Origin of the sequence: Aminobacter aganoensis, assembly GCF_014206975.1 — a bacterium.
GTDB lineage: Bacteria > Pseudomonadota > Alphaproteobacteria > Rhizobiales > Rhizobiaceae > Aminobacter > Aminobacter aganoensis.
Genome location: NZ_JACHOU010000015.1, coordinates 1 through 54,664 on the forward strand (window position 1 = coordinate 1; position 54,664 = coordinate 54,664).

Annotated in this window: 58 protein-coding genes and 1 tRNA gene (1 of these 59 cut by a window edge); 36 read left to right on the forward strand and 23 right to left on the reverse strand. The window is 65.8% G+C overall.

All coding sequences use genetic code 11. From position 1 onward, the window contains the following. Positions 1-183: 183 nt before the first annotated feature. The 4 genes from ccmA to GGR00_RS21455 all read left to right on the forward strand — a co-directional run bounded on the left by ccmA (position 184) and on the right by GGR00_RS21455 (position 2,394). Positions 184-795 (forward strand): heme ABC exporter ATP-binding protein CcmA, encoded by a 612-nt coding sequence (ccmA, locus tag GGR00_RS21440; protein ID WP_184701046.1) that lies wholly within the window; start codon positions 184-186, stop codon positions 793-795. Between the two features lie 60 nt (positions 796-855). Beyond that, the gene (gene ccmB / locus GGR00_RS21445) at positions 856-1,521 is read left to right on the forward strand and encodes a heme exporter protein CcmB (protein WP_184701048.1); all 666 of its coding nucleotides are present in this window, start codon (positions 856-858) and stop codon (positions 1,519-1,521) included. Positions 1,522-1,648: 127 nt separating this feature from the next. Then, positions 1,649-1,819 (forward strand): heme exporter protein CcmD, encoded by a 171-nt coding sequence (gene ccmD, locus GGR00_RS21450; RefSeq protein ID WP_184701050.1) that lies wholly within the window; start codon positions 1,649-1,651, stop codon positions 1,817-1,819. Further along, complete coding sequence (locus tag GGR00_RS21455) at positions 1,816-2,394, forward strand: DsbE family thiol:disulfide interchange protein (protein ID WP_055972743.1); 579 nt, start codon at positions 1,816-1,818, stop codon at positions 2,392-2,394. The genes ccmD and GGR00_RS21455 overlap by 4 nt, the downstream gene beginning before the upstream one ends. Positions 2,395-2,448: 54 nt before the next feature. Here GGR00_RS21455 and GGR00_RS21460 read toward each other — a convergent pair whose 3' ends face one another. The 6 genes from GGR00_RS21460 to dapF form a co-directional block, all read right to left on the reverse strand. Further along, the gene (locus GGR00_RS21460) at positions 2,449-2,703 is read right to left on the reverse strand and encodes a hypothetical protein (RefSeq protein ID WP_055972746.1); all 255 of its coding nucleotides are present in this window, start codon (positions 2,701-2,703) and stop codon (positions 2,449-2,451) included. A gap of 86 nt (positions 2,704-2,789) precedes the next feature. Further along, entirely contained in the window at positions 2,790-3,404 is a 615-nt protein-coding gene (locus GGR00_RS21465) for an MSMEG_1061 family FMN-dependent PPOX-type flavoprotein (protein WP_184701052.1), read from the reverse strand. Between the two features lie 10 nt (positions 3,405-3,414). Further along, complete coding sequence (locus tag GGR00_RS21470; RefSeq protein WP_055972752.1) at positions 3,415-4,068, reverse strand: septation protein A; 654 nt, start codon at positions 4,066-4,068, stop codon at positions 3,415-3,417. Between the two features lie 3 nt (positions 4,069-4,071). Next, complete coding sequence (gene ftsY / locus GGR00_RS21475) at positions 4,072-5,889, reverse strand: signal recognition particle-docking protein FtsY (RefSeq protein WP_184701054.1); 1,818 nt, start codon at positions 5,887-5,889, stop codon at positions 4,072-4,074. Between the two features lie 13 nt (positions 5,890-5,902). Next, a complete protein-coding gene (gene mtaB, locus GGR00_RS21480; protein WP_184701056.1) occupies positions 5,903-7,186 on the reverse strand; it encodes a tRNA (N(6)-L-threonylcarbamoyladenosine(37)-C(2))-methylthiotransferase MtaB in 1,284 nt (427 codons plus the stop codon). Further along, positions 7,186-8,070 (reverse strand): diaminopimelate epimerase, encoded by an 885-nt coding sequence (gene dapF, locus GGR00_RS21485; RefSeq protein ID WP_184701058.1) that lies wholly within the window; start codon positions 8,068-8,070, stop codon positions 7,186-7,188. Before dapF ends, mtaB begins: the two co-directional genes overlap by 1 nt. Before the next feature lie 221 nt (positions 8,071-8,291). On the opposite strand from dapF, the gene GGR00_RS21490 reads away from it, so the two are divergent. Continuing rightward, entirely contained in the window at positions 8,292-8,837 is a 546-nt protein-coding gene (locus tag GGR00_RS21490) for a protease inhibitor Inh/omp19 family protein (RefSeq protein ID WP_055972763.1), read from the forward strand. Positions 8,838-8,966: 129 nt separating this feature from the next. Then, positions 8,967-10,148 carry a cell division protein ZapE gene (zapE, locus tag GGR00_RS21495; protein WP_184701060.1) on the forward strand — a complete coding sequence of 394 codons (1,182 nt, stop codon included), beginning with the start codon at positions 8,967-8,969 and terminating at the stop codon, positions 10,146-10,148. Between the two features lie 27 nt (positions 10,149-10,175). Here zapE and GGR00_RS21500 read toward each other — a convergent pair whose 3' ends face one another. Continuing rightward, positions 10,176-10,880 (reverse strand): ceramidase domain-containing protein, encoded by a 705-nt coding sequence (locus tag GGR00_RS21500; protein WP_184701062.1) that lies wholly within the window; start codon positions 10,878-10,880, stop codon positions 10,176-10,178. A gap of 204 nt (positions 10,881-11,084) precedes the next feature. Between GGR00_RS21500 and GGR00_RS21505 the strand changes: the two genes are divergently transcribed. From GGR00_RS21505 to GGR00_RS21520, 4 genes are all read left to right on the forward strand, one after another. Beyond that, positions 11,085-11,840 (forward strand): DUF1223 domain-containing protein, encoded by a 756-nt coding sequence (locus GGR00_RS21505; protein ID WP_055972770.1) that lies wholly within the window; start codon positions 11,085-11,087, stop codon positions 11,838-11,840. A gap of 409 nt (positions 11,841-12,249) precedes the next feature. Next, on the forward strand, positions 12,250-12,633 hold the full coding sequence (locus tag GGR00_RS21510) for a DUF2794 domain-containing protein (protein WP_055972773.1): 384 nt from the start codon (positions 12,250-12,252) through the stop codon (positions 12,631-12,633). A gap of 106 nt (positions 12,634-12,739) precedes the next feature. After that, positions 12,740-13,261, forward strand: coding sequence for a GNAT family N-acetyltransferase (locus tag GGR00_RS21515; protein WP_184701064.1), 522 nt, complete (start codon positions 12,740-12,742; stop codon positions 13,259-13,261). Beyond that, positions 13,258-14,283, forward strand: coding sequence for a histone deacetylase family protein (locus GGR00_RS21520; protein ID WP_184701065.1), 1,026 nt, complete (start codon positions 13,258-13,260; stop codon positions 14,281-14,283). Before GGR00_RS21515 ends, GGR00_RS21520 begins: the two co-directional genes overlap by 4 nt. Positions 14,284-14,288: 5 nt before the next feature. Here the strand turns inward: GGR00_RS21520 and GGR00_RS21525 are convergent, their stop codons facing one another. Further along, positions 14,289-14,837, reverse strand: coding sequence for a DUF308 domain-containing protein (locus GGR00_RS21525; protein WP_055972780.1), 549 nt, complete (start codon positions 14,835-14,837; stop codon positions 14,289-14,291). Between the two features lie 249 nt (positions 14,838-15,086). On the opposite strand from GGR00_RS21525, the gene GGR00_RS21530 reads away from it, so the two are divergent. After that, complete coding sequence (locus GGR00_RS21530) at positions 15,087-17,198, forward strand: putative bifunctional diguanylate cyclase/phosphodiesterase (protein ID WP_184701068.1); 2,112 nt, start codon at positions 15,087-15,089, stop codon at positions 17,196-17,198. Between the two features lie 47 nt (positions 17,199-17,245). Here the strand turns inward: GGR00_RS21530 and GGR00_RS21535 are convergent, their stop codons facing one another. The 5 genes from GGR00_RS21535 to amaB all read right to left on the reverse strand — a co-directional run bounded on the left by GGR00_RS21535 (position 17,246) and on the right by amaB (position 22,685). Continuing rightward, positions 17,246-18,886 carry a copper resistance CopC/CopD family protein gene (locus tag GGR00_RS21535; RefSeq protein ID WP_184701071.1) on the reverse strand — a complete coding sequence of 547 codons (1,641 nt, stop codon included), beginning with the start codon at positions 18,884-18,886 and terminating at the stop codon, positions 17,246-17,248. Positions 18,887-18,891: 5 nt separating this feature from the next. Further along, positions 18,892-19,422: a copper chaperone PCu(A)C gene (locus tag GGR00_RS21540; protein WP_055972791.1), complete on the reverse strand. Its 531-nt coding sequence runs from the start codon at positions 19,420-19,422 to the stop codon at positions 18,892-18,894. 91 nt (positions 19,423-19,513) lie between these two features. Then, complete coding sequence (locus tag GGR00_RS21545; RefSeq protein WP_055972794.1) at positions 19,514-19,894, reverse strand: hypothetical protein; 381 nt, start codon at positions 19,892-19,894, stop codon at positions 19,514-19,516. A gap of 95 nt (positions 19,895-19,989) precedes the next feature. Then, positions 19,990-21,036 carry a proline racemase family protein gene (locus GGR00_RS21550; RefSeq protein WP_210315104.1) on the reverse strand — a complete coding sequence of 349 codons (1,047 nt, stop codon included), beginning with the start codon at positions 21,034-21,036 and terminating at the stop codon, positions 19,990-19,992. Positions 21,037-21,170: 134 nt separating this feature from the next. Further along, the gene (gene amaB, locus GGR00_RS21555) at positions 21,171-22,685 is read right to left on the reverse strand and encodes an L-piperidine-6-carboxylate dehydrogenase (RefSeq protein ID WP_184701073.1); all 1,515 of its coding nucleotides are present in this window, start codon (positions 22,683-22,685) and stop codon (positions 21,171-21,173) included. Between the two features lie 582 nt (positions 22,686-23,267). Between amaB and GGR00_RS21560 the strand changes: the two genes are divergently transcribed. Beyond that, on the forward strand, positions 23,268-23,906 hold the full coding sequence (locus tag GGR00_RS21560) for a protein-L-isoaspartate(D-aspartate) O-methyltransferase (protein WP_184701075.1): 639 nt from the start codon (positions 23,268-23,270) through the stop codon (positions 23,904-23,906). A gap of 2 nt (positions 23,907-23,908) precedes the next feature. Here the strand turns inward: GGR00_RS21560 and GGR00_RS21565 are convergent, their stop codons facing one another. The 4 genes from GGR00_RS21565 to GGR00_RS21580 form a co-directional block, all read right to left on the reverse strand. Next, positions 23,909-24,487 (reverse strand): GNAT family N-acetyltransferase, encoded by a 579-nt coding sequence (locus GGR00_RS21565; RefSeq protein WP_377863914.1) that lies wholly within the window; start codon positions 24,485-24,487, stop codon positions 23,909-23,911. A 106-nt stretch (positions 24,488-24,593) separates the two neighbouring features. After that, positions 24,594-25,373: a Bax inhibitor-1/YccA family protein gene (locus GGR00_RS21570; protein ID WP_055973072.1), complete on the reverse strand. Its 780-nt coding sequence runs from the start codon at positions 25,371-25,373 to the stop codon at positions 24,594-24,596. Between the two features lie 194 nt (positions 25,374-25,567). After that, on the reverse strand, positions 25,568-28,111 hold the full coding sequence (locus GGR00_RS21575; protein ID WP_184701079.1) for an ABC transporter permease: 2,544 nt from the start codon (positions 28,109-28,111) through the stop codon (positions 25,568-25,570). 6 nt (positions 28,112-28,117) lie between these two features. Further along, complete coding sequence (locus GGR00_RS21580; RefSeq protein WP_055972811.1) at positions 28,118-28,825, reverse strand: ABC transporter ATP-binding protein; 708 nt, start codon at positions 28,823-28,825, stop codon at positions 28,118-28,120. Between the two features lie 65 nt (positions 28,826-28,890). On the opposite strand from GGR00_RS21580, the gene GGR00_RS21585 reads away from it, so the two are divergent. Both GGR00_RS21585 and thpR read left to right on the forward strand, forming a co-directional pair. Further along, positions 28,891-29,511 carry an arylesterase gene (locus GGR00_RS21585; protein ID WP_184701081.1) on the forward strand — a complete coding sequence of 207 codons (621 nt, stop codon included), beginning with the start codon at positions 28,891-28,893 and terminating at the stop codon, positions 29,509-29,511. A gap of 139 nt (positions 29,512-29,650) precedes the next feature. Continuing rightward, entirely contained in the window at positions 29,651-30,247 is a 597-nt protein-coding gene (gene thpR, locus GGR00_RS21590) for an RNA 2',3'-cyclic phosphodiesterase (RefSeq protein WP_184701083.1), read from the forward strand. Here the strand turns inward: thpR and GGR00_RS21595 are convergent. Then, entirely contained in the window at positions 30,151-30,669 is a 519-nt protein-coding gene (locus tag GGR00_RS21595) for a low molecular weight protein-tyrosine-phosphatase (RefSeq protein ID WP_184701085.1), read from the reverse strand. The genes thpR and GGR00_RS21595 overlap by 97 nt on opposite strands. A 50-nt stretch (positions 30,670-30,719) precedes the next feature. Between GGR00_RS21595 and GGR00_RS21600 the strand changes: the two genes are divergently transcribed. From GGR00_RS21600 to GGR00_RS21610, 3 genes are all read left to right on the forward strand, one after another. Beyond that, positions 30,720-31,016 (forward strand): 4a-hydroxytetrahydrobiopterin dehydratase, encoded by a 297-nt coding sequence (locus GGR00_RS21600; RefSeq protein WP_184701087.1) that lies wholly within the window; start codon positions 30,720-30,722, stop codon positions 31,014-31,016. A 76-nt stretch (positions 31,017-31,092) separates the two neighbouring features. Continuing rightward, the gene (locus GGR00_RS21605; protein WP_055972823.1) at positions 31,093-31,455 is read left to right on the forward strand and encodes a YkvA family protein; all 363 of its coding nucleotides are present in this window, start codon (positions 31,093-31,095) and stop codon (positions 31,453-31,455) included. Between the two features lie 240 nt (positions 31,456-31,695). Beyond that, the gene (locus GGR00_RS21610; RefSeq protein WP_055972826.1) at positions 31,696-32,199 is read left to right on the forward strand and encodes an invasion associated locus B family protein; all 504 of its coding nucleotides are present in this window, start codon (positions 31,696-31,698) and stop codon (positions 32,197-32,199) included. A gap of 66 nt (positions 32,200-32,265) precedes the next feature. Here GGR00_RS21610 and GGR00_RS21615 read toward each other — a convergent pair whose 3' ends face one another. Continuing rightward, complete coding sequence (locus GGR00_RS21615; protein ID WP_184701089.1) at positions 32,266-32,598, reverse strand: DUF1294 domain-containing protein; 333 nt, start codon at positions 32,596-32,598, stop codon at positions 32,266-32,268. A 144-nt stretch (positions 32,599-32,742) separates the two neighbouring features. Here GGR00_RS21615 and rlmN point away from each other — a divergent pair, with 144 nt between their 5' ends. Both rlmN and GGR00_RS21625 read left to right on the forward strand, forming a co-directional pair. Beyond that, positions 32,743-33,978 (forward strand): dual-specificity RNA methyltransferase RlmN, encoded by a 1,236-nt coding sequence (gene rlmN / locus GGR00_RS21620; RefSeq protein WP_184701091.1) that lies wholly within the window; start codon positions 32,743-32,745, stop codon positions 33,976-33,978. Then, entirely contained in the window at positions 33,975-34,436 is a 462-nt protein-coding gene (locus tag GGR00_RS21625; protein WP_184701093.1) for a hypothetical protein, read from the forward strand. The genes rlmN and GGR00_RS21625 overlap by 4 nt, the downstream gene beginning before the upstream one ends. Here the strand turns inward: GGR00_RS21625 and GGR00_RS21630 are convergent. Both GGR00_RS21630 and GGR00_RS21635 read right to left on the reverse strand, forming a co-directional pair. Next, a complete protein-coding gene (locus GGR00_RS21630; RefSeq protein ID WP_055972839.1) occupies positions 34,417-35,058 on the reverse strand; it encodes a LysE family translocator in 642 nt (213 codons plus the stop codon). The genes GGR00_RS21625 and GGR00_RS21630 overlap by 20 nt on opposite strands. A 203-nt stretch (positions 35,059-35,261) precedes the next feature. After that, positions 35,262-36,527, reverse strand: a complete 1,266-nt coding sequence (locus GGR00_RS21635; RefSeq protein WP_184701095.1) for a Glu/Leu/Phe/Val family dehydrogenase — start codon at positions 36,525-36,527, stop codon at positions 35,262-35,264. A 346-nt stretch (positions 36,528-36,873) separates the two neighbouring features. On the opposite strand from GGR00_RS21635, the gene GGR00_RS21640 reads away from it, so the two are divergent. The 7 genes from GGR00_RS21640 (at position 36,874) to GGR00_RS21670 (ending at position 43,871) form a co-directional block, all read left to right on the forward strand. Beyond that, positions 36,874-37,932 carry a dipeptidase gene (locus tag GGR00_RS21640; protein ID WP_184701097.1) on the forward strand — a complete coding sequence of 353 codons (1,059 nt, stop codon included), beginning with the start codon at positions 36,874-36,876 and terminating at the stop codon, positions 37,930-37,932. 37 nt (positions 37,933-37,969) lie between these two features. Continuing rightward, the gene (locus GGR00_RS21645) at positions 37,970-39,607 is read left to right on the forward strand and encodes an ABC transporter substrate-binding protein (RefSeq protein ID WP_184701190.1); all 1,638 of its coding nucleotides are present in this window, start codon (positions 37,970-37,972) and stop codon (positions 39,605-39,607) included. A gap of 127 nt (positions 39,608-39,734) precedes the next feature. Continuing rightward, positions 39,735-40,793 (forward strand): ABC transporter permease, encoded by a 1,059-nt coding sequence (locus tag GGR00_RS21650; protein ID WP_377863911.1) that lies wholly within the window; start codon positions 39,735-39,737, stop codon positions 40,791-40,793. Between the two features lie 11 nt (positions 40,794-40,804). Beyond that, positions 40,805-41,707 (forward strand): nickel transporter permease, encoded by a 903-nt coding sequence (gene nikC, locus GGR00_RS21655; protein ID WP_184701192.1) that lies wholly within the window; start codon positions 40,805-40,807, stop codon positions 41,705-41,707. After that, positions 41,704-42,537: an ABC transporter ATP-binding protein gene (locus tag GGR00_RS21660; RefSeq protein WP_184701101.1), complete on the forward strand. Its 834-nt coding sequence runs from the start codon at positions 41,704-41,706 to the stop codon at positions 42,535-42,537. The genes nikC and GGR00_RS21660 overlap by 4 nt, the downstream gene beginning before the upstream one ends. After that, on the forward strand, positions 42,534-43,283 hold the full coding sequence (locus GGR00_RS21665; RefSeq protein ID WP_184701103.1) for an ATP-binding cassette domain-containing protein: 750 nt from the start codon (positions 42,534-42,536) through the stop codon (positions 43,281-43,283). The genes GGR00_RS21660 and GGR00_RS21665 overlap by 4 nt, the downstream gene beginning before the upstream one ends. A gap of 147 nt (positions 43,284-43,430) precedes the next feature. Next, on the forward strand, positions 43,431-43,871 hold the full coding sequence (locus tag GGR00_RS21670) for an RbsD/FucU family protein (RefSeq protein ID WP_184701105.1): 441 nt from the start codon (positions 43,431-43,433) through the stop codon (positions 43,869-43,871). A 226-nt stretch (positions 43,872-44,097) separates the two neighbouring features. Here GGR00_RS21670 and GGR00_RS21675 read toward each other — a convergent pair whose 3' ends face one another. Further along, positions 44,098-44,880: an IclR family transcriptional regulator gene (locus GGR00_RS21675; protein ID WP_184701107.1), complete on the reverse strand. Its 783-nt coding sequence runs from the start codon at positions 44,878-44,880 to the stop codon at positions 44,098-44,100. A gap of 134 nt (positions 44,881-45,014) precedes the next feature. On the opposite strand from GGR00_RS21675, the gene GGR00_RS21680 reads away from it, so the two are divergent. From GGR00_RS21680 to GGR00_RS21715, 8 genes are all read left to right on the forward strand, one after another. Beyond that, on the forward strand, positions 45,015-45,764 hold the full coding sequence (locus tag GGR00_RS21680; protein WP_184701109.1) for an SDR family oxidoreductase: 750 nt from the start codon (positions 45,015-45,017) through the stop codon (positions 45,762-45,764). Between the two features lie 14 nt (positions 45,765-45,778). Beyond that, positions 45,779-46,663 carry an amidohydrolase family protein gene (locus GGR00_RS21685; RefSeq protein WP_184701111.1) on the forward strand — a complete coding sequence of 295 codons (885 nt, stop codon included), beginning with the start codon at positions 45,779-45,781 and terminating at the stop codon, positions 46,661-46,663. Further along, entirely contained in the window at positions 46,660-48,198 is a 1,539-nt protein-coding gene (locus GGR00_RS21690; RefSeq protein WP_184701113.1) for a sugar ABC transporter ATP-binding protein, read from the forward strand. Before GGR00_RS21685 ends, GGR00_RS21690 begins: the two co-directional genes overlap by 4 nt. Further along, on the forward strand, positions 48,195-49,190 hold the full coding sequence (locus tag GGR00_RS21695) for an ABC transporter permease (protein WP_184701115.1): 996 nt from the start codon (positions 48,195-48,197) through the stop codon (positions 49,188-49,190). The genes GGR00_RS21690 and GGR00_RS21695 overlap by 4 nt, the downstream gene beginning before the upstream one ends. A gap of 114 nt (positions 49,191-49,304) precedes the next feature. Continuing rightward, positions 49,305-50,252 carry an ABC transporter substrate-binding protein gene (locus tag GGR00_RS21700; RefSeq protein ID WP_184701118.1) on the forward strand — a complete coding sequence of 316 codons (948 nt, stop codon included), beginning with the start codon at positions 49,305-49,307 and terminating at the stop codon, positions 50,250-50,252. A 64-nt stretch (positions 50,253-50,316) separates the two neighbouring features. Next, entirely contained in the window at positions 50,317-51,171 is an 855-nt protein-coding gene (locus tag GGR00_RS21705; protein WP_184701120.1) for a fumarylacetoacetate hydrolase family protein, read from the forward strand. A gap of 20 nt (positions 51,172-51,191) precedes the next feature. Then, positions 51,192-52,469, forward strand: coding sequence for an L-fuconate dehydratase (locus GGR00_RS21710; RefSeq protein ID WP_184701122.1), 1,278 nt, complete (start codon positions 51,192-51,194; stop codon positions 52,467-52,469). An 89-nt stretch (positions 52,470-52,558) separates the two neighbouring features. Further along, positions 52,559-53,335: an L-fucose dehydrogenase gene (locus GGR00_RS21715; RefSeq protein ID WP_184701124.1), complete on the forward strand. Its 777-nt coding sequence runs from the start codon at positions 52,559-52,561 to the stop codon at positions 53,333-53,335. Between the two features lie 197 nt (positions 53,336-53,532). Here the strand turns inward: GGR00_RS21715 and GGR00_RS21720 are convergent. Further along, positions 53,533-53,607, reverse strand: a tRNA-Gly gene (locus GGR00_RS21720). A 212-nt stretch (positions 53,608-53,819) separates the two neighbouring features. Between GGR00_RS21720 and GGR00_RS21725 the strand changes: the two genes are divergently transcribed. Next, positions 53,820-54,332, forward strand: coding sequence for a prolyl-tRNA synthetase associated domain-containing protein (locus GGR00_RS21725; RefSeq protein WP_184701126.1), 513 nt, complete (start codon positions 53,820-53,822; stop codon positions 54,330-54,332). A 70-nt stretch (positions 54,333-54,402) separates the two neighbouring features. Beyond that, a protein-coding gene (gene trxA, locus GGR00_RS21730) for a thioredoxin (protein ID WP_055972886.1) crosses the window boundary here: on the forward strand, positions 54,403-54,664 show its start. The gene runs 707 nt beyond the window's last position; the window shows 262 of its 969 coding nt (coding positions 1-262); it begins with the start codon at positions 54,403-54,405; the stop codon falls past the right edge of the window.

Here is a 54,664-nt window from a genome sequence, read left to right on the forward strand (position 1 = left end):
CCAAGCAACCCGAGCCGTTCAAGGCGGCGCGTGCGCTGGTTCGGCGCATATTCTCTTTACCATGCCGACCGCTGGCATCGTCGACTGGCATATAGAGAATTAATTGGAATAGTTCTAGACGGAGATTCGCCTATTTTGCTGTGACGCAAGGCAGCGGGACACGGCTTCGGCGACGGGGGAAAAATGCGGCTGATCGCCGAAAATCTCAGCGGAGAGCGCGGCGGCGAAGCAGTCTTCGCCGGCATCGGCTTTGCGATCGAGGACGGCCAGAGCCTGGTCGTCACAGGTCCCAACGGCTCCGGCAAGTCGACCCTGCTGCGCGTCATCGCCGGCCTGCTGCCGCACCTCCACGGGCGAATCGCCATCGAGGGCGGCGGTGAGGATTTCCCGACGGTTGCCTCCGCCTGCCACTATCTGGGCCACCAGAACGCCATGAAGGCGGCCCTCACAGTCGACGAGAACCTCGCCTTCTGGCGCCGGTTTTCCGGCGACGGCAGGCTCTCCATCGCCGATGCGCTCGAACAGGTAGACCTCGGCGGCCTCGGCCACCTGCCGTTCGGCTACCTCTCGACCGGCCAGAAGCGCCGTGCCGCGATCGCCAAGCTGCTGGTCAGCCACCGCCCGGTCTGGCTTCTCGACGAACCCACCGCCGGCCTCGACAACGCCTCGGAAGCGCGCTTCACCGAACTGATGAAGGCCCATTGCGCCGCCGGCGGCATCGTTGCCGCCGCTACCCACCTGCCGCTCGGGCTGGGCGGAGCGACGGCGCTGGAGATGGGGCGAGCGCATGGCTGACCCACGCTTGCGCGCTACGTTGCCCCCCTCTGGCCTCCTGGAATTCGCCGGAGGGCACCCATGCTAGCCCTCTACCTTCGCGACCTCAGGATGGGTATCCGCTCCGGCGGCGGGGCGCTGACCGGCGTGCTGTTCTTCCTCGCCGTCATCGTCACCATCCCCTTCGGCGTCGGCCCCGACCTCAACCTGCTCGCCCGCATCGGCCCGGCCATCCTGTGGATCGGCGCGCTGCTGGCCAGCCTGCTCGGCCTGGACAGGCTGTTCCAGGCCGACCGCGAGGACGGGTCGCTCGATCTCCTGGTGCTGAATTCCGACCGCCACATGCTGGCGCTGACCGTGTTCGTCAAATGCCTGGCGCATTGGAGCGCCAGCGTGCTGCCGCTGGTCGTCGCCGCCCCGCTGCTCGGGCTGTTCGTGAACATGCAGCCGCTCGGCATCGGTGCCGCAGCCCTCACCCTTCTCGTCGGCACGCCGGCCATCGTCTTCGTCGGCGCCGCAGGTGCGGCCGTCACCGTCGCCCTGCCGCGCGGCGGCCTGCTGATCTCGGTGCTGGTGCTGCCGCTGGTCATTCCTGTGCTGATCTTCGGCGTCACCGCCAGCTACGGCGCGGTCAACGACCCCGACCCGTTCATGCCGCCGTTTCTCATCCTTTGCGCACTGACCATGTTCCTCGCCGTCATCGGCCCGCTGGCCGCGGCCATAGCTCTGCGCTCGGGCACCGACTGATCACGATCGCTTCAACTGCCCCCGGTGCGGCGCGGCGTCCAATTGCACGGCGCCACAGCCGCAGCTAAGTGAAGGGCATGGTCACAAGCGTCGACATGATGAAGTTCTGCCAGCGGATGGCTGCCCGATGAGCGCGCATGCCCTTTATGTCGCCGCCGCTTATGGCGTCTCGGCGCTGGCGATCGCCGGACTGATCGTCTGGATCCTCGTCGACCAGCGCGCCCGCAAGCGCGAACTGGCGGAACTCGAGGCGGCAGGCCATCGCCGCCGCTCCGACCGCAGCGGCGCCGCGGCATGACGATGGAAACCGAAAAGCCGGCCCGCCCGCGCAAGCTGTTCGTGCTGCTGCCGCTGCTGCTCTTCCTGGCGCTCGCGGTCGTTTTCCTGATGCAGTTGCTGTCCGGCCGCGACCTGTCGGTCGTGCCCTCGGCGCTGATCGGCCAGGCCGCGCCCAAGACCGTGCTGCCGCCGCTCGAAGGCATTTCGCTTCCCGGTCTCGACTCGGCCGAATTCATCGGCAAGGTGACGTTGGTCAACGTCTGGGCGTCATGGTGCGCGCCCTGCCGCGAAGAGCATCCGGTGATCGTCGGCCTCTCCAAGGACGAGCGGCTGACCATTGTCGGGCTGAACTACAAGGACAAGCCGGAGAACGCCCGCCGCTTCCTCGGCGACCTCGGCAATCCCTATAAGGCGGTTGGCGTCGACCCCAACGGCCGCGCCGCGATCGACTGGGGCGTGTACGGCATTCCGGAAACCTTCCTCGTCGGCAAGGACGGCAAGATCGCGTTCAAGCATGTCGGCCCGATGTCGCCCGAAACGGTGGCGGCCACGCTGATGCCCGAGATCGAGAAGGCAGCCGCGGCTTCCCAATGAGCCGTAGCGCGGGCCAGGCTGCCCGCCATGTCCGACGGCGACCTCGTCGCCCGCTTAGCCGTAGACCTGCTTGAAGGCCTGGTACAGCATCTCGCTGCGGTCGGCGCGCATGTCGGCCAGGTCGCGGCCGGAAAAGCCGTCGATCTCGGCGACGAGGCGCTTGTACTGCTTGCGCTTGGAAGCGCTTTCGCGGGCACGGGTCAGAAGGCTGTCGAAAAACATCGTCGTTCCTTTCGTCATGCCGCTGGTGCGGCGCGATTTGACCTCCCTGATCAATTCGACGATGACATAGGAACTGCTGCGCCGCAAAATAAGATGCTGCAACGCAGCATTGCGACTGACGCATATCGAGTTAACGAAGCCTCAACGCGCCGGCATGGCTTGGCCGATGGCCGCTACCACATGCTCTTTCGGTAGGATTCGTCGAGCGAGCGGTCGAGTGCCTCGGCATTGTCGGCAAGCGCCAGCTGGTCGTGCAGGATCTGCCCGAGCGTCGGCAGGCTGGTGCGATCGGGCCAGGTTCCGGGCAGCCACAGCTCGGAACGCATGAACGCCTTGGCGCAGTGCATGTACACCGCCTTGATGGCGACGACCATGACGGTGACCGGCGGCTTGCCTTCGGCGGCGAGCTGCTCGCGCAGCCCGATGTCGGCGGTGATCCGTGCATCGCCATTGATGCGCAGCGTCTCGTTCATGCCCGGGATCAGGAACAGCAGGCCCACGGCCGGGTTGGCGACGACGTTTTCCAGCGTGTCGAGCCGGTTGTTGCCCGGCCGGTCGGGAATGGCGATGGTGGCGTCGTCGAGCACGGCGACAAAGCCCGGCCTGTCGCCCTTGGGCGTGACGTCGGCGTTGCCCTTGCCGTCGGACGAGCCGATCAGCACGAACGGGCTGCGCGCCAGGAAACTCGTTGCATGACGGTCGAGAAGGCGGAGTTCCTTCTTCACCGCGCCGTCGCCGGGCGCGCGGTAATGCTGGCGCAGCGCCTCACGGTCGGTGATGAACTCCACGGCGGCTCTCCTATTTCTGCGAATGCTCTTCCAGCGAATGGCGCATGATCAGCGGCATCTGGCTGAATGTGAACAGAAGCGTGATGGGCATGATGCCCCACACCTTGAACGCCACCCAGGTGTCGGTCGAGAACGAGCGCCAGACCACCTCGTTGACCACGGCGAGGAACAGGAAGAACAGCCCCCAGCGGAAGGTCAGCTTGCGCCAGCCTTCGGCGTCGAGCCGGAAGGCGGAGGCAAAGACGTAGCCGAGCAGCGACTTGCCGAACAACAGGCCCCCCAGCAGGATCGCGCCGAACAGCGTGTTGACGATGGTCGGCTTCATCTTGATGAAAACGTCGTCCTGCAGGTAGAGCGTCAGCGCGCCGAAGACGAAGACGACGACGCCCGACACCAGCGGCATGATCGGCAGCGAGCGGGTCAACAGCCACGAGGCGATCAGCGCAATCGCGGTTGCCGCCATGAACAGGCCGGTGGCGATGAAGATCGGCCCGCCGAGCTCGGCCAGCGTCGGAAACTGCGTCGCCAGCCATTCGCCGCGCGCATTGGCGAAGAAGAACACGACCAGCGGCCCCAGTTCCAGCGCCAGCTTCAGCAGCGGGCTGATCTCTTCCTTCTTGGTTTTCGGGTCCGAAGGATCGCTTTCGAGGATCGGTGCATTCATGGGTCAGGCGACTCCTGCGATCGCCTTGGCGAAATCGCTTGCCGAGAAGGGTTCGAGGTCGTCGACCTGTTCGCCGACGCCGATGAAATAGACCGGCAGCTTATGTTTGGCGGCGATTGCGACCAAAATACCGCCGCGCGCCGTACCGTCGAGCTTTGTCATCACCAGGCCGTTGACGCCCGCGATGTTGCGGAAGATTTCGACCTGGCTGAGCGCGTTCTGGCCGGTGGTGGCGTCGACCGTCTGCAGCACCGTGTGCGGCGCCTCGGGATCGAGCTTGCCGAGCACGCGCACGATCTTCTCGAGTTCGGCCATCAGTTCGGCCTTGTTCTGCAGGCGTCCGGCGGTGTCGATGATCAGCACGTCGGATCCCGCTTCCCTGGCCTGCTCGAAGGCATCGTAGGCAAGGCCGGCAGCGTCGGCGCCGAGCTTGGTGGCGATGACGGGCGACTTCGTCCGCTCGCCCCAGATCTTGAGCTGTTCGATGGCAGCGGCACGGAACGTATCGCCGGCGGCGAGCATCACCGACAGCCCGCCCTCGGTCAGCTTGGCGGCGAGCTTGCCGATGGTGGTGGTCTTGCCGGTGCCGTTGACGCCGACGACCAGGATGACATGCGGCTTGTGCGTGAGGTCGAGCTCCAGCGGCAGCGCCACCGGCTTCAGCACCTTTTCGACCTCGACCGCCATGATCGAGCGGACTTCATGGTCGGAGACGTCCTTGCCGTAGCGGCTCGATGCCAGCGCGTCGGTGACGCGAAGTGCCGTCTCGACACCGAGATCGGCACGGATCAGCACGTCTTCCAGATCCTGCAGCGTGTCTTCGTCAAGCTTCCGCTTGGTGAAGATGCCGGCGATGTTGCCCGACAGCTCCTTCGACGACCGCGACAGGCCCTGGCGCAGGCGTTGGAACCAACTCTGGCGCGGCGCAGGCGCGGCCACTTCCACGACCTCGGCCTTCTGCTCGACCTTCTTCTGGACCGTCACCTTGCCGGCGGACGTTTTTGGCTCCGCTACAGCGGCCGACGGTTCGACAGGAGCCGGCGCAACCTCCTCTCCCCCCTTGAGGGGGAGATGGTCCGAAGGACCAGAGGGGGTCGTCTCCGCCGCGCTCGGCGTCATCTCCACAATGCTCGGCGTCGCGTCCGACGATTCCGCAACCCCACCCGGCCGCTCTGCGGCCACCCTCCCCTCAAGGGGGAGGGAAATCGCAGGCGCAGCCGTCTCCCCCGCGCTCGGCAGCTCGGGCGTCGAAGGCGTCGGCTGGGCAGGAACCTCCTCGGGCAGTTCGGGCGTGGATGGCTCCGCCGGCGGCAACGGGACCTCTGCCGGCGCAGGCTCCGGCTCAACCGGGCTCGGCGCAGGCGCGGGCTGCTCGGCAGGCTTTTCCGGCTCGACGGCGGGAACTTCCGGTTCCGGAGCGGGCTTTGGCTCTTCCGGCGGCGCCGGCTGCGGCGCGGGTTCGACCGGCACGGGCTGCTCGGCCGGCTTTGGCTCGGGCACCACAGGCGGCGTCGGCGGCGTTTCCGGTGCGGGTTCGGGCTTCGGCTCCTCAGGCGCGGCGTCCTCTCCCCCCTTGAGGAGGAGATGGTCCGCAGGACCAGAGGGGGTCACCTCCAACTCGGCGACGACCCCACCCCGATCGACTTCGTCGATCGACCCTCCCCTCAAGGGGGAGGGAGTCTCGGCCGCCACCTCTTCCGTCGGCTTCAACGCTTCTAGCGCGTCGAAATTCAGCGGCGGCAGGACCTCGTCCTCGGCCGGCTGCTCGACGGTCTCCTTCTTGCCGAAGGAGAAGACTTTCTTGATGAACCCGAATGCCATGCGGTCGCTTTCGTCAGGCCGCGCGCGCGGCGGCCGGTGCCGCTGTCAGCCGCTCGCCGTCGTGCCCGGCGATGTCGACCTCGATGATTTCGCCCGCCACGCCCCGGTCGAGGGCAACGAGCGTGAAACCTTCCGTCCGCCCGAGCCCCTCGCGCTCGACAAGCACCTTCTGGTGCGAGTCCTTGAGGCTTTCGAGATGGCGCGTGTAGGCGACGTCGCCGGCGGCGCGCAGGCGGGCGGCGCGCTGCTTGACGATGTCGCGGCGCACCTGGGGCATGCGCGCGGCGGGCGTGCCCTCGCGCGGGCTGAACGGGAAGACGTGGAGATGGGTCAGCCCGCACTCCTCGACGATGCGGATCGAGTTTTCGAACATCTCGTCGGTCTCGGTCGGGAAGCCGGCGATGATGTCGGCGCCGAAGACGATATCGGGGCGATGCTTGCGCACATCGGTGCAGAACTGGATCGACTGGTCGCGCAGATGCCGTCGCTTCATGCGCTTCAGGATCATGTCATCGCCCGACTGCAGCGACAGGTGCAGGTGCGGCATCAGCCGGCTCTCGGTGGCGACGGCTTCGAGCAGGTCTTCGTCGGCCTCAATGGAGTCGATGGAGGAAAGCCGCAGGCGCTGAACATCCGGCACCTGGCGCAGGATCGTCCGCACCAGCTTGCCCAGACGCGGCGCGCCCGGCAGGTCGGCGCCGTAGCTGGTCATGTCGACGCCCGACAGCACCACCTCGGCATAGCCGTTGCCGGCGAGCCGCTTGATCTGCTCGACCACCGCCCCCATCGGCACCGAGCGCGAATTGCCGCGACCGTAAGGGATGATGCAGAAGGTGCAGCGGTGGTCGCAGCCGTTCTGCACCTGGACGAAGGCACGCGCCCTGCCCTCGATCGCGTCCACCATGTGGCCCGCCGTCTCGCGCACGGAAAAGATGTCGTTGACGCGGGCCTTCTCGAAATCGTTGACGCCGAAGTCCGGCAGCGCCCGGTAATTGTGCGCCTTGAGCTTCTCTTCGTTACCGAGCACGAGGTCGACCTCTGCCATGTCGGCAAAGGCCGCCGGATCGGTCTGCGCCGCACAACCGGTCACGATGATGCGCGCGTCCGGGTTTTCGCGCCGCGCCTTGCGGATCGACTGCTTGGCCTGGCGCACCGCTTCACTGGTCACCGCGCAGGTGTTGAAGATGACAGCGCCGCCCTTGAGCTCTTCCAGCCCTGCAGCCTTGGCCTCGCGCCTCATCACCTCGGATTCGTAGGTGTTGAGGCGGCAGCCGAAAGTGACGACATCGACCGCCATCAGGCGACGTCCTGCCGGTCACGGGTCCAGCCGCCGGTGGCCGGATCGAAGCTGCCGGAGAATTCCCACTCGGCCGGGCCGGTCATGACCACGTGGTCGTCGGCGCGCCAGTCGATCTTCAGCGTCCCGCCGCTCGGCACCGTCACCGTGACCGTCCGGCCGGTACGGCCGGTGCGGGCGGCGGAGACGGCGGCCGCACAGGTGGCCGAGCCGCAGGCCAGCGTCAGGCCGGCGCCGCGCTCCCAGGTGCGCAGGTTGAGCGTTTCGCGCGAAGTCACCTGGGCGATCGAGATGTTGGCGCGCTCGGGAAAGATCGGATGGTTTTCCAGCAGCGGCCCGAAGCGGTCGAGGTCGTAGGACCAGACATCGTCATCGACCCAGAAGATGGCGTGCGGGTTGCCCATCGAGGCGACCGAGGGTGAGTGCAGCACAGGCTGATCGATCGGCCCGATCTGCAGCTCGATCGCGCGGGTATCGCGGAATTCTTCCGCCAGCGGGATGTCCTGCCAGCCGAAGCGTGGGACGCCCATGTCGACGGAGATGGTGCCGTCCTCGTGCTCCTCGGCATTGAGGATGCCGGCAACCGTCTCGAAGGTGAACACCTTCTGCCCGGTCTCGGCTGACAGTGCCTGCACCACGCAGCGCGTGCCGTTGCCGCAGGCCTGGGCATGGGTGCCGTCGGAATTGATGATCTCGATGTAATTGACCGTACCCGGCGTGCGCGGGTCGTGGATCGCCATGATCTGGTCGAACCTGGTCGCCGTATCGGCGGCGAGCGCAATCGCCGCGGCAGGCGTCACGCGGTCGGCGCGGCCGCGCATATCGGCGACGATGATCTCGTTGCCGAGCCCGTTCATCTTGGCGAAAGGGGCCTCACTGGCCATGGCAGACATTTCTCGTGGCTGTTCGGCGCCTATATGGCGGAAACATCGTGCAATTACCAGTCTCGCGGCACGCCGGCCTCTTGAGACAATTTTGCAACAAGTTCATACGCAAACCCTATTTTAACCATATCGGGTTGAAATTCTGCCAACTTCGCCGCTTTAGAGGCGAGCTATCGATCGCGCGGGGGCGCCCCCAGAACTGCCCCGACGGAGGGACTGCAATGGCTTTTTCGAAAACCGGCCTGCTGGCCGCATCGCTGGTAGCGCTGATGACGGCGGCCGGCTGCACCAGTACGCGCCTTTCCTCGATGGACACCCAGCCCGCGCCGCTGCCCGCGGCTCCTGCCGGCACGGTGACCAGCGGCCAGCTGCCGCCGCCCGCGGCGCCCGGTGCCGCCAGCGCCTCGCAGTTCCCGGCGGCACCCCAGCAGCAGACCCAGGTCGCGGCACTGCCCGCCGACGGTGGCGCCGCTGCCGCCAACGCGCCCGACCTCACCGCGGCCAGCGTCGCTGGTGTGTGGAGCGCTTCGGTTTCCGGCCAGAGCTGCAAGGTGGCGACGCCGCAGACCAAGTTCGGCCAGGGCTTCCGGGCCGGCCCGCTGCGCTGCCCGGCACCGGTCGACGGCGTCAAGTCGTGGAACGTCGCCGGCAAGCAGCTGACGCTTTATGATGAAGGCGGCTCGCCGCTGGCACGGCTCTATTCGTCGGGCGCCGGCCGCTTCGACGGCCAGACCTCCAACGGCCTGCCGATCTCGCTCAACCGCTGATGCATGACCCGAAAATCGAAATCGATTTTCGGACAGGATCATGCATAGTTGAAATGCTGCAGCGTCCTTGCGCGTCCAACGGACGCCTGGCGCTGCAAGCAGACTTTCGAATTCGTACCCGAGTGAACCATGCACCTGCGTGACGGCCTGCAGACCCATGTGACCGTCAGGCAGCGCTACGACCATCTCGTCGAGCTCGGCAACGTCCGCCGCGACCCGGCGCAGCTGTCCATCGTCGCTGCCCTCGACAAGCTGATCGATGAGATTTCCGACAAGCGCCTGGCGCGCAAGTCGAGCGCGCTTGGCTGGCTGTTCGCCAAGCGCAAGCCCCAGCGCGAGCCCGTGAAGGGCCTCTACGTCTATGGCGGCGTCGGCCGCGGCAAGACCATGCTGATGGACATGTTCTTCGAGCTGGTGCCGGTCAAGCACAAGCGCCGCGTCCATTTCAACGACTTCATGGCCGACGTGCACGACCGCATCCAGAAGCAGCGGGCGGCGCGCAAGAACGGCACCTCGCGCGACGACGATCCGATACCCCCTGTCGCCGCAGCGCTGGCCGAAGAGGCCTGGGTGCTGTGCTTCGACGAGTTTTCGGTCACCGACATTGCCGACGCGATGATCCTGTCGCGGCTCTTTGCAGCGCTGTTCGGGCTCGGCGTGGTGCTGGTCGCCACCTCCAACGTGGCGCCGAAGGACCTTTACCGCGACGGCCTGAACCGCCAGCTGTTCCTGCCCTTCATCGCCATGCTCGAGCAGAACGCCGCTGTCCTCAATCTCGATGCCGACACCGACTACCGGCTGGAAAAGCTCGACCGTGTTCCGGTCTATCTCAGCCCGCTCGGCGAAGCCGCCGACAAGGCGATGGACAAGGCGTGGGCGGCGGTGACCCATGGCGCTCCGGCCCAGCCTGCGACCGTCGCCGTCAAGGGCCGCAAGGTCCAGGTGCCGGCTGCGGTCGGCGGTTGCGCGCGCTTCGGCTTCGCCGACCTCTGCGACAAGCCGCTGGCGGCACGCGACTATCTTGCCATTGCTGCGCACTACCAGACGATCTTCGTCGACCACGTGCCGGTCATGGCCGAAGCCAACCGCAACGAGGCCAAGCGCTTCATCCTCTTGATCGACACGCTCTACGACCAGAATGTACGGCTGGTGCTCAGCGCTGCCGCCACGCCCGACAAGCTTTATGCCGGCAAGCGCGGCCATGAGGCCTTCGAGTTCGACCGCACCTCGTCGCGCCTGATCGAGATGCAGGGCAGCGAATGGCTCGACCGCTGGGCCGAACGGCACGCACAGCCGGCAGCCTCTGCCTGACCGGCAAGGCTGCCTCACTGCTCCCGCTCACTGCCAGGCGCCCACGGCTCCCGACATCGCACGAGACTCTGTCCGCGGCTTTGCATGGCGCGTCGTTGCAGCCATCAGCACGCCGAGCATCAGCCCGTTGAGCACATGCCACATGAAATGCGTACCGATCGGCATGGCGTCGCAGACCAGGGGATCAAGCACCCGGCAGGTGACCGAGCCCAGGAAGATCGCCGCGGCGGCCAGATTGTACCAGCCGGCGGCACTGCCCTTGGCGATGACCACGCAACCGAAGAAGATCAGCGCCAGGAATGGCGGCAGGTAGCCGGTGGTGCCGTTCGAAGCTTCGCGCAGCCAGTCGGGCACCAAGTAGGTCAGCAGGCCGACCGCGATGTAGAAGCCGAAAAAGATGACAAGCGCCTTCGGCCACGCCATGCCGGCAAAACGCCTGAGGTTGAACAGCGTATAGGCAAGCGTGAATCCGGCAATGGGCAGGATGTCGGCCCATTTGGTGGCTTCGGTGGCGAAGGTATGGAACAGCGTCGAGCCGATGCCGATCGCCACCACCCACCAGCCCAGCACCTCGGCGAAGACGCCGGCCTTGCGCCGCCGCGCCTCGCAGACACCCCACAGGCCGGCGGCGAAGAAGGCGAGGTTGCTGACCGCATTGAGCGGTTCGGCCCAGAGGCCGGGACTCAGCCGCTCGCAGTAAAGGTCGACATGTTGGCTTAGCTGTTCCAGCATCGATGCTTCCCCCGCCGGTCCCCGATCCTACCCTCGTCGAAGCATTTTTCGACAGGAAATTGCGCATGTCGTAGGTGACGCAGCGGAAATGCATGCCCGGCAAAATTTCACCGCAACGTGACTTCCCGTTGAATGGCGCATCTGCCACATATTTCGCCAACCATAAGAAAAGCCGGTGACGTCGGCTGAGGATCCGGATTGGTCATGGAGTTTCGCACATATTTTCGGCTGGCAGCCGTGGCGCTGGCCCTCACCGGATTTGCCGGTTCGGCCCATTCCCAGGTAAAGGATCGACCGCTTGGCGTGATCGAGCTTTTCACCAGCCAGGGCTGCAACTCCTGTCCGCCAGCCGACGAACTCTTTGCCGAATACGCCGCCAAGGATGACACGGTAGCGCTCGCCTATCACGTCACCTATTGGGACTATCTCGGCTGGCAGGACCAATTGGCCAGCAAGGACAACACCGAGCGCCAGTACGCCTATATGCGCGCCTTCGGTTCTCGCTCCGTCTACACGCCGCAGGCCGTCATCAATGGCCGCACCCACGTCAGTGGCGCCAAGCGCGAAGACGTGACCGGCGCGCTCGACAACCTCGCCAAGACCGGCCAGGCCATGAATGTCGACATAACGGTCACCGAAAAGGCCGACACCTACACCATCGATGTCGGCGCCGCCCAGGGCGCGACCGGTGCCGCGCATGTCGTGGTCGTCCACTACAAGGCGCCTGAGGAAGTCGACCTCCAGAAGGGCGAGAACAAGGGCCGCAGGGTCACCTACTGGAACGCCGTCACCGACCTGCACACCGCAGGCATGTGGCACGGAAAGACACAGCGCTACGAACTGCCCAGGAGCGAAGTGGAAAAGAAGGGCGGCTGCGCCGTGCTGCTGCAGGCGGTCGGCAAGGATGGCCTGCCCGGCCCGATCCTTGGCGCGGCCGTGGTGCGCAGGCCGGACGAATAGCCCCGCCCCGGGGCGAAACCGTCATGCAAAAAAGCCGACGCCAGCTTGTCGCCAGACGTCGGCTTCAGATTTTGGGATCGTCGCACCTGGTTCCAGTAAGAACCGAGGTTGGTTCGATCCGACTCGGGCCCGTGGGCGGGGGGCTTGGGGTTTACGAGCCAGTGCCGGACCGAACCGTCTCAGGCAACGGGGGTAAAGTCGTCGGACATTGGGGCGCCAGCGCGGATAAAAAACGGCAGGAATGTGGCGAGTCATCACCAATTCCAACAGACTGTCTCGCAAACGTTACCGTTGCGGCAAGCTTGTCCACTCCCCTTCGCCATATGGTTTGATTCGCCGCCGCGGCTTGCAATTCGGGCGCGAATGGGCGATTCTTTAGCCGTAGTCGTATTCTGCAAAGGAACGATTCATGACGGATCGCGGTGCTGGAGCGGAGGATGGCGAGACATCCGCAGTGATCCCGCTTCATGAGGCCCGCCGGGAGCGGCAGGATCTTCCGGTGGCTTTCGAGCGACGGGAACTCGACCAGATCCTCAGGCTCTACGGACGCATGGTCGCTGCCAATGAATGGCGCGACTACGCAATCGACCATCTCAGCGATCGCGCCGTCTTCTCGGTGTTCCGCCGCACCAGCGAAACCCCATTGTTCCAGATCGTCAAAGACCCGGGTCTGGCCCGCAAGCAGGGCGCCTTCTCCGTCGTTGCCGCCGGCGGCCTCATCCTCAAGCGCGGCCACGAGCTGGCCCGGGTGCTCGGCGTGTTCGACAAGCGGCTCAAGCTCGTCGAGGCGTGACGCTGTCGGACCATGACGGCCCGATCCTTCCGGCCAGGGACCGAATTGTGCGCGCCACAAATCACCCGATGCTATCAATCCAGCCTGTCCTCGGGATTTCGACCCAATGAACAATGCGACCAGGGCCAAGGCGTCCGCCGTTTCCATTCGCCCGGCAACGGTCGACGATGCCCCGCTTCTCATGAATGCGATCGTCGGGCTTGCCGAGCATATCGGCGAAGCCGACGGCGTGGCTTGCACCGAGGCGGATCTCCGGCAGTTCGGCTTCGGCGACAATCCGGCCTACGAAGCGGTGATTGCCGAAGCCGACCAAGAATTCGTCGGCATGTGCCTGTTCTTCCCGATCTTCTCCACCTGGTACGGGCGGCCCGGCGTATTCGTGCAGGATCTATATGTCGACCAGCACTTCCGCAGCCTCGGCATCGGCGAGTTGCTGCTGCGCCACGTCGCAAGGCTGTCGCGGGAAAAAGGCGGCGTCTACATGCGGCTCGCGGTGGACGAGCACAACGAGCGCGCCCATCCCTTCTATACCGGGCTGGGCTTTGCCTGGACCCACGACCAGCGATCCTACATTGCAGGCGGCAGGACCTTTGCCGCGCTGTGCGAAGCCATCGGGGAGCGCACATGAAGACCTTCTACGCCGACGAGCAGAAGCGCCACGACCCCAAGGCCTTCCTGTCGATGGGGATGCAGAAGCCCAATCCCGAACGGCCCGAGCGCGTCGAGCGCCTGCTTTCGGGCGCCCGCGCCGCAGGCTCGGCGATCCACCGCCCGGCCAATGTCGGTCTCAGCCCGATCGCCGCCGTCCACACGCCCGAATACATCGAGTTCCTGGCCCACATCTTCGAGCGCTGGCAGCGCATGGAAGGTGCCTCGGCCGAGGTGATCCCCAACATCCATCCCTTTGCCCGCAACGGCAGCTACCCGGCGGGCGCTGCCGGCCAGGCCGGCTATCACATGGCCGACACCGCCTGCCCGATCTCGGCGGAAACCTTCGACAGCGCCTGCTGGAGCGCCTGGAGCGCTGTCGCTGCCGCCGATGCGGTAATGTCCGGCGAACCGGCCGCCTATGCGCTCTGCCGTCCGCCCGGCCACCATGCCTTTGCCGAGGTCGCAGGCGGCTTCTGCTTCTTCAACAATTCGGCCATCGCCGCCCAGCGGCTGCGGACGACCGCAACGCGCGTCGCCATCCTCGATGTCGACCTGCACCACGGCAACGGCACGCAAGGCATCTTCTATGCAAGGTCCGACGTGCTGACCGTGTCGCTGCATGCCGACCCGTCCCGCTTCTACCCATTCTTCTGGGGCCATGCCGACGAACGCGGCGAATCCGCTGGCGTCGGCTACAATCTCAACCTGCCTTTGCCGCGCAAGTCGGGCGACGCCGAGTTTCTCGAGGCGCTGGACCGCGCCGACCGCCGCATCCAGGCCTTCGCGCCCGACGCGCTGGTCGTCGCGCTCGGGCTCGACGCCTTCGAAGGCGACCCGTTCGGCGGGCTGTCGGTCACCACGGCGGGATTCTCGCGCATCGGCGACGCGATCGCCCGCCTCGCCCTGCCCACCGTCATCGTCCAGGAGGGCGGCTATCTCTGCGACGCGCTCGGCGACAACCTGACCGCCTTCCTCACCGGCTTCTCCGCCGTGCGCTGAGCGGATCAGGCTCCGGCGCGGATGCGCCATGCGCGATAGAGCAGAAGCAACGCGTAGAGCAGCATCAGGAGGGTGGCGATCCGCATCAGCGTCGCCGCACTGGTCAGCGGCACGAACATCAGCGCCAGGCCGAAGGCGGCATAGACCGCGCCGCCCACCAATGTCGGCCACAGCCGCGTCTGCCGTTCGCTGTCGAGGAAACTCGACGCCATCTCGATCAACCCGACGACCAGCGCAAGAACGCCGACCAGGCTTGCGAGGAAGGAGAGCGTGAAGACGCTGGCCAGGATGCCGCTGGCGATCACGATCACGCCGGCGGCGATCGACAGGACGTTGCGCGCCAATGCCAGCCAGTGGCCAGTGGTCCGCGGCGCCGCATGATCGATCGTCGCCAGCCCGAGCACGCCATCGACGAGCAACAGGCCGCCGCCGACCATCACCAGGAGCTTCACCGCCTGCGCCGGATAGAACAACGCGACCAGCGCCACGGCAACGATCAGGATGGCCCGCAACGCCGTCAGCGTCGCTTCGAAACGCTTGGTCTTCTCGGCCATGTCTTGCTCCCTCTGAACTGCGACAACCATTTCTGCGAGATAGGCTCCGGATTCGCAACCGGGGCGATTGCTGGCGCCAGGCCGGCAGCCGCGCCGGCTGGAAAATCGCACCGGCGCAATCCGGTTCCTCGCCACCGAAGTTATCGCCCTGTGGCGAAAGCACTGTTACATTAGGAAATTCTTTCATCTTTGCTGTGAACACTCGTGCCGGGGTTTGTCAGGAAGTCCTGGCCGACATTGGGGCGTGCGATGTTCAAAGTCATTTCATGTCTTGCTTACGAGCATGACTATTCATTCGTCGTCATTGCCGCGATCGTCTGCGTCGCCGGCGCGGCCATGACTATGCGGCTTTTCGACCGTGCCGCTCGCCTTTCCACGGAAGCCCGCTTTGCCTGGATCATGCTGTCGGGTGTCGCCTGCGGCTCGGCCATCTGGACCACCCATTTCGTCGCCATGCTCGGCTTCCAGCTGCCTTTCGAGGCGGCGTTCAACCCTCTCCTGACGATCGCCTCGCTGCTCATCGCCATCGCCTTCACCGCAGCCGGCCTGCATCTCGCGGCAACGCCTCCCAACGGCATGCCGGTCGAAACCGGAGGTGCCGTGATCGGCATCGGCATCGTCGCCATGCACTACACCGGCATGAGCGGCTACGAATTCGCCGGCCGGATCGAGTGGGACGCCAGCCTGGTCGAGGCCTCGATCCTGTTTGCCGTGGCCTTCGGTGCCCTGGCGATGCACCTGGCCGCGCGCCAGCGCGTCCGCTTCGCCAAGCCGATGGCGGTGGTTGCGCTCGTGCTCGCCATCTGCGCCATGCATTTCACCGGCATGGGCGCGGCAACATTGGTGCCCGATCCCTCGGTGCCGGTGCCGACAAAGGTGTTTTCGAGCGAGTTCCTGGCCGTTCTCGTTCTGGCAACCATGGCAATCATCGCCGGCCTGACGCTTTATGCGATGGATGCCAGGTCGCAGCGCGAACTTGTCGCCAGCTTCCGCCATGCCGCACAGCACGACCCGCTGACCGGCCTGCCCAATCGCGCCTTCCTGTCCGACAACCTGCCCGCAATGCTGGAGCGCAGCGCCGCCGCCGGCAAGGAAGCTGCGGTCATCGTCGTCGATCTCGACCGCTTCAAGGAAATCAACGACGTCCACGGCCACAATGCGGGCGATCTGCTGCTGCAGACCCTCGCCAACCGGCTCAAGGCGCTGACGGGCCCGGGCGAACTGGTGGCGCGCGTCGGCGGCGACGAGTTCGTCGCCGTCAAGCAGGACGTCGCCTCCCGGCAAGAGGTCGACAGCTTCGTGCGCCGGCTTGTCGACAGCGTCCTCGACCCGATCCACAACAAGGCCAAGACGTTATCCGTCGGCGCCAGCGTCGGCGTCAGCCTCTATCCCGATCACGCCGGCGACGCCGACGACCTGATCGGTGCCGCCGACCTTGCCATGTATCGCGCCAAGCGCGCGCTGACCGACAAGATCTGCTATTATGACCGGTCGATGGACGAGGGCCGGCGCGAGCGCAGCGCGCTCGCCATCGAGTTGCGCCATGCGCTGGATCGCGACGAGTTCGAGCTCTACTACCAGCCCCAGCACGACATGAAGAGCGGCGAGGTGACCGCTTTCGAGGCGCTGTTGCGCTGGCATCACCGCGAACGCGGCCTTGTCGCCCCCGAGGAATTCATCCCGATCGCCGAGGAGAACGGGCTGATCATCCCGATCGGCGAATGGGTGTTGAAAACGGCCTGCGCCGAAGTGGCGACGTGGCGAAGGCCCTACAAGATCGCCGTCAACATCGCTGCCGCCCAGCTCACCCAGGCCGACCTGCCCAGGATCGTCCACGAGACCCTGCTGGCGACCGGTCTCGCTGCCTCGCGGCTGGAACTGGAAATCACCGAGGCCAGCATCATCGAGGACCGCGAGCGCGCCTTGCATGTCGTGCGCCAGCTCAAGGCACTGGGCGTCACCATCGCCATGGACGATTACGGCATCGGCTACTCGTCGCTGTCGACGCTGCAGATTTTCCCCTTCGACAGGGTCAAGATCGACCGTTCCTTCGTCGAGGACGTGGCCAATGACAGCGCGTCAGCAGCGATCGTCCGGGCGACCATCCTGCTTGCCAACGACCTTCGCATCCCGGTGCTCGCCGAGGGCGTCGAGAAACAGGAGAACTTCGAATTCCTGCGCGCCGAGGGCTGCGCCGAGATGCAGGGTTTCCTGTTCGGCCGGCCCCAGCCGCTGTCGGAGATCGCCAGCCTCGTCGGCCGCGAAAGCCGCCCGGCCGAGGCGCCGAGACCGTCGACGCCAGGCGTACGCCGCATCGAGGCCACCGGCCTGGCGCTCAGCCGCCAGTCGGGCGTCGCCTGACGGCAGGCCGAGCGCCGATCGGCCAGTTGGCCCCGTCCGCCTCGATTCTATGGGCGGATGGTAATCTCGCTGGTCAGCGTCAAGCGTTGCGTCTCTGAAATCTCGACGTCGATCGACGCCGTCCATGTCCCGGCTACCGGCACCTCCAGCCCGTCGACACGCCAGGTGCCGTCGCCCGGCTTGTACGCGCCGGCACTGATCGGTGCCGCGGCTTCCGCATGATCCATGCGCAGCGTCACGCTGCGCGCGTCGAGCGGACCGAAATCGCCCGTCATGATCACCATCGAGGCACTGACCACGCCGGCTCGTCCCGGCGTGAGACTGAAATCGGCCATCGCCTCTGGCGTGTGAACATGAAACGTCGCCGGCTCGGCCGCTTCGATCGCCAGCACGCGCGGCGGCGGCGTGAAGCGGAAGCCGGCTACCACGGCAAGGATCGCCGCCATGATCAGCGTCTCGACGATGATGTTGCGCGACATCAGGCGCTGCGCCTGCGGCTGCCCGGTCATCGACGGCTTGGTGAGCTTCCAGCGGTTGGCGGCGGCTAGCAGCAGCAGCGGCACGACCAGAGCCAGCTTGACCAGCAGCAGCCTGCCGTAGGCCGTCTGCCACAGGGCCCGGACGTCCTCGACCTGGACGACGGCGAGCACCACGCCGGCGGCAATCAGCGCAGCGACCACATAAGGGATCGCGGTGGAGAAACGGCCCAAGGCCGCGCCGGCTTCGGGCGCATGGCGGCGGCTGGCGAGACAGAGCGGCACGAGGGCGCCGGCCCAGAAGGCAATGCCCGCGCCATGGATGAAGACCATCGGCCGCGTCAGCCACTGCGGCGCGGCCGCACTGGCATGCCCGCTTGCGGCGAGTGCTGCACCCGTACCGGCGAGCGCGGCGAGCGCCAGCCCGCGTGCCAACGCGCCCTCGCTCGCCAGCGCCAGCAGCGCGAACGCCAGCGCCATGAAGGCGACCGCCGCGGTGTACGCGTAGCTGGTCGCGGCCGCCGCCTGCCAGGTCACCGGCTGGCCGAACAGCCCGAGCGGCGCGCCGAGCGCATCGAGCCCCTGCAGGCCGAACGAGATCGGGGCGGCAACGAGACCGAGAGCCGTGAAGGCGGTAACGGCAACCATGCCGTGGCGATTCCCGGGCGCGAGCCAGGCCAGGGCGAATGCCCCGCCGGCGCCGAGGAAAAGGCCGAGATAGAGCGTGAATTTCGCCGCCCACAGGGCGGCCCGCAAAGTCGGGTCGTTCAGCTCCGGCGGTTGCGGCGGCGTGGCGCTGGGGCTGCCGACCGAAAAGCGCGAGAAACCGCCGACCGGATGGCCGTCGTCCGAAACCACCCGCCACGACAGCAGGTAGGTGCCGTTGACGGCATCATTGGCCGGCAAGGCAACAGTCAGGCTGGCACCCGAAACATTTCCGACGAGCCGGGCTGAACTGCCATCCGGCCGCAAAAGCTCGATGACCAGCGCCGTCACAGGCTCGCTGAAGGTCAACGTCGCCTGCGGCGGCAACAGTTGCACCACCGTGCCCTCTGCCGGCACGGCACGCAGCAGCGAGGCATGGGCAGCGGCAACCAGCGTGCCGCCGAAAAAGATCATGCCGGCGAGCAGGATACGGGCCAGCAAGGTTTCAAGGCGCGCGCCGTCGCCGGCAATGCCGCCCCGGACAAGGGAAGGAAAGCGCGCGCCCATGGCGTTCAGTGACCGGAGTGGTCTTGGCTCTGGCCGCCCATCTTGTCGGCCTGGAACTCGACCGTCACCGTGCCGGCCTTTTCGAAGGTCAGCGTGCCGGAGAATTTGTCACCCTCCTTCACCGGCGCCTTCAGGCCCATGAACATGATGTGATAGGCGCCCGGCTTGAGCGCGACTTCGCCGCCGGCCGGGATCTCCACGCCGCCGGTCACCTGGCGCATGGTCATCACGCCCTTGGCGTCGACTGCCATTTCGTGGATTTCGGCCTTCTCGGAAACATCCGACTGGATTGAGACGAGCCGGTCGGCTTCAGCACCGTTGTTCTTGACGGTGAGATAACCCGCGGCAACCTTGGCACCGGCCGGCGTGGCGCGCGACCAGGGGTGGCCGATCTCGATATCGCCGGCCTTGAAGCCGTGGGCGAGCAGCCCATGGGTCGAGGCAAACAGCAGCATCGCTGCAAAGGCGACGATGCCGAGGCGTTCCTCGAAGCTGCGGAACAACGGGCGCACGAGGGCGCGAGCGGAATTGGTCATGGGAACTCCGATATGGAATGGCTGCGCCAGCTGTCGTGGCGCGTGATGGGTCTGAGGTGAAATTCATCGAGCCGCGGTCGTCGCGGCAATCTCAGGCGGCCGGCGGCGGCGCGCGCGGACTGCCGGGATCGTGCTTGGCGGCAGTCGGCGGATCGAGCCGCGCCGGAACGAGGCCGCTGGCCAAGTGGAACGGCAGCGTGACCGGCAGGGCCACGCCTTCGGACGGCATGGCCGATCCGACCGAGAACATGTTGCAGCCGAGTGTGCAGCATTCCGGCAGGCTCGGATGGTCGCTCTTGGCGGGTGCGGTGTGGTCGGTAGCCGAGGTGATGCAGAGCGGGTTGCCGAAGATGTCGAGCGGCGGCGTGCCTTGCCCGATCGCCAGCGCCGCGGTTGCCGTCTGCATGACGAGCATCAGCGCCGCGGCAAGCGCGACCCCGAATCCCCATCCCTGGCGGCGAAACACGACCAAGCGGCCCGATCCTCAGCTTCGATGCCGAATTGATAGCATCATCGGCAGGCCCGGAGAATTGCCGAAAACTGCGACATATTCTTTGACCTGGCGCACTATCGCAGCAGGAAGCCGCGGCCCAGTTCGTCGCCCGCCTCGATCGAGAAGCTCGAGCGTCCCGAATAGAAGGCGCGGCCGCCGACCTCGACGCGAACGGCGTCGAACCGCCCGGCCTTGTCGGCCCGCACCGCCTTGCCGGAAAAGATGGCGCCGGTGACGCTCTCGAAGCGGCGCGGGTCGCCGACGGCGAGTTCGCCCCGTGCCATGGCGACCGCGACACGCGCCGACACGCCGGAACCCGTCGGGCTGCGGTCGACCTCGCGCTCGGCGAAGACGCAGAGATTGCGCGTCGGATCCAACGCCCCATTGCCGCCATCGGTCAGGATGGTGCCATAGAGAAAGGCGAGATCAGGATCGTCGGGATGCTCGAGCGGCAGGCCTTTCGCCACCGCCTTGGTGATGCGGTCGGCGGCATCGACAAGCCGGTCGAGCGGCGTCGTCTTGAGATCGAGCCCCAGCGAAGCGGCCTCGACCAGCGCATAGAAGGCGCCGCCATAGCCGAGATCGAACGTCACCCTGCCCAGTCCCGGCACCTCGATGGCCTGGTCGAGCGCGAAGGCAAAGGATGGCACGCTCTCGAAGGACGCGGCACCCGTGGCAAAACCATCCGCTGTCCTTTCGACCTCGACCCGGACCGTCACCAGCCCGCACGGGCATTGCAGCCTTACCTCGGTCACCGGCACCTGCGGCGCGACGATGCCATGGTCGACCGCATAGCGGCCGAGCGCGATGGTGGCGTGGCCGCACATCGTCGAATAGCCCTCATTGTGCACGAACAGCACCGCCATGTCGGCATTGGGCAGGTCCGGCTCGACCGGGATCACGCCATACATGTCGTAATGCCCGCGCGGCTCGAACACGATCAGCCTGCGCAGGTGGTCGAGCTTTTCGCGGGCATGGCGGCGCTTGTCCAGGATCGTCGCGCCGGGGATCGGCGGGTAGCCCGCGGTGACGATGCGCACCGGCTCGCCGCCGGTATGCATCTCGACCGTCTCGATAGTGCCGTCGAAGCGGCCGCTGCCGCTTGTGCTGAGTTCGACCATGTCCGCTCCGCTTTGCTTGCGCCACGATCTGAGCCGCTTCGCCGCCACGCCGTCAAGCTTGATGACCGGCGCAAAGAAAAAGCGCCGCCTGCTTTCGCGGGCGGCGCTCCGGTTTCTGACAGGCCTAGTGGCTCTCAGTCGATGTCGAACGACACGCCCTGTGCCAGCGGCAGCGCCTTGGAGTAGTTCACCGTGTTGGTGGCGCGGCGCATATAGGCGCGCCAGGCGTCAGAGCCGCTCTCGCGACCGCCGCCGGTCTCCTTCTCGCCGCCGAACGCGCCGCCGATCTCGGCGCCCGAAGTGCCGATATTGACATTGGCGATGCCGCAGTCCGACCCCTCGACAGACAGGAAGCGCTCGGCCTCCTGCAGGTCGAGCGTGAAGATCGACGACGATAGGCCGGCGCCGACTGCGTTGTGGGCGTCGAGCACGGCGTCGAAGTCGGAATACTTCATGACGTAGAGGATCGGCGCGAAGGTCTCTTCCAGCACCGGGCCGACCTGGCCCGGCATCTCCACCAGCGCCGGCTTGACGTAGTAGGCGCCGTCATGGCCCTGGTCGACGCGAACGCCGCCGGTGACCTTGCCGCCATGTCCGGCGGCTTCCTTCAGCGCCTTCTGCATGCCGTCGAAGGCACCCTTGTCGATCAGCGGACCGACGAGCGCCGAGGTCTCGAGCGGGCTACCCACCGAAACACTCTCATAGGCCTTCTTCAGGCGCGGCACGAGCGCGTCATAGACGCTGTCATGCACGAAAAGGCGGCGCATGGTGGTGCAGCGCTGGCCGGCGGTGCCCATGGCACCGAAGGCAATCGCCCGCAGCGCCATGTCGAGATTGGCGGTCGGGCAGACGATGCCGGCATTGTTGCCGCCGAGTTCGAGGATGGCGCGGGCAAAACGCTTGGCCAGGCGCGGGCCGACGTCGCGGCCCATGCGGGTCGAACCGGTCGCCGAAACCAGCGGCACCTTGGGGTGGTCGACGAGCACTTCGCCGACGGCGCGGTCGCCGATCAGCACCTGCGACAGGCCCTCGGGCGCGTCAGCGCCGAAGCGGGCCGCGGCGCGCTTGAAGATCGCTTCGCAGGCGAGCGCGGTCAGCGGCGTCTTTTCCGAAGGCTTCCACACCACCGAGTTGCCGCAGACGAAGGCAAGCGCCGCATTCCACGACCACACCGCAACCGGGAAGTTGAAAGCGGAAATGACGCCGACGACGCCGAGCGGGTGCCAGGTCTCCATCATGCGATGGCCGGCGCGTTCGGTGGCGATGGTCAGGCCATAGAGCTGGCGCGACAGGCCGACGGCGAAGTCGCAGATGTCGATCATTTCCTGGACTTCGCCCAGGCCTTCCGACGGGATCTTGCCGACTTCGATCGACACCAGCCGGCCGAGGTCGGTCTTGGCGGCGCGCAGTTCCTCGCCGAGCAGGCGCACGAGTTCGCCGCGCTTCGGCGCCGGCACGTTGCGCCAGGTCTTGAAGGCCGCGTCGGCGCGTTCGATGGCCTTGCCGGCTTCGGCAGGCGAGATCGACGTCAGCGCGCCGATCTGTTCGCCGGTCACCGGGCTGCGCACGATCAGGTCGCCGCCGCTGAAATCGGCCTTGGCAACGCCCAGGCGCTCGAGAAGGGCAGCGGTTTCGCTGGTCACGTTCATGCTGATTACCTTTCCTCGTTCCTCACCACCCGCGGCCATCTGCGTGTCTGTTTTTGCTTGTCGCCGGCCGGGGCTTCATCGTTTCGTATCTCCGCAGGCTTGGCCGGGAGACGCTTGGCACTGCCTATAGCCCGATCGGGCACCGGAACGCCACACCAGTCGCAGCGCCAGAGGCTCTGGACGGCGAATTGGCACGGTGTGGTCCACAAACCGCTGGAAAGTGCAGGTCGCGGCCCAAGTGGCGCGCCACGGAAATTGTCGATGGGGGGGGGAGGCTGAAAAAACAACACCCGCCGGGGGAGGAGGTCCGGCGGGTGTCGTATTGGTGGCCAGCGTCTGGGAGGAGGTAGGCGCTGACCTATTCGTCGGAAACCTGGGAGGAGGTAGGCCCGACAAATTCGATGACCCATATCTAGCTCCGCTGTGCCTGGTTTTAAAGTGTTGATATTGCATAGGAGCTTTGCGTTTTGTGCAATGCAACATGACCCGTCGCGCCGCAACATCAAGCGGACGTTGCGGCAACTCCGCACGACCGGGAACTTCGCGCCCACATGCCGGTTAATTGGCAACGGCAGGCAGGCCATGATCGACTACCGCGCAGCGCGCCTCAGAATGGTCGAATACCAGATCGCCCGGCGCGGCATACGCGATCTGGCGGTGCTCGAGGCGCTGTCGGCCGTACCGCGCGAAGAATTCGTGCCCGAGGCGCTGCGCGACTACGCCTACGACGACACGGCGCTGCCCATCGCCCACGGCCAGACCATCTCCCAGCCCTACATCGTCGCGCTGATGGCAGAGGCGGCGGGACTGACGGGAGCAAGCAAGGTTCTGGAGATCGGCGCCGGCTCGGGTTACGCGGCGGCGGTAATGGCCGAAATCGCCGGGCACGTCGTCACCATCGAGCGCTTGGCCACGTTGGCCGCGCAAGCGACGGCGCGGCTGCAGCGCCTCGGCTATGCGAATGTCGAAGTCATCTCGGGCGACGGCACGGCAGGGTGCGCCGGGCAAGCGCCGTTCGATGCCATTCTGTCGGCGGCCGGCACCCGCAAGGTGCCGCCGGCCTGGAAAGAGCAGCTGGCAGTCGGCGGCCGGCTGGTCCTGCCGCTCGGGCCGCTCGGTGACCAGACGCTGATGAAGATCGTGCGCACCAGCGACAGCGACTACACCCAGCGCCCATTGGTCGACGTGCGTTTCGTGCCGCTGATCGAGGGGCCGGGCTGACCCTAGCCCTTGCCGCCCTTCGCCACGAAGCGGCGCTCCGGCATCGAATTGGCATCGGGCGGAAGCGTGGCACCGCCATTCATCGCCAATTGCATGAATACGGTGTCGAGCCAGCGGCCATGCTTGTAGCCCGAGCCCTCCATCCGGCCGGTATGGTGGAAGCCGACCCTTTCATGTAGCCTGACGGAGGCGCTGTCGGCATGGCCGTCGCCGATCACGGCGATGATCTGGCGGAAGCCGAGCACCGTGCACTCGTCGATCAGCGCCTGCATCAAAGCCTTGCCGAGACCCGCGCCCTTGGCCTCGGGCGCGACATAGATCGAATCCTCGACGATGAACCGATAGGCCGGCCGCGCCCGGAACGGGCCGGCATAGGCGTAGCCCAGGACGACGCCGTCGCGTTCGGCGACGAGATAGGGGTAGCCACCCTCCATCAGCGCATCGTAGCGCACGCCCATTTCCGCGCGCGTCGGCACCTCCAGCTCGTAGCTTGCGGTGCCGTTGAGCACTGCGTCGGCATAGATCCCGGTGATCCGGTCGAGGTCTTCAGGCAGCGTGTGTCGTATCGAAATGCTCATAATTTAGGCAATCCATTCTGCTGCCTCCATTAGAGCAAAGCTTGGCCCAAATGAAAAGGGCGGCCGTTGGGCCGCCCTTCGAAAGTCTGATGGTCCAGGTCTCGGTGCGTTATTCGCGGTTGCCCAGGAACGACAGCAGGAACGAGAACAGGTTGATGAAGTCGAGATAGAGCGTGAGCGCGCCCATGATCGCCTTGCGGCCGGAGACGAGCACGTCGTCGCCGTCGAAATACATTTCCTTGATCTTCTGCGTGTCGTAGGCGGTCAGGCCCGAGAACACCAGCACGCCGATCGCCGAGATGGCGAACTGCAGGGCCGACGACTGCAGGAAGATGTTGACCACCATCGCGATCAGGATGCCGAACACGCCCATGATCAGGAACGAGCCCATGGCGGTCAGGTCACGCTTGGTCGTGTAGCCGAACAGCGACAGCGCGCCGAAGGCGGCAGCGGTCACGAAGAAGGTCTGCACGATGCTGGCGCTGGTGTAGACCAGGAAGATCGACGACAGCGACAGGCCCATCAGGCCGGCGAAGACCCAGAACGCGGTCTGCGCGCCCGAGGTGCTCATCGACTGGATGCGGGCGCTCAGGAAGAACACCATGCCGAGCGGAGCCAGCATGACGACCCACTTCAGCGGCGAACCATAGAGCGCGACGCCGAGGCTGGTCAGCATCTTGCCGTTGCCCATCGTGGCGACGGCAGTGGCGGGGTCATTGGTGGTCGCCAGCATCATCGTGCCGAACGCGGCTAGGCCGGTGATTGCGAGGCCGAGCGCCATCAGGTTGTAAACCTTCAGCATATAGGCGCGCAGGCCCTCGTCGATCGACGCGTCGACGCGGCTGCCTGCCGTCGCCGTGCGCGTCTGGTAATTTCTGAAGTCGGACATGGTTTCCTCTGTTGCTTCTGCCCCGTCGGGTGTCAGGCCGAAACCCAGGCGCCGCTGGCGGGGCTCCAGCATGCCTCCGCCGAAATATGATGATTCTTTCAGGCCAGAACAAGGCCCGTTACGGCCTGAAACCCGCTGTGAGGGCACATTTCTCATACAAATGTCGTTGAAGTCCAGCCCTCGGCGGCATTTCCCTACTCGCTGCGCAACACCGGCGCCGCCTTGTGGCCGAGCACGCGCCAGGTGCCGACGAGACCGAAGCCGACCGTCAGCACCAGGGCGAAGACGATCGTCGCGATCGCCACCTCGGGCAGGAAGGACGACGGCAAGGTCATGATTCGGGCCACGACGAACCAGGCCGCGACGCCGCCTGCGGCGAGCGCGAAGACCGCGGTGGCAAGCCCGATCAGCATGTACTCCAGCGAAAAGGCCGAGATCAGCGTCCGCCGCGTCGCCCCCAGCGTCTTCAATATCACCGCATCGTGGACCCGGGCGCGATTGCCCGCCGCGAGCGCCCCTGCCAGCACCAGCACCGAAGCGATCAGCGCCACGCCGGCGGCCGCGCGGATCGCGGTGCCAAGCTGGGCGACGAGCCGGTTGACGACGTCGAGCGCATCCTTGACGCGAACCGTGGTGATCGCCGGATAGCTGCGTGTCACCGCGTTCAGGATCCTGGCTTCGTCGGCAGGCGCCGCCTTGTCTTCGGTCAGCGTGGCCAGCCAGCTGTGCGGTGCGCCGGCGAACGTGTTGGGCGAAAACACCATGACGAAGTTGATGCCCATCGATTCCCACTGCACCTCGCGGAAATTGGCAATCTTCGCCGTCACGTTGCGGCCCAGCACGTTGACCGTCACCATGTCGCCGAGCTTGAGGCCGAGTTCGCCGGCCTCCTGCGCCGAAAACGACACCAGCGGCTCGCCCGAATAGTCTGCCGGCCACCACGCGCCTTGCGACAGCGTCGAATTTTCCGGGATGTTCTTGGCGTAGGTCAGGCCGCGGTCGCCGCGCAACACCCAGGCGCCCTCCGGCGGCACGTTGAGCTTCTGCACGTCGGTGCCGTTCAGCGCCATCACCCGGCCGCGCAGCATCGGCACCCGCACCAGCTTGCCGCCGGGCGCTTCGGCCTCGACCAACTTGGCGAAATCGTCGACCTCGCCCGGCTGGATGTCGACGAAGAAGAAGTTCGGCGCTCGCTCCGGCAGGCTGCCGGCGATCTGGCGGCGCAGATTGCCGTCGATCAGCGCCAGCGTCACCAGCAGCGTCAGCCCGAGGCCGAGCGACAGCACCACCGACGGCGTCAGCGCGCCGGGCCGGTGGATGTTACCGACGGCAAGCCGGAGCGCCGTCGAGCGCACGCGCGGGCTCTTGCGCGCCAGCGATTGCACCGCGACCGCCACCACGCGCAGCACCAGGAATGAAAACACCGTCGCGCCGACGAAGATGGTGGCGATGCGGCGATCGCCGGCGAACCAGATCGCAAGCAATGCCAGCGCCGCCGCGATGCCAACCGCGGTGCCGATGTAGACCAGCCGTGGCAGGCCGCGGCCCTCGAAGCCCATCTCGCGGAATAGCGCCGTTGCCGGTACGTCGCGGGCGCGGCCCAGCGGCAGGATGGCAAAGGCCAGCGTCACCAGCACGCCGAACAGCGCGGCCATGCCCAATGCGGCGGGATAGACGCCGGCTTCCGCCGGCACCGGGATGACCGACTGCAGCGCTGCGCTCGCCGCAAACGGCATCAGCGCGCCGAGAACCAGGCCGACGGCGATGCCGAAGCCGGCGATCAGCAGGATCTGGATGAGATAGACCGACAGAACGAAGCCGCCGGAGGCGCCGAGGCTCTTGAAGGTGGCGATGACGCCGCGCTTGCCGTCGAGATAGGCGCGCACGGCATTGGCCACGCCGACGCCGCCTACCACCAGCGAGGTCAGCCCGACCAGCGTCAGGAACTGTGTGAAGCGCTCGATGTTGGCCGAGAGCGCCGGCGCCGCATTGCTGCGGGTGCGGATGCTCCAGCCGGCCTCGGGCAGCTCCGCGTTCGCCCGTTCGCGGACGGCAGTCACCTCGGCCTCGCTGGTGCCGACCGGCATGCGGATCTTGTAGGCGTGTTCGACCAGGCTGCCCGGCTGGACCAGGCCGGAAGCGCTCAGGCCCTCCATCGACACCAGCAGGCGCGGGGCAAATCCGAAACCGTCGGAAACCGCATCCGGTTCATTGACCAGCTTGGCCCTCAGCTCGAAGGTCGAGCCGCCGAGCCTGATCCTGTCGCCGAGCTTGAGATTGAGCCGTTCGAACAAAAGGTCCGGCGCGGCGGCACCATAGGCGCCCAACCGCTCGGCAAACAGTTCGTCGCGCGCCAGCGCCGGCTCGGTGACCAGCGTCCCATAGAGCGGATAGGCATCGTCGACCGCCTTTGCCTCGACCAGCGACTGGTCGGAACCGTCCTCCAGCCGCGCCATCGAGCGCATTCCGGCATTGTGCGAGACGGTGCCGAGGCCTTCGAGGAAGGTCTTTTCGGTGTCCGTCGCCTCGCGCTGGATCAGCTGGAAGCGGATGTCGCCGCCCAGCAGCGCCTGGCCTTCGCTGGCGACGCCCGCGGTGATCGCGCGCGCGACCGAGTTGACCCCGCCGATGGCAGCGACGCCAAGCGCGATGCAGGTCAGGAAGATCATGAAGCCACGAAGGCCGCCGCGCATCTCGCGCGCGGCAAAGCGGAAGGCGAGAGGCAAGTCCTTCAGCATCGACGCCTACGCCCGCACTTTTTCGGCAATGTCCGCGACGGCCGGCACCTCGATGCGCCCCGAGCGCATCGCCACCTGCCGGTCGCAGCGCGCCGCAAGTGCCGGATCGTGCGTCACCAGCACCAGCGTCATCGCCCGTTCGGCAGCCTTGGCAAACAGCAGATCGGCGATCTGGCGGCCGGTCGCCTGGTCGAGATTGCCGGTCGGCTCGTCGGCGATCAGGATGCGCGGCTCCGGCGCCAGCGCCCGCGCGATCGCCACGCGCTGCTGTTCGCCGCCCGAAAGCTCGCCCGGATAATGCGTGACGCGGTCGGCGAGACCGACGGCGGCGAGCTCGCGCTCGGCAATCGCAAAGGCATCGCGCTTGCCGGCAAGCTCCAGCGGCACAGCAACGTTTTCCAGCGCCGTCATGTTGGGGATCAGGTGGAAGGACTGAAACACGATGCCGATGTTGCGGCCGCGGAAAGCGGCGATCTGGTCCTCGCTGCGGCCGTTGAGCAGTTCGCCGGCAATCTTCACCGTGCCGCCGTCAACCCGTTCCAGGCCCGCCAGCACCATCAGCAGCGTCGACTTGCCGGAACCCGAGGGGCCGACGATGCCGGTCGCCTCGCCCGCCGCGACATCGAGGCTCACGCCCTTCAGCACATGCACCGAGGAAGCCCCCTGGCCCAGCGTCAGCGATACATCCCTCAGTTCGATGACGGCTTCTGTCACGGCAAATTCGTCCTATATGGAAATTGAAGGGCGGGGATCGTCTTCGTCATATCGGGTCTGACTTTATGGCTTTCAAACAACTCTTTGCCGCAGCCTTCCTGATGCTTGCGGCCACAGCCCCCGGCTGGGCCGAGCCTTTCCGCATCGTCGGCTTCGGCGACAGCCTGATGGCCGGCTTCGGGCTCGGGCCCGGCGAGGGTTTTCCCGAAAAACTGGAGGCCGCGCTACGCACCCGCGGTCACGATGTGGTGATCGCCAATGCCGGTGTCTCGGGCGACACGACCAGCGGCGGCCTGTCGCGCCTCGACTGGTCGATCCCCGACGGGACCCAACTGGTCATCCTCGAGCTCGGCGCCAACGACATGCTGCGCGGCATCGATCCAGCGCTGGTCGAACAGAACCTCGACAAGATGCTGGCCCGGCTCAAGGAGCGCAGCATTCCGGTGCTGCTTGCCGGCATGATTGCGGCGCCCAATCTCGGCCATTCCTATGGCGAGCAGTTCGGCACGATCTATCCCAGGCTCGCCGAAAAATACGGCGCCACGCTCTACCCTTTCTTCCTCGACGGTGTCGCCGGCAATCCGAAGCTGCTGCTCGAGGACGGCATGCACCCCAATGCCCAGGGCATCGACCGCATGGTCGAGAACGCCCTGCCGACGGTGGAGAAGGCCATTGCCGGCAAATGAACCGCGCCTTGCAACGTTGCAACACTTTGGCCCCGGCGGCGTTGTCCAACCGGGCACTGCGGAACAAACCTCTTGCCCGGCGCTGCGATCGATGATTCGCTGACGTTACGGATTGCGATTCGAGGAAGGGAGCCTGGCCATGCCGCGACTTTTCACCGCCCTCGAAATTCCGCGTGATGCCGCCTTGTCGCTGTCCCTGCTCAGGGGCGGCCTGTCGGGCGCCCGGTGGATCGACGTCGAAAACTATCATCTCACCTTGCGCTTCATCGGCGATGTCGAAGGCCACGTCGCCGACGAGATCGTCGAGGCTCTCGACCGTGTCGACAAGCCGGGCTTCCCGCTCACCCTGACGGGTGTCGGCGCCTTCGGGCAGAAGAAGCCGCACGCGGTCTGGGCCGGCGTCACGCCCTCGCCCGAGCTCAACGCGCTGCAGGCCGAGATCGAGCGCATCTGCAAGCGGCTCGGTGTCCCCTCCGATCCGCGCAAGTTCACCCCGCATGTCACGCTGGCACGGCTGCGCAACACCAGCCCGCTTGATGTCGCGCATTACCTCTCGGCGCGTGGCAACTTCGCAACCCTGCCCTTCCGGGTCGGCCGCTTCGTGCTGATGTCGTCGCGCGATTCGGTCGGCGGCGGCCCCTACATCGTCGAGGAAGCCTGGCCGCTCAACGGCACCGACGCCGGTTCGCTGATCCGGTCGGCAAGCGCTTCCGAAGCCTCGCGGATCATGCGGTAGACGGCCAGGAAGCCGTCTTCGCCACCATAATAGGGATCGGGCACCTCCTGCGGCCGGCCGGTGGCATGGCCGAGGAAAAGCTCGACGCGGTCGCGCACCTGCTGCGGCGCAAGCGCCATGAGGTCGTCGACATTGGAGCGGTCCATGCCGAGGATCAGGTCGAAGCGCTCGAAATCGGCAGGCACGACCTTGCGGGCCTGCTGGGGCGCGATGTCGATGCCGTGCAGCGCCGCCACGGCGATGGAGCGCGGGTCCGGTGCCGATCCGGCATGCCAGCCGCCGGTGCCGGCGGAGTCGATTGTGAATTCGCCATCCAGTCCGCGCTCGGCAAGAACGGCGCGAAACACGCCTTCTGCCAGCGGCGAACGGCAGATATTGCCGAGACAGACAAAGAGGATGGATTTTACCGGCTTCTCGACCATCGTTCCCGCGCTATGCTGGAGGAAAGAACTCGATAGCACGGGAGCATGAAATGGCCAGAGAGAAACTTGAACCTGCCGCAGCAGCGCAAGCCATTGCCGAGCTCGGCGGCTGGACCCTGGCAGCCAACGGCTTGTCGATGACGCGCAGTTTCGTCTTCAAGAACTTCAGCGAGGCCTTCGCCTTCATGACCCGCGTCGCCCTGGCGGCGGAGAAGCTGGACCATCATCCCGACTGGTCGAACGTCTACAAGACCGTCGACGTGAAGCTGAACACGCATGACGCCGGCGGGCTGACCGAACTCGACTTGAAGCTGGCGAAGCGAATGAACGCCTATTTCGGTTCCTGAGGGACGGCATCTTGCAGCGGGGCTCGCTCCTTCCCACATTTCCGGCAAAGGAATTCGTGCAAAGGAGACTGTCTGGATGGTGAAAATCCCCGGCTTTGACGGCTTCCGCGGCGGCGATGCGCCGGCGAGCGAGAGCGAAGTGCGCGATAAATTCTGGCGCAAAGCCAGGACCGCCGCCCGCCACGTCCCCTTCATGGAGGAAGTGGTGGCGGCCTATTATTGCGCCATGGACAACAACACCCCGCTGCGCGCCAAGGGCATACTTCTTGCCGCCCTGGGCTATTTCATCCTGCCGGCGGACACCATTCCCGACGTCATTCTCGGCCTCGGCTTCACCGACGACATCGCCGTGCTGACGGCCGCCATCACCGCTGTGCGCGCCCACATGACGCCGGCCCACCGGCTTGCCGCCAAGGAAACCCTGTCGCGCGAGCCCTGACGCGCGGCTGCCTTGTTTCAGCCTGACATCAAAAGTCAAACTCTTGCCGTTTTCGTGGTTTTCAACCGCGACAGGGACACGATGCCTGTGCATGACAGGCCGAACGGCGGGGTTCCAGGGCGGCAAATGTCTTTCTGCAAGGCCATTCACCCTTTGGTAACCCAGATTAAATCAAAATGAAGCCAACGGGCGGGCGCGCAGTCGGCCTGCCCCCGCTCCATATGAACTACAGGAAAAACGATGCGCGGTTTGATAGCTACAATTTCTGGTCTGGTGCTTGCAGCGTCGGCGATGCCGGCACTCGCCCAGTCGGCGACCAAGATCGGCCAGCACAACGCCTGGGGCACCTACAGCTACCAGGCGCAGAACGGCAAGGTCTGCTACGTCCTGACCGTGCCCACCGACAAGCAGCCGCCGACGCTCAACCACGGCGACATGTTCTTCTTCGTCAGCCAGCGCCCGGGCCAGAAGGTTTCCTTCGAACCGCAATTCATTGCCGGCTACGATTTCCAGGCAAACTCCAAGGTCTCGGTCACCATCGGCGACAAGTCGTTCTCGATGTTCACCAAGGGCAAGTCTGCCTGGGTCGAGAATGCCGCCGAGGAGCCGGCACTGATCGCGGCCATGCGCGGCGGCGCCGACATGAAGGTGTCGGCCAAGTCGGGCCGCGGCAACCCGACCAACTACGTCTTCTCGCTCAAGGGCATTTCGGCGGCGCTCAGCTCGATCGCCACCTGCAAGTAAGCCTTTTCGAGTGCATTTCCGAAAAAGCCGGGCGATCCCATCGCCCGGTTTTTTTGTTGCGAAAATCTACGAAACCGCCCGGCCGCCCACGACGTTGAGCAGGCCCGATACCCATTGCGGCGCGATCAGCCAGATGACCAGCGCGGTGAGGGCGACCGCCTGAAGCAGGACGATGCCATACAGGCGCGACCGGAACGGCTCCTTGCGGGTCTTGTGGCGGAACAGGTGCTGGGCCGACAAGGCGCCGAGACTGCCGCCGGCAAAGGCGAGCCAGAGCAGGGTTTTCTCGGGAATTCGGCGCGCTCCGGACCGGGCCAGGCGCTTGTCGCGCCAGAAGGCAGCGAACGCCGCAACATTGACGGCGAGCACCACCAGGACGATGTGAAGGATGTTGCTCATCGAGCCAGCATCACAGCCATTGCCTAACAGACTGCAAAGCTGCGGCACAAATGCATGGCCGCCAAAACGTGACGCAGCGCCAGACCTGTGATATGTCGCGGCAAAATCCTACATTTGCCGCTATATCAACCTAGCTGAGCCCGAATGACCCTTTCGCTCGACCTCACCACCGATGCCACCCGCGATGCGTTGCGCGCCCGCGCGGCCGCGCCCTTCAAGGGCGAGCTGATCGGCCTCTCCCGCGAGGAACTCGCCGAAGCGCTGGTCTCCTCGGGCATCGTCCCCGAACGCCAGGCCAAGATGCGCGTCCAGCAGCTCTGGCACTGGCTCTATGTCCGCGGCGTCTCCGACTTCGCCGACATGTTCAACATCTCCAAGGACCTGCGCGCCGAGCTTGCCAAGCACTTCACCATCGCGCGGCCCGAGATCGTCGAGGAGCAGATTTCATCGGACGGCACGCGCAAGTGGCTGTTCCGCTTTCCGCCGCGCGGCGCCGGCCGCCCCGTCGAGATCGAGACCGTCTACATTCCCGAGGAAGGCCGCGGCACGCTGTGCATCTCGTCCCAGGTCGGCTGCACGCTGACCTGCTCGTTCTGCCACACCGGCACGCAGAAGCTGGTGCGCAACCTGACGGCGGAAGAGATCCTGGCGCAGCTGATGACGGCGCGCGACCGGCTGGGCGATTTCCCCGAGCGCGACACGCCCGCCGGCGCCATCGTGCCGGCCGAAGGCCGCAAGATCTCCAACATCGTCATGATGGGCATGGGCGAGCCGCTCTACAATTTCGAGGCGGTGAAGAAGGCGCTGCTGATCGCCTCCGACGGCGACGGCCTGGCACTGTCCAGGCGCCGCATCACACTGTCGACCTCGGGCGTCGTGCCAGAAATCTTCCGCACCGGCGAAGAGATCGGCGTCATGCTGGCGATCTCGCTGCACGCCACCAATGACGATCTGCGCGACCTTTTGGTCCCGATCAACAAGAAGTACCCGCTTAAGGACCTGATCGACGCCTGCCGCGCCTATCCCGGCCTGTCGAACGCGCGCCGCATCACCTTCGAATATGTGATGCTGAAGGACGTCAACGACAGCCTCGAGGACGCCAAGGCGCTGGTCAAGCTGCTCAAGGGCGTGCCGGCAAAGATCAACCTGATCCCGTTCAACCCCTGGCCCGGCACCAACTACCAGTGCTCGGACTGGGAGACGATCGAGAAGTTCGCCGACTACATCAACAATGCCGGTTATGCCTCGCCGATCCGCACACCGCGCGGCCGTGACATCCTCGCCGCCTGCGGCCAGCTCAAGTCGGAATCCGAACGCATGAAGAAGACCGAGCGCCTGGCGCTGGAAGCGATGATGATCGCCGGACACGGCGAGGCGTGAGCCGCTTCCTGCTCTATCTCGGCAAGTTCGCCCACATGGTGCTGGGCTATCTCGCGGCGTCGCTCGCCGCCGGCGCTTTCCTCAACCTGGTCTTCCTTGGCGCGGCCGGCCTCATGGCCGCCGACATGCCGCCGGAGGTGGCGACTGGGTCGATGGTCTTCACCATCCCCTTCACCGCGCTGTTCGTCGCCTATTTTGCCTTCATGCCGGCGCTCGTCGTCATGCTGCTCGCCGAATTGCTCGGCAAGCGCGACTGGCTGTTCTACGCGCTGTCGGGCGGCTTCGTCGCCTTGGTGTTTCTCGGCTTCGCCTACCAGAGCGGCGACCAGGGCTTCGCCTACCGCGATCCCCTGCTGCCGGTGTCGATCATCGGCAGCGGCCTGGTCGGCGGCATCGCCTACTGGTTCGTCACCGGCCGTTTCGCCGGTGCGCTGCGGCCTACTTCGCCTGCGCCGTGAGGATCTTCAGCGCGAAGGCCGAAAACACGCCCGCAAACAGGTAGTCGACGATCCGCGTCACCTTCGGGCTCTTCTTCAGCAGGCCGGCGAACTTGTCGGCGGCGATCACCATCGGCGCCGTCACCGGCAGCGACAGCACGATGAACATGGCGCCGAGGAAGAACAGCTTGCCCGGCGCATTGGTGTCGTGCACCGACACGAACTGCGGCAGGAAGGTCATGAAGAACAGGATGATCTTCGGGTTGAGCAGGTTGATGCCGAGACCGGTCGCCCAGTTCTGGAACACCGAGCGCGGCGCGCGCTTGGCGGTGTCGGGCGAGAACGCCGAACCCTTGGTCACCGCCTGGAAGGCGAGCCAGACCAGGTAGCCGGCGCCCGCGATCTTGAGCACCATGAATGCCTGAGGCGAGGCGACGATCAGCGCCGACAGACCGAGCGCCACCAGCGTGGTGTGGATGACGATCCCGGTCATTGCGCCGGCCATGCAGGCAAAACCCGCCTTGCGGCCTTCAGACAGGGCGCGACCGACGAACAGCGTCATGTCGGGGCCGGGCGTGATCGCGATGATGAAGGTGGCGATCGCAAACTGGAGGATGGTCGCCCAATCGGGAATGAAGGACATGGTCGCGCTGCCGGGTTTTGCCTTGGAGGCGTGGTGAAGGGTGATAGGTCGGGATTTCACCCAGAGACCTACGCCCGCCGACTTGGCGCTTCAACCTGAAAATGGCGGGCCAGGCGTCGCAGCATCCGGATGGATGCACAAGAGACGCACCAGGCCATGGCAACGCCGCCGGACCGTTCGATCCGGCGGCGTTGCGGGTTGGATCAGCTCGCGAAGTAGTTCTGCGTGCCGTGCGCCTCGATCGCCTCGGCGAGGCGAGCCAGCGCATGGACATAGGCCGCCGTGCGCACCGAGACGTCCTTGGCCTTGGCGACATCCCAGATGGCGCGGCCCTCGCGCTCCATGATGATGCGCAGGCGCTCATGGATCTCTTCGATCGGCCAGTAATAGCCCTGCCGGTTCTGCACCCACTCGAAATAGGAAACGGTGACGCCACCGGCATTGGCCAGGATGTCGGGCAGAACGACGATCCCCTTCTTCTCCAGCACTTCGTCGGCTTCCGACGTGACCGGGCCGTTGGCCAGTTCGAGCACGATGCGGGCCTTGACGCTGTGGGCGTTGTCGATGCGGATCATGTTCTCCAGCGCCGACGGCACCAGGATATCGCATTCGACACCCACCAGCGCATTGCCGTCGAGCAACTCATGGCCGCCCTCTCCGGCGGTCGAGGTGACCGAGCGGCCACTGTCCTTGGCGGCCAGCAGGCGGCCGAGGTCGAGGCCCTTGGCGGACTGGACCGCACCTTCCGAGTCTGACACGGCAACGATCGTGTGGCCGTCGGAGGCAAGCAGGCGGGCAATATGCTGGCCGGCATTGCCAAATCCCTGGATCGCGACGCGCAGATTGCCCTTCAGGCCGAGTTCGTCGGCGAGATGGCGGACAAGGTAGAAGCCGCCGCGTGCGGTGGCGTCGCCGCGGCCGAGCGAACCGCCCAGCGCCAGCGGCTTGCCGGTGATGACGGCGGGCGACGCCTGGCCGACGATCTGCGAATACTCATCGGCCATCCAGCCCATGATCATCGAGTTGGTATAGACGTCGGGCGCGGGGATGTCGCGGTCCGGCCCGATGATGCTGGCAAATGCCTGGATGTAGGCGCGCGACAGGCGCTCCAGCTCGGCCTTGGACAGCTTGCGCGGATCGACCTGGACGGCACCCTTGCCGCCGCCATAGGGCAGGTTCATCACGGCGCATTTGAACGTCATCCAGAAGGCCAGCATCTCAACTTCGTCGGCCGTCGATTCGGGATGGAAGCGGATGCCGCCCTTGGTCGGCCCGCGCGTGTCGTCGTAGCGGCAGCGCCATGCCAGGAAGGATTTGCGCGAGCCGTCGTCCATGCGGATCATCAGACGGGCTTTGGTGGTCTCGCGGGCAAATTTCAGTTTCTCGATCACGTCGGCGTCGACGGTCAGGTGTTTTGCCGCCTCGTCGAGGCGCACGAGAGCATGATCGAGAAGACTGCCTTCTGACATATGTAGATTTCCTGTCGTGATGAATGGATTTGCAGTGCGAAGAGCGGCGGATAGCCGCTGGCAGCCCGACTGCCCAAATTTTGATCAGATTTCAATGCCGAACAAGGTCGCATACCTGCCGCAAGGTCACGCCAGGACTTCGCCTGTGCCTGATATGGCGGCAAATTGCCTCGTTTTAGCGCTGAAAAACATAAGCCTGCGTCGAATGGTCCAGCGCGAACTTCCTTTTGGTCCTGGCGGCACCTTACGAAGCGGAACTGCGGCATGGGCGCCAAACGGCTTGCCGTCGGCAGATTGACTTGGCCTGCCGTGCGTCCTTCAACTGCCTGCCTGACAGGAGTGCGTGATGCAGGCAGTTTTCGACGGTCACAACGATGTGCTGTTCCGGTTGTGGACCAACGCCGCCAAGGGCGCGGACCCGGTGGCCGAATTCGTCGAAGGCACCGGGCAGGGTCATATCGACATGCCACGCGCCCGCAAGGGCGGCCTCGCCGGCGGCCTCTGCGCCATCTACATCACCTCCGGCGACATTGGCGACGACGACCGCGACGACAGCGGCCACTATGCCATTCCGCTCTCCGCCCCGCTCGAACGCGCGCCGTCGCTCGACATCGCCCTCGACATGGCGTCGATCGCCTTCCGGATCGAGCGCGCCGGCGGCTGGAAGATCTGCCGCAACGGCGCCGACATCGATGCGGCGCAGGCGCAAGGCAAATTTGCCGCCGTCCTTCACATGGAAGGCTGCGAGCCGATCGACGCCGATCTCGCCGCGCTCGACGTTTTCTACGCCGCCGGCCTGCGCTCGCTCGGCCCGGTATGGAGCCGCAACACCATCTTCGGCCACGGCGTGCCCTTCGCCTTCCCATCGAGCCCAGACACCGGTCCGGGCCTGACCGAAGCCGGCAAAAGATTGATCCGCGAGTGCAACCGCATCGGCATCGCCATCGACCTCGCGCACATCACCGAGAAGGGTTTCTGGGACGTCGCCCGGCTGTCCGACAAGCCGCTGATCGTCAGCCATTCCAACGCCCATGCCCTCACCCCGATCAGCCGCAACCTGACAGACAAGCAGCTTGCTGCCGTCCGGGAAAGCAACGGCCTCGTCGGGCTGAACTTCGCCGTCACCATGCTGCGCGAGGATGGCGCCAAGCGCGCCGACACCCCGCTCTCGGACATGGTCCGTCACATCGACTACATGGTCGAGCATGTCGGCATCGACGGCGTAGCGCTGGGGTCCGACTTCGACGGCGCCACCATCCCGGCCGAGATCGGCGACGCCGCCAGCCTCCAGAAGCTCGTTGCGGCCCTCCGGAACGCTGGATATGGTGACGCCGATCTGGCGAAAATCTGCCGCGACAACTGGTTGAGGGTCTTGCGCTCGGCCTGGCACGAAACGGCAGCCTAACAACAAATAATTCGTCAACTTGGGGAACTGAAAAATGATGCTTGGTAAAATCAACGGACAATTCCGTCTTCTGCTTGCAGGCGCCGCGCTGTCGGCGATGGTTGTCGCGGCACCCGCGCTTGCGGTGACGCCGGCCGACACGCTGGTCCAGGCCTGGGCCATCGACGACACCATCACCCTCGACCCGGCAGAATCCTTCGAGCTCAGCCCGGCCGAATTCCTCGGCAACGCCTATGACATGCTGGTGCGCCTCGACATCGACGACACCACCAAGGTACGCCCGGGCGTCGCCGAAAGCTGGACCGTCTCCGACGACGGCCTGACCTACACCTTCAAGCTCAAGCCGGGCCTCAAGTTCGCCTCGGGCAACCCGATCACCGCCAAGGACGTCGCCTGGTCGTTCGAGCGCGTCGTCAAGCTCGACAAGAGCCCGGCCTTCATCCTCACCCAGTTCGGCCTGACCAAGGACAACGTCACCGAGAAGGCCAAGGCCGCCGATGACACCACCTTCGTCTTCACCGTCGACAAGTCCTACGCGCCGTCCTTCGTGCTCAACTGCCTCACCGCCACGGTCGGGGCCGTCATGGACAGCAAGCTGGTGCTCGAGCATGTCGCCCCGGTCACGCCGACCGACGACTACAAGTTCGACAACGACTTCGGCAATGGCTGGCTCAAGACCGGCTATGCCGGCTCCGGACCGTTCAAGATCCGCGACTGGCGCGCCAACGAGATCCTCGTGCTCGAGCGCAACGACAACTACTATGGTGACAAGCCCGCACTTGCCCGCGTCATCTATCGCCACGTCAAGGAAAGCGCGACCCAGCGCCTGATGCTCGAAGCCGGCGACATCGACGTCGCCCGCAATCTCGAACCGGGCGACCTGGAAGCCGTATCGAAGAACGCCGAGCTCGCCACCACCAGCGCACCCAAGGGCACGGTCTATTACATCAGCCTCAACCAGAAGAACCCGAACCTGGCCAAGCCCGAAGTGCGCCAGGCACTGAAGTATCTGGTCGACTACGACGCCATCGGCGCCACGCTGATCAAGGGCATCGGCGAGATCCGCCAGACCTACCAGGCCAAGGGCGTGCTCGGCGCGCTCGACTCCAACCCGTTCACCTTCGACGTCGCCAAGGCCAAGGAACTGCTGGAGAAGGCGGGCCTGAAGGACGGCTTCTCCGTCACCATGGACGTGCGCAACACCCAGCCGGTCACCGGCATCGCCGAATCCTTCCAGCAGACCGTCGGCCAGGCCGGCGTCAAGGTCGAGATCATTCCCGGCGACGGCAAGCAGACGCTGACCAAGTACCGCGCCCGCAACCACGACATGTATATCGGCCAGTGGGGCATGGACTACTGGGATCCGAACTCCAACGCCGAGACCTTCACCTCCAATCCCAACAACGCCGACGACGGCACGGTGAAGACGCTGGCCTGGCGCAATGCCTGGGACGTTCCGGAACTGACCGAGAAGACCAAGGCGGCCCTGCTGGAGCGCGACAACGACAAGCGCGCGGCGATGTACAAGGAACTGCAGCAGGCAGCCCTCGACACCAGCCCGTTCGTGCTGATCTTCCAGCAGACCGAGGTCGCCGGCCTGCGCGGCAACGTCAAGAACTACAAGCTCGGACCGAACTTCGATTCGAACTTCGTCGCTCCCGTGACCAAGGACTGATCCCCTGCAGCGCCGCGCGTCCTTGGACGCGCGAAGGACGCTGTAACAAGTAAGTCTGTGCATGATCCCCAGAAAATCGGTTCCGGTTTTCCGGGTCATGCACGAAAGGATCAGTCCATTGAGCAGCATGGAAACCCAGGCACCGGCGAGGCGCGCAAACAAGCGCGCCTCCGCCATTCTCAAGGCGGTCGTCAGTTTCGTGGTGATCGTGGGCACCACCTATCTCGGCCTTCTCGCCGTCACCTTCTTCATCGGCCGCATCGTGCCCATCGACCCGGTGCTGGCCATCGTCGGCGACCGCGCCCCGGCCCATGTCGTCGAGCGCACGCGCATCGAGATGGGCTTCAACCTGCCCTACTACCAGCAGTTCTATCTCTATGTGAAAGGCGTCCTGTCGGGCGATTTCGGCACTTCGGTGCTGACCACCAATCCGGTCATGGACGACATCCGCCGCGTCTTCCCGGCAACGATGGAACTCGCCACCGTCGGCACCGTCATCGGCGCCGCCTTCGGCATCCCGCTCGGGGTGCTCGCCGCCGTCAAGCGCGGCAGCCTCGCCGACCAGATCGTCCGCATCATCGGCCTGATCGGCTATTCCGTGCCGATCTTCTGGCTCGGCCTTTTGGCGCTCCTGGTGTTTTACGCCCGCCTCGGCTGGACCGCCGGCCCGGGCCGCATCGACGTGGTGTTCGAATACACCTTCACGCCGATCACCGGTTTCTTCCTGCTCGACGCGATCCTCAATCGCGACTGGGCCGCCTTCAAGGACATCTTCGCCCACATCATCCTGCCGGCCTCGCTGCTCGGCTATTTCTCGCTCGCCTACATCAGCCGCATGACGCGCTCCTTCATGCTCAACGAATTGAGCCAGGAATACATCGTCGCGGCGCGTGCCAAGGGCCTGTCGGAAACCCGCATCATCTGGGGCCACGCGCTGCGCAACGCCGCTGTGCCGCTGGTCACCGTGATCGCGCTGTCCTACGCCGGCCTGCTCGAAGGCTCGGTGCTGACCGAGACGGTCTTCGCCTGGCCGGGGCTCGGCCTCTACATCACCAATTCGCTGCAGAACGCCGACATGAACGCGGTGCTCGGCGGCACCATCATCATCGGTTCGGTCTTCATCGGCATCAACCTGTTGTCCGACCTGCTCTACCGCATGCTCGACCCAAGGACGCGGATCCGATGAGCGACACGACCATGACCCGCCGCGAATGGCTTCTCACCGACCGCCCGCAGTCGCGCACCCAGGCCCGGCTCGGCCGCGCCTACGTGACCTGGCGCCGCTTCACCGCCAACAGGCTCGCCGTCATCGGCCTCGGCATCATCCTGCTGCTGCTGTTCGTCGCCGCTGCAGCCCCCCTGCTCGCGCCCCATTCGCCCTATATCGGCGACCTCAGGAACGCCCGCCTGCTGCCGCCCAGTTCCACCTATTGGCTCGGCACCGACGACCAGGGCCGCGACATCCTCTCGCGCCTGATCTACGGCTCGCGCCTGACCTTGCAGGTCATCGTGCTGGTGGCGATCATCGCCGCCCCCATCGGCCTGCTGGTCGGCACCGCCGCGGGCTATGCCGGCGGCTGGATCGATGCGGTGCTGATGCGTATCACCGACATCTTCCTCGCCTTCCCCAAGCTGGTGCTGGCGCTGGCCTTCGTCGCGGCACTGGGGCCCGGCATCGAAAACGCCATCATCGCCATCGCCCTGACATCGTGGCCGCCCTATGCCCGCATCGCCCGTGCCGAAACGCTGACGGTGCGCAACTCCGACTACATCTCGGCGGTCAAGCTGATGGGCGCGTCGCCGATGCGCATCGTGCTGCGCCACATCATGCCGCTCTGCATCTCCTCGCTGATCGTCCGCGTCACGCTCGACATGGCCGGCATCATCCTCACCGCCGCCGGCCTCGGCTTCCTCGGCCTCGGCGCTCAGCCGCCGCTGCCCGAATGGGGCGCGATGATCGCCTCGGGCCGCCGCTTCATCCTCGACCAGTGGTGGGTGGCAGCCGCACCCGGTGCTGCCATCCTCATCGTCAGCCTCGGCTTCAACCTGCTCGGCGACGGCCTGCGCGACGCGCTCGACACGCGCAGCGGTGGCCAATGAACACGCTCTTGCATGTCGAAGACCTCCGCGTCTCCTTCCCCACCCGCACCGGCGTGGTCGAAGCGGTGCGCGGCGTTTCCTTCGCGCTCGGGCAGGAGAGGCTCGGCATCGTCGGCGAGAGCGGTTCGGGCAAGTCTCAGACCGGCCGCGCCATTATGGGGCTGACGCCGCAGCAGGCGGAGATCAAGGCCAGGCGGCTCGAATTCAGCGGCATCGACCTCTTGAAGGCCTCGCCGGCCGAACGCCGGGCGTTGCGCGGCAACCGCATCGCCATGATCCTGCAGGATCCCAAATATTCGCTCGACCCGGTCATGACCATCGGCCGCCAGATCGTCGAGACCCTGCGCACGCATGAGAAGGTCGGCAAGGCGGAGGCGCGCGAACGCGCGCTCGACATGCTGGCCGCTGTCCAGATCCGTGACCCCAAGCGCGTCTACGACCTTTACCCGCATGAGGTCTCCGGCGGCATGGGCCAGCGCGCCATGATCGCGATGATGCTGATCGCCGGGCCGGAACTGCTGATCGCCGACGAGCCGACCTCGGCGCTTGATGTGACCGTCCAGCTCGACATCCTGCGCATTCTCGATCGTCTCGTCATCGACCGCGGCATGGGACTGGTCTTCATCTCGCACGACCTCCGTCTGGTCTCGACCTTCTGCGACCGAGTTATCGTCATGTATGCCGGCAAGATCATCGAGGAGCTCAAGGCCTCCGAACTGTCGCAGGCAAAACACCCCTACACGCAAGGCCTGCTCAACTGCATGCCCAAGATCGGCGCTGACCGGCACCCGCTGCCCGTGCTCGACCGCCAGCCGGAGTGGCTGCTGTGACCCCTGCTCTCTCGATCGACAAACTGCGCGTCGTCTACGACGACTTCATCGCGCTCAAGGACGTCAGCCTCACGGTCGCCCAAGGTGAATCCTTTGGCCTCGTCGGCGAATCCGGTTCGGGAAAATCGACGCTGCTGCGCGCCGTCGCCGGCCTCGCGCCCGTCTCCGGCGGGACCATCGACGTTTCCGGCCAGCGCCTTGGCAAGAGCCGCGACAAGGCGTTCTACCGCCAGGTCCAGATGGTGTTCCAGGACCCCTACGGCTCGCTGCACCCGCGCCAGACCGTCGACCGGCTGTTGCTGGAGCCGCTCGACATCCATGGCTTTGCCGACACCGAAAAACGCATCCAGCGCGCGCTCGACGAGGTCGGCCTCGGCTCCGGCTTCCGCTTCCGCTATTCGCACCAGCTGTCGGGCGGCCAGCGCCAGCGCGTGGCGATCGCCCGCGCGCTGATCCTCGAACCCTCGATCCTCTTGCTCGACGAGCCGACCTCGGCGCTCGATGCCTCGGTGCAGGCCGAAGTGCTCAACCTGCTCGAACAGGTCCGCCGCGACCGCAAGCTGACCTTCGTCATGGTCAGCCACGACCTCGGCGTCATCACCCATATGTGCGAGCGGCTGATGGTGATGCAGGGCGGCGAGGAGATCGAGCGGCTGGAGGCCGGCGACCTCGCCACCCGCAACGTGGCGCAGGACTACACCCGCAACCTTCTGGTTGCCTCCGAAGGTTTCGTCCGCGACGCTTAGGGCAGTCCGGGAGTGCGGAAGCCGTTGCACACTCCGAAGAGCCGCTGAAATGCACTGACGGACGCCTTGCTTCGAAGCGGACCGCTTGCAATTCTGGAGCGAACGGGCAGCTGCCCTCATCCGCAACCCGCATCTCAGGTGACAAAAATGCTCCTCGGCATCGACCCGCTGCTCGGCCCCGACGCGCTCTACGTGCTCCGCGCCATGGGACACGGCGACGACCTGATCATTGCCGACGCCAACTTCCCGGCCGATGCGATGGCGCGGCAGACCGTCTTCGGCCGGCCGCTGCGCATCGACGGCGACATCGTCAGCGTCATGAAGGCGGTGCTGTCGGTGATGCCGGTAGACACCTTCGTCGACGATGCCTTCGGCCGCATGGAGGTGGTCGGCAAGCCCGACGAGATCCCCGACGTCCAGCGCGAAGTCGGCAAGCTGATCGAAGGTACGGGAACCAAAATGGTCGGGATCGAGCGCTTCGCCTTCTACGAACGCGCCAAGCAGGCCTACGCCGTCATCCAGACTCAGGAACGCCGCTTCTACGCCGACTTCGCCGTCCGCAAGGGCGTGGTGCCGCCGGGGGCTTGAAGCCCTTCGACTAGGCTGCTCCCATCCCATTCCGAAGCTTGTCGAGGAAGCGGTATTTTTCCTGCAAGGACACAGCCGCCCCTCATCCGCCTGCCGGCACCTTCTCCCCGTAATGACGGGGAGAAGGACGAAGCCTCAACGCCGAAGCCCCCCTCTCCCCGTCCTTACGGGGAGAGGGTAAGGGTGAGGGCGGCACTGACCTCCCCGACATACAGTTGGAGCGTGCCTAAGACAGCGACAGCTTCGCCGCGACGTCCTTGAGCAGGATCAGCGTCTGGTCGATGTCGGCCTGCTTGTCGTCCAGCCTCTGGATGTAGGGGCAGGTCAAAACGGCAATGGCAAACCCGTCAGGCGACAGGATCGGCACCGAGATGTCGTCGATGGCGCGCATCTGCTGGCTCGGGCCGACGCGGTGGCCGGTGTCGCGATAGGCGGTCAGCACCGGTTCCAGCTTCTCCCGCGCCCCCGCCATGTCGGTGCCGTCCCAGCGCGCCGCGGCCTCGGCTTGCGAATGCTCGTCCTGGAAGGCGAGCAGGATATGGCCCGAGCTCGTGGTCAGGAGGTCGATATGCGCGCCGATGCGGATGCCGAACTCCCAGTTTCCGGGCGGGCTGGCATGCGCCACCACCAGCGCCGCGTCACGATCCGGCGCCACCAGGTGGCAGGACTGCCCGACGGCGATCGAAAACGCGTCCATCAAGGGCTGCGCCCGCGCCACCAGGCGGCGCACCGGCGGGTGCCGGTGGGCAAGGATGAACAGCTTCATCGTCAGCGCGTAGCGGTCGCCCTCGGGCGAGCGGCTGACGAAATCGCGCGCTACCAGCCGTTCGAGCATCCGGTAGACCTCGCTCGGGCCGCGCCCCATCGCCTTGACGATCTCGGCCCGGGTCAGTCCGCCCGGCTGCTCCGACAGCAGTTCCAGGATATCGAGTCCCTTGTCGAGCGCGGGCGCGCGGTAGCGCTCGTCCTTGTCTGTGCTGTTGGCGGTCTTTGCCGGCCCTTTTGGCATGACGCGAAATCCTCCCGGTCGACCGCCTCACAATTCCCTCCTCACAATTCCCCATTGCAAGGTTGGTTCATTTATGAATAGTATGTTCGTATATAGACAGAAGCGCAAGCAGTTTGCTGGGAGGAGCGACGGTTATGCGACTACGCGGGAAACGCATTTTCATTTCCGCCGCTGCCCAGGGCATCGGCCGCGCCAGCGTGCTGGCCTGCGTCAGGGAAGGCGCGCACGTCATCGCCACCGACATCAATGACGAGGCGCTCAAGGCGCTTTCGGGCGAGCACGAGAACATCGAGACCCATCGTCTCGACGTCCGCGACGCCAAGGCGGTCGCCGCCTTCGGCGCAGGCCAGGCGCCGCTCGACGGCCTCTTCAACTGCGCCGGCTTCGTCCACAACGGCACCATCATGGACTGCAGCGACGAAGACTGGGACTTCAGCTTCGACCTCAACGTCAAGAGTATGTACCGCACCACCAGGGCATTCCTGCCCGGCATGCTCGAACGCGCCGAAAAGACCGGCGGCGTGTCGATCCTCAACATGGCCTCGATGGCTTCGTCGATCAAAGGCTTCCCCAACCGCCTGCTCTACGGCGCGACCAAGGCAGCCGTCATCGGCTTCACCAAGGGCATGGCCGCCGACTATGTCCGCCGCGGTGTCCGCTGCAACGCGCTGTGCCCCGGTACGGTCGACACGCCGTCGCTGCGCGGCCGCATCGCCGCTGCTGCCGATCCCGTGCAGGCCGAGAAGGATTTCATCGCCCGCCAGCCCATCGGCCAGCTCGCCACCGTCGACGACATCGCCCCACTCGTCGTCTACCTGTTGTCCGACGAGTCGCGCTTCGTCACCGGCCAGGCTGTCCTGGTCGACGGCGGCGTCACCATCTAGGCGGGGCCGCGGCCATGATCGAAAGGATCGACGGCCACTGCCACTACTGGGCGCTCCGGCGTGGCGACTATGGCTGGCTGACGCCTGACGCCGCCCACCTCGCGCCGATCCACCGCGATTTCGGCGCAGCCGAGATGCGCCCGCTGGCGCAAGCCGCCGGCATCGCCAGGCGCATCCTCGTCCAGGCCGCGCCCACCGAAGCCGAAACGCTGTTCCTGCTCGACCAGGGCCATAGCGACAGTGCCGTCGCCGGCGTCGTCGGCTGGGTCGATCTGTCTTCGCCAAAGAGCGTTCAGTCGCTGCAACAGCTTGCGAAAAACCCGCTGTTCAAGGGCGTCCGGCCGATGCTGCAGGATCTCGACGACATCGACTGGATCGCCACCCGCCCGGACGCCGGAGCCGTCGCCGCGCTGCAGCGGCTTGGCCTGCGCTTCGACGCGCTGGTCCTGCCGCAGCATCTTCAAGTGCTGCGCCGCTTCGTCGAGAAACACCCGGATCTGCCTGTCGTCATCGACCATGCCGCCAAGCCTGCCTTCGCCGCACCGGCCGACGACTCGCGCCATGCCATGTGGAAATTCGGCATGGCCGAGCTCTCCGGCCACCCGCATCTGTGCTGCAAGCTCTCCGGCCTGCTCACCGAGCTGCCTGCCGACCGCCGCGCGACGCCGAAGGCGGCGGCGCAAGCCCTGCGTCCGACCGTCGACAGCCTGCTCACCTGGTTCGGACCGGATCGCCTGATCTGGGGCTCGGATTGGCCGGTGCTCACCTTGGCCGCCCCCTTTGCCTTCTGGGACGAGGTCACCGCCCGCCTGCTCGACCATTTCGGCCAGTCGCAGCGCGCAGCGATCCTCGGCGGCACCGCGGCACGCTTCTATGGCATCGACGGAGGCCGCGCATGACCGCCCTCGTTGCGATGAAGGACATCGAGAAGTCGTTCCCCGGCGTGCGCGCGCTGCACAACGCCCAGCTCGACCTGCGCGCCGGCGAGGTTCATGCCCTGATGGGCGAGAACGGCGCCGGCAAGTCGACGATGATGAAGATCCTCGCCGGCATCTACCGCCGCGACGGCGGCGAAATCCTGCTCGACGGCAAGCCGGTCGAGATCAACTCGCCGCGCCAAGCCCAGGACCTCGGCATCGGCATCATCCATCAGGAGCTCAACCTGATGCCACACCTGACGGCGGCACAGAACATGTTCATCGGCCGCGAGCCGCGCAAGGCCGCGGGCCTGCTGCTCGACGAAGCCAGGCTCAATGCCGATGCGGCGGAAATCTTCGCCAGCATGCACCTGAAGCTCGATCCGCGCACGCTGATCGACGGGTTGACCATCGCTCGCCAGCAGATGGTGGAAATCGCCAAGGCGCTGTCCTACCGGTCGCGCGTGCTGATCATGGACGAGCCGACCGCCGCCCTGAACGACGCCGAGATCAACGAGCTTTTCGCCATCATCGCCCGCCTCAAGGCCGAGGGCGTCGGCATCGTCTACATCTCGCACAAGATGGACGAGTTGAAGCGCATCGCCGACCGCGTCACGGTCATGCGCGACGGCGAATATATCGGCACCGTGCCTGCTGCCGACACGCCGGTCGAAAAGATCATTTCGATGATGGTCGGGCGCGCGCTCACCGAGGAGCGCCCCGACTTACCCGACCATGCGAATTCGGACGTCGTGCTGAAGGTCAAGAACCTCAACCGCGGCGCGGCCATTCGCAACGTCGGCTTTTCCGTGCGCAAGGGCGAGATCCTCGGCTTCGCCGGCCTGATGGGCGCCGGCCGCACCGAGGTCGCCCGCGCCATCTTCGGCGCCGACCGCCGCGACAGCGGCGACATCTTCATGCACGGCAGGAAGGTCGACATCCGCATGCCGCAGGACGCGGTGCGCGCCGGCATCGGCTACCTCTCCGAGGACCGCAAGCATTTCGGCCTCGCCACCGGCATGGACGTCCGCAACAACGTCGTGCTGGCGAGCCTCCGCCGCTTCGCCGGCCCCGGCGGCCTGCTCCGGGAAGCCGCCATGCACGATGCAGCAAGCCGCTACATCGACCAGCTGGCGATCAAGACCCCGTCCGACCGCCAGGAAGTGCGCCTGCTCTCCGGCGGCAACCAGCAGAAGATCGTCATCGCCAAGTGGCTGCTGCGCGACTGCGAGGTGCTGATCTTCGACGAGCCGACACGCGGCATCGATGTCGGAGCCAAGAACGAGATCTACAAGCTGTTGAACGCGCTCGCCCGGCAGGGCCGCGCCATTATCGTCATCTCGTCCGAACTGCCCGAAGTGCTGCGGCTCAGCCACCGCATCGCCGTCATGTGCGAGGGCCGGCTGACCGGCATCTTGCCTGGCGGCGCCAGCCAGGAAGAGATCATGCACCTCGCCACCCTGCGCGGCGAAGGCGCCAACCAGAACAACCAGCCGGCTAAGGGAGATGCCAAATGAGTGCGACCGCATCCACCGGAATTGTCTCGATGGGTTCGAAATTCTCCGGCGCCCACAGGCTCCTCGCCTTCGCCAGCCTGATCGCGCTGATCCTGGTGTTCAGCCTCGCCTCGCCCAATTTCATGCAGACCTCCAACATCATCGCCATCCTGCAGGCGACGTCGGTCAATGGCGTGCTGGCGATCGCGGCGACGCTTGTCATCATCACCGGCGGCATCGACCTGTCGGTCGGCACGCTGATGACCTTCTGCGCGGTCATCGCCGGCGTGGTGCTGACCTTCTGGGGCATGCCGCTCGGCTTCGGCGTGCTGGCCGCCATCCTCGCCGGTGCCGCCAGCGGCACGCTGTCCGGCACTTTCGTCGCCAAGCTCAAGATCCCGCCCTTCATCGCCACGCTCGGCATGATGCTGATCCTCAAGGGCCTGTCGCTGGTCATCTCCGGCACCCGGCCGATCTATTTCAACGGCACGCCGGGCTTCACCCAGATCTCGCAGGGCTCGCTGATCGGTTCCGTCTTCCCGGCCCTGCCGATCCCCAATGGCGTGCTGATCCTGTTCCTGGTCGCGATCGCCACCAGCTTCATCCTCGAACGGACCATCCTCGGCCGCTTCACCTTCGCGCTCGGCTCCAACGAGGAGGCGGTCCGGCTGTCCGGCGTCAACACCGACCGCTGGAAGATCGCCGTCTACGCGCTTGCCGGCTCGATCTGCGGCATCGCCGGGCTGCTGATCTCCTCGCGGCTCAATTCGGCCCAGCCAGCGCTCGGCCAGGGCTACGAGCTCGACGCCATCGCCGCGGTGGTCATCGGCGGCACCTCGCTCTCCGGCGGCCGCGGCACCATCATCGGCACGCTCATCGGCGCGCTCATCATCTCCGTGCTCGCCAACGGCCTGCGCATCCTTTCGGTCGCCCAGGAATGGCAGACCGTGGTCACCGGCTCGATCATCATTCTCGCCGTCTACACCGACATTCTGCGGCGCCGCAGGCTTTGAGAAAGGCCTGCTTCGCGCAGCCCGTGGCTGCGCCAACACCAAGAAGAGAGCGAACGCGCTCCAGGAAAATTCGGAATGCAAATTCGGATCGGAAAATGAACATCAGGAGGAACCATGTTCACTAGACGCACCGTGCTCGGCGCCATCAGCGCCGCAGCGATCCTGGGTTACGGCTCGAGCTTCGCACTGGCCCAGGACAAGATGTACATCCCGCTGATCTCCAAGGGCTTCCAGCATCAGTTCTGGCAGGCCGTGAAGGCGGGCGCCGACAAGGCCGCCGCCGACCTCGGCGTCGAAGTCACCTTCGAAGGCCCGGATTCGGAAACCCAGGTCGACCGCCAGATCGACATGCTGGCCGCGGCCCTCGCCAAGAAGCCGGCGGCGATCGGCTTCGCCGCCCTCGACAGCCAGGCGGCGCTGCCGCTGCTGCAACAGGCCAAGGACGCCAAGATCCCTGTCGTCGCCTTCGACTCCGGCGTCGAAGGCGACATCCCGGTCTCCACCGCCTCGACCAACAACATCGCCGCCGCCGCCCTTGCCGCCGACAAGATGGCCGAACTGATTGGCGACGAAGGCAAGGTGGCGTTGGTCGTGCATGACCAGACCAGCCGCACCGGCATCGATCGCCGCGACGGCTTCGTCAACCGCATGAAGGAGGCCCATCCGAAGGTCGAGATCGTCGCCATCGAATATGGCGAGGGCGATCACCTCAAGTCGACCGAAATCACCAAGGCGATCCTGCAGGCCAACCCCGATCTCAAGGGCATGTTCGGCGCCAACGAAGGCTCGGCCATCGGCGTCGTCAACGGCGCCAAGGAACTCGGCCGCCAGTTGGTGATCATCGGCTACGATTCGGGTGCCCAGCAGAAGCAGGCGATCCGCGACGGCCAGATGGCCGGCGCCATCACCCAGAACCCGGTCGGCATCGGCTACAAGACCGTCGAGGCAGCCGTCAAGGCAGCCAAGGGCGAGGCGGTCGAGAAGAACATCGACACCGGCTTCTACTACTACGACAAGACCAACATCGATCAGCCCGACATCGCAGCCGTGCTGTACGACTGACCACGATCCGGACCTCACCGGAGGCGGTTCGCCGCCTCCGGCTCTTCCAACCAAGGTGACGTCAATGAAATTGCTCCGCTATGGCCCCATGGGCAACGAAAAGCCCGGCCTGCTCGACGCGTCCGGCCGCGTCCGCGATCTCTCGCGCCACGTCGACGACATCGCCGGCGGCGTGCTGGCTCCCGAAGGGCTCGCCCGCCTGCGCGGCATCGACCCCGAGACCCTGCCGCTGGTCGCGGGCACGCCGCAGCAGGACCTGCGCCTCGGCGCCTGCGTCGGCCGCATCGGCAAGTTCATCTGCATCGGCCTCAACTATGCGGACCACGCCGCCGAGACGGGTGCTGCCATCCCCGCCGAACCCATCGTCTTCAACAAGTGGACCTCGGCCATCGTCGGCCCCGACGACGACGTCGAGATCCCGCGCGGCTCTCTCAAGACCGACTGGGAGGTCGAGCTCGGCGTCGTCATCGGCAAGCCCGGCCGCTACATCGACGAGGCCGACGCCATGGACCACGTCGCCGGCTACTGCGTCATCAACGACGTCTCCGAGCGCGAATACCAGATCGAGCGCGGCGGCACCTGGGACAAGGGTAAGGGCTGCGACACCTTCGGCCCGACCGGTCCATGGATGGTCACATCCGACGAGATCGCCGACCCGCAGAACCTCAAGATGTGGCTGGATGTCGACGGCAGACGCTACCAGGACGGCTCGACCACGACCATGATCTTCTCGGTCCGGCAGGTCGTTGCCTATCTCAGCCGCTTCATGAGCCTTCAGTCCGGCGACGTCATCTCGACCGGCACCCCGCCCGGAGTCGGCCTCGGCCAGAAGCCACCCGTCTATCTCAAGCCCGGCCAGACGATGACCCTCGGCATCGAGGGCCTCGGCACCCAGAAGCAGCGCGCCGTCGCCGCCTGAAACCTTAGGGACCCCCGACCATGACCAGCATCATCGACATGCGGGTGCTCGACCTGCGCTTCCCGACCTCGCAGCATCTCGACGGTTCCGACGCGATGAACCCGGACCCCGATTATTCGGCGGCCTACGTCATCCTGAGAACCGACGCACCCGGCATCGAGGGTCACGGCCTGACCTTCACCATCGGCCGCGGCAACGAGATCTGCTGCGCGGCGATCGAGGCGATGCGCCACCTCGTCGTCGGCCTGGACATGGACAAGGTCACATCAGACATGGGCGCCTTCTGGCGCCATGTCACCTCCGACAGCCAGCTGCGCTGGATCGGGCCCGACAAGGGCGCGATCCACCTCGCCACGGGTGCCGTCGTCAACGCCGTCTGGGACATCTGGGCCAAGATGTCGGGCAAGCCGGTGTGGAAGCTCGTCGCCGACATGTCGCCTGAAGAACTCGTGCGCTGCATCGACTTCCGCTACATCACCGACTGCATCACGCCCGACGAAGCGCTTGCCATGCTGCGCGACAAAGCGCCCGGCAAGGCCGAGCGCATCGCCACGCTCGAGCACGAGGGCTACCCCTGCTACACCACTTCGGCCGGCTGGCTCGGCTATGGCGACGAGAAGCTGCGCCGGCTCTGCCAGGAAGCGGTCGATGCCGGCTTCAACCACGTCAAGCTCAAGGTCGGCCGCGACAAGGCCGACGACATCCGCCGCCTGCGCATCGCCCGCGACGTGCTCGGCCCCGACCGCCAGCTGATGATCGACGCCAACCAGGTCTGGGAGGTCGACCAGGCCATCGACTGGGTGCGCGACCTCGCCTTCGCCAAGCCGTGGTTCATCGAGGAGCCGACCAATCCCGACGACGTCGAGGGCCACCGCAAGATCCGCGAGGGCGTGGCTCCCGTTCAGGTCGCCACCGGCGAGATGTGCCAGAACCGCATCATGTTCAAGCAGTTCATCATGCGCGGCGCCATCGACGTGGTGCAGATCGATTCCTGCCGCCTCGGCGGCGTCAACGAGATCCTCGCCGTGCTCCTGATGGCAGCGAAGTACGACCTGCTCGTCTGCCCGCATGCCGGCGGCGTCGGCCTGTGCGAATATGTCCAGCACCTGTCGATGATCGACTATGTCTGCATCGCCGGCACCCGTGAGGGCCGCGTGGTCGAATATGTCGACCACCTGCACGAGCACTTCAAGGAACCCTGCGTGGTCCGCAATGCCGCCTACATGCCCCCGAGCGCGCCCGGTTTCTCCATCGAGATGAAGCCGGCGACGCTCGAGGACTTCCAGTTCCGCGGCTAGGAGCTGCTCGCTCCGGCCGCTTGTTCCTGGCCAATGACCTTGCCCGAAAAGTTTGCGACTTTCGGGACCATGCTTCGACGGAGACGACAATGGACCTCGGCCTGAAAGACAAGGTGGTCATCGTCACAGGCGGCGGCGCCGGCATCGGCGGCGCGGTCACGCTCGGCCTCGCGGCGGAGGGCGCCGTCCCCGTCGTCTTCGGACGCAGCCCTCTGGCCGACGACTTCGCGGCGAAGCTCAAGGCGACCTCGCCGCGCTCGAAATTCATCCAGCTCGAGCTGATGCACGACCCCGAGATCGCAGCTGCGGTGAAGACCGTGGCGGAAACGTTCGGCCGCATCGACGGGCTGGTCAACAATGCCGGCATCAATGACGGCATCGGCCTTGAGGCCGGCCCCGATGCCTTCCGCGAATCGCTGGAGCGCAACCTGATCCACTATTATGCGACCGCCCATCATTGCCTGCCGTGGCTGAAGACGGCGCGCGGTTCGATCGTCAACGTCTCGTCCAAGACCGCCCTCACCGGCCAGGGCAACACCAGCGGCTACACCGCCGCCAAGGGCGCGCAGCTGTCGCTGACCCGCGAATGGGCGGCCGCCCTGCGCGGCGACGGCGTCCGCGTCAACGCGGTCATCCCCGCCGAGGTGATGACGCCGCTCTACGAGAAATGGCTGAAGACCTTCGACGATCCCGAAGCGCGCCTGGAAGAAATCACCCGCCGCATCCCGCTCGGCCAGCGCATGACGACGTCGGAGGAAATCGCCGACACGGTCATCTTCCTGCTCTCCGACAAGGCCAGCCACACCACCGGCCAGTGGCTGTTCGTCGACGGCGGATACACCCACCTTGACCGCGCCCTGGACTGACCAGGCCGTTTTGCACCCAGCTTGGCCATCTTCGGGCGATTCGGGGCCGGATCAGCCGACAGCGCCTTCGCCTGCAAGCTTCGCGCGCCGACATTGCGTTGAGGCTCGACGCCATCGCATCTGTGGTCGGCTGCCGCTTCAGCCCGCCAGAAACGACGAAGGCCGCGGCAAGCCGCGGCCTTTTTCGTGGGATATATTGGAGCGGGTGAAGCGATTCGAACGCTCGACCCCAACCTTGGCAAGGTTGTGCTCTACCCCTGAGCTACACCCGCTCGCGCGGCTCGTCGCCGCAACGGCGCCTATATGGCCGAAGCTCGCGGCGAATGCAACAGGGAAGCGCGATCTTTTTTCGGCTCTTCGTCCACACCCCGGCAAACCCCGGATTTCCGTGCAAACGGAGCCTTCTGATGTGCCGGCCGGGCTTGTCTTGGCGCCGGGCTTTGCCCATAAACCCTGAAATCGAACAATTTTGACGAAGGCGGCGATGACCGGCGCACCGAATCCCAAGACCAAGGCCGAGCTGTTCGCCTTTCTCGAAACGCTCGGCATCGCCGTCCAGACGCACGAGCACCCGCCGCTCTACACCGTCGCCGATTCGCAGGCGCTGCGCGGGACGATCCCCGGCGGCCACACCAAGAACCTGTTCCTCAAGGACAAGAAAGACAGCTTCTTCCTCGTGACCGTCGACGAGGACGCCGATGTCGACCTCAAGCAGATCCATCACTTGATCGGCGCGGCGAGCCGCGTCTCCTTCGGCAAGCCGGAAGCGCTGATGGAGCTGCTCGGCGTCGCGCCGGGCGCGGTGACGGTCTTCGGGCTGATCAACGACACCTCGGGCAGGGTCAGGGTGGTGCTCGACAGCACGCTGATGGAAAACGCCGTCATCAACGCCCACCCGCTGACCAACGAGGCGACGACCTCGATCGCGGCCGCCGACCTGTTGCAATTCGTCAAGGCAACCGGCCACGATCCTGTTATCTTGAAAGTCACCGGCTGATCGCCACATGGTGGGCTGACAGCCGCGGCCGACGGCCGGCGGGCCCTGAATACACACCGGAAGAGCCAGTATGAGCAACGAGAACAACCCCTTCGGCGGCATGAGCAGCCAGTATGCCGCGAATGTGCAGTTTGGCGGCGCGCCTGCCGGCGATGCCGCGCCGGCGGCCGATCTCATCAAGGACACCACCACCGCGGCCTTCAGCGCCGACGTTATCCAGGAATCGCGCAACCAGCCGGTGCTGGTCGACTTCTGGGCGCCCTGGTGCGGTCCGTGCAAGCAGCTGACGCCGGTGATCGAGCGCGTCGTCCAGGCCGCGGGCGGCCGCGTCA

Excerpts from the sequence above, each read along its gene's own strand:
- amaB (WP_184701073.1), bottom strand. The coding sequence starts at position 22,685 with ATGAACGTGACCAGCGAAACCGCTGCCCTTCTCGAGCGCCTGGGCGTT.
- GGR00_RS21585 (WP_184701081.1), top strand. The coding sequence starts at position 28,891 with ATGGCTTTCAAACAACTCTTTGCCGCAGCCTTCCTGATGCTTGCGGCC.
- GGR00_RS21690 (WP_184701113.1), top strand. The coding sequence starts at position 46,660 with ATGACCGCCCTCGTTGCGATGAAGGACATCGAGAAGTCGTTCCCCGGC.
- GGR00_RS21455 (WP_055972743.1), top strand. The coding sequence starts at position 1,816 with ATGACGATGGAAACCGAAAAGCCGGCCCGCCCGCGCAAGCTGTTCGTG.
- GGR00_RS21710 (WP_184701122.1), top strand. The coding sequence starts at position 51,192 with ATGACCAGCATCATCGACATGCGGGTGCTCGACCTGCGCTTCCCGACC.
- GGR00_RS21660 (WP_184701101.1), top strand. The coding sequence starts at position 41,704 with ATGAACACGCTCTTGCATGTCGAAGACCTCCGCGTCTCCTTCCCCACC.
- ccmA (WP_184701046.1), top strand. The coding sequence starts at position 184 with ATGCGGCTGATCGCCGAAAATCTCAGCGGAGAGCGCGGCGGCGAAGCA.
- GGR00_RS21605 (WP_055972823.1), top strand. The coding sequence starts at position 31,093 with ATGGTGAAAATCCCCGGCTTTGACGGCTTCCGCGGCGGCGATGCGCCG.
- GGR00_RS21695 (WP_184701115.1), top strand. The coding sequence starts at position 48,195 with ATGAGTGCGACCGCATCCACCGGAATTGTCTCGATGGGTTCGAAATTC.
- GGR00_RS21530 (WP_184701068.1), top strand. The coding sequence starts at position 15,087 with ATGTTCAAAGTCATTTCATGTCTTGCTTACGAGCATGACTATTCATTC.
- GGR00_RS21705 (WP_184701120.1), top strand. The coding sequence starts at position 50,317 with ATGAAATTGCTCCGCTATGGCCCCATGGGCAACGAAAAGCCCGGCCTG.
- GGR00_RS21525 (WP_055972780.1), bottom strand. The coding sequence starts at position 14,837 with ATGGCCGAGAAGACCAAGCGTTTCGAAGCGACGCTGACGGCGTTGCGG.
- GGR00_RS21725 (WP_184701126.1), top strand. The coding sequence starts at position 53,820 with ATGACCGGCGCACCGAATCCCAAGACCAAGGCCGAGCTGTTCGCCTTT.
- GGR00_RS21715 (WP_184701124.1), top strand. The coding sequence starts at position 52,559 with ATGGACCTCGGCCTGAAAGACAAGGTGGTCATCGTCACAGGCGGCGGC.
- GGR00_RS21685 (WP_184701111.1), top strand. The coding sequence starts at position 45,779 with ATGATCGAAAGGATCGACGGCCACTGCCACTACTGGGCGCTCCGGCGT.
- GGR00_RS21515 (WP_184701064.1), top strand. The coding sequence starts at position 12,740 with ATGAACAATGCGACCAGGGCCAAGGCGTCCGCCGTTTCCATTCGCCCG.
- ftsY (WP_184701054.1), bottom strand. The coding sequence starts at position 5,889 with ATGGCATTCGGGTTCATCAAGAAAGTCTTCTCCTTCGGCAAGAAGGAG.
- GGR00_RS21520 (WP_184701065.1), top strand. The coding sequence starts at position 13,258 with ATGAAGACCTTCTACGCCGACGAGCAGAAGCGCCACGACCCCAAGGCC.
- zapE (WP_184701060.1), top strand. The coding sequence starts at position 8,967 with ATGCACCTGCGTGACGGCCTGCAGACCCATGTGACCGTCAGGCAGCGC.
- GGR00_RS21600 (WP_184701087.1), top strand. The coding sequence starts at position 30,720 with ATGGCCAGAGAGAAACTTGAACCTGCCGCAGCAGCGCAAGCCATTGCC.
- GGR00_RS21500 (WP_184701062.1), bottom strand. The coding sequence starts at position 10,880 with ATGCTGGAACAGCTAAGCCAACATGTCGACCTTTACTGCGAGCGGCTG.
- GGR00_RS21540 (WP_055972791.1), bottom strand. The coding sequence starts at position 19,422 with ATGACCAATTCCGCTCGCGCCCTCGTGCGCCCGTTGTTCCGCAGCTTC.
- GGR00_RS21650 (WP_377863911.1), top strand. The coding sequence starts at position 39,735 with ATGGAAACCCAGGCACCGGCGAGGCGCGCAAACAAGCGCGCCTCCGCC.
- GGR00_RS21505 (WP_055972770.1), top strand. The coding sequence starts at position 11,085 with ATGGAGTTTCGCACATATTTTCGGCTGGCAGCCGTGGCGCTGGCCCTC.
- GGR00_RS21670 (WP_184701105.1), top strand. The coding sequence starts at position 43,431 with ATGCTCCTCGGCATCGACCCGCTGCTCGGCCCCGACGCGCTCTACGTG.
- thpR (WP_184701083.1), top strand. The coding sequence starts at position 29,651 with ATGCCGCGACTTTTCACCGCCCTCGAAATTCCGCGTGATGCCGCCTTG.
- ccmB (WP_184701048.1), top strand. The coding sequence starts at position 856 with ATGCTAGCCCTCTACCTTCGCGACCTCAGGATGGGTATCCGCTCCGGC.
- GGR00_RS21595 (WP_184701085.1), bottom strand. The coding sequence starts at position 30,669 with ATGGTCGAGAAGCCGGTAAAATCCATCCTCTTTGTCTGTCTCGGCAAT.
- GGR00_RS21635 (WP_184701095.1), bottom strand. The coding sequence starts at position 36,527 with ATGTCAGAAGGCAGTCTTCTCGATCATGCTCTCGTGCGCCTCGACGAG.
- GGR00_RS21550 (WP_210315104.1), bottom strand. The coding sequence starts at position 21,036 with ATGGTCGAACTCAGCACAAGCGGCAGCGGCCGCTTCGACGGCACTATC.
- rlmN (WP_184701091.1), top strand. The coding sequence starts at position 32,743 with ATGACCCTTTCGCTCGACCTCACCACCGATGCCACCCGCGATGCGTTG.
- GGR00_RS21645 (WP_184701190.1), top strand. The coding sequence starts at position 37,970 with ATGCTTGGTAAAATCAACGGACAATTCCGTCTTCTGCTTGCAGGCGCC.
- mtaB (WP_184701056.1), bottom strand. The coding sequence starts at position 7,186 with ATGGCGGTCGATGTCGTCACTTTCGGCTGCCGCCTCAACACCTACGAA.
- GGR00_RS21610 (WP_055972826.1), top strand. The coding sequence starts at position 31,696 with ATGCGCGGTTTGATAGCTACAATTTCTGGTCTGGTGCTTGCAGCGTCG.
- GGR00_RS21575 (WP_184701079.1), bottom strand. The coding sequence starts at position 28,111 with ATGCTGAAGGACTTGCCTCTCGCCTTCCGCTTTGCCGCGCGCGAGATG.
- GGR00_RS21510 (WP_055972773.1), top strand. The coding sequence starts at position 12,250 with ATGACGGATCGCGGTGCTGGAGCGGAGGATGGCGAGACATCCGCAGTG.
- GGR00_RS21470 (WP_055972752.1), bottom strand. The coding sequence starts at position 4,068 with ATGAATGCACCGATCCTCGAAAGCGATCCTTCGGACCCGAAAACCAAG.
- GGR00_RS21535 (WP_184701071.1), bottom strand. The coding sequence starts at position 18,886 with ATGGGCGCGCGCTTTCCTTCCCTTGTCCGGGGCGGCATTGCCGGCGAC.
- GGR00_RS21675 (WP_184701107.1), bottom strand. The coding sequence starts at position 44,880 with ATGCCAAAAGGGCCGGCAAAGACCGCCAACAGCACAGACAAGGACGAG.
- GGR00_RS21700 (WP_184701118.1), top strand. The coding sequence starts at position 49,305 with ATGTTCACTAGACGCACCGTGCTCGGCGCCATCAGCGCCGCAGCGATC.
- GGR00_RS21640 (WP_184701097.1), top strand. The coding sequence starts at position 36,874 with ATGCAGGCAGTTTTCGACGGTCACAACGATGTGCTGTTCCGGTTGTGG.
- GGR00_RS21680 (WP_184701109.1), top strand. The coding sequence starts at position 45,015 with ATGCGACTACGCGGGAAACGCATTTTCATTTCCGCCGCTGCCCAGGGC.
- GGR00_RS21630 (WP_055972839.1), bottom strand. The coding sequence starts at position 35,058 with ATGTCCTTCATTCCCGATTGGGCGACCATCCTCCAGTTTGCGATCGCC.
- GGR00_RS21615 (WP_184701089.1), bottom strand. The coding sequence starts at position 32,598 with ATGAGCAACATCCTTCACATCGTCCTGGTGGTGCTCGCCGTCAATGTT.
- ccmD (WP_184701050.1), top strand. The coding sequence starts at position 1,649 with ATGAGCGCGCATGCCCTTTATGTCGCCGCCGCTTATGGCGTCTCGGCG.
- GGR00_RS21560 (WP_184701075.1), top strand. The coding sequence starts at position 23,268 with ATGATCGACTACCGCGCAGCGCGCCTCAGAATGGTCGAATACCAGATC.
- GGR00_RS21570 (WP_055973072.1), bottom strand. The coding sequence starts at position 25,373 with ATGTCCGACTTCAGAAATTACCAGACGCGCACGGCGACGGCAGGCAGC.
- dapF (WP_184701058.1), bottom strand. The coding sequence starts at position 8,070 with ATGGCCAGTGAGGCCCCTTTCGCCAAGATGAACGGGCTCGGCAACGAG.
- GGR00_RS21490 (WP_055972763.1), top strand. The coding sequence starts at position 8,292 with ATGGCTTTTTCGAAAACCGGCCTGCTGGCCGCATCGCTGGTAGCGCTG.
- nikC (WP_184701192.1), top strand. The coding sequence starts at position 40,805 with ATGACCCGCCGCGAATGGCTTCTCACCGACCGCCCGCAGTCGCGCACC.